Annotated in this window: 58 protein-coding genes (1 of these 58 cut by a window edge); 41 read left to right on the top strand and 17 right to left on the bottom strand. The window is 71.6% G+C overall.

The features are described from left to right. The 5 genes in view from ACZ6CL_RS22680 to ACZ6CL_RS22660 are tightly spaced (at most 14 nt apart) and all read left to right on the top strand, a layout consistent with a single transcriptional unit that may run on beyond the window. Positions 1-426, top strand: the final stretch of a protein-coding gene (locus ACZ6CL_RS22680) for an STAS domain-containing protein (RefSeq protein WP_468938064.1). It extends 453 nt beyond the left edge of the window; only the last 426 of its 879 coding nucleotides appear in the window; the start codon falls outside the window, past its left edge; its stop codon occupies positions 424-426. Between the two features lie 14 nt (positions 427-440). Beyond that, positions 441-833: an STAS domain-containing protein gene (locus ACZ6CL_RS22675; RefSeq protein ID WP_468938394.1), complete on the top strand. Its 393-nt coding sequence runs from the start codon at positions 441-443 to the stop codon at positions 831-833. Then, complete coding sequence (locus ACZ6CL_RS22670) at positions 817-1,290, top strand: ATP-binding protein (RefSeq protein ID WP_468938062.1); 474 nt, start codon at positions 817-819, stop codon at positions 1,288-1,290. Before ACZ6CL_RS22675 ends, ACZ6CL_RS22670 begins: the two co-directional genes overlap by 17 nt. Next, the gene (locus tag ACZ6CL_RS22665; protein ID WP_468938060.1) at positions 1,287-2,312 is read left to right on the top strand and encodes a SpoIIE family protein phosphatase; all 1,026 of its coding nucleotides are present in this window, start codon (positions 1,287-1,289) and stop codon (positions 2,310-2,312) included. Before ACZ6CL_RS22670 ends, ACZ6CL_RS22665 begins: the two co-directional genes overlap by 4 nt. After that, complete coding sequence (locus tag ACZ6CL_RS22660; RefSeq protein WP_468938057.1) at positions 2,309-3,541, top strand: PP2C family protein-serine/threonine phosphatase; 1,233 nt, start codon at positions 2,309-2,311, stop codon at positions 3,539-3,541. Before ACZ6CL_RS22665 ends, ACZ6CL_RS22660 begins: the two co-directional genes overlap by 4 nt. A 6-nt stretch (positions 3,542-3,547) precedes the next feature. Here the strand turns inward: ACZ6CL_RS22660 and ACZ6CL_RS22655 are convergent, their stop codons facing one another. Beyond that, the gene (locus tag ACZ6CL_RS22655; RefSeq protein WP_468938055.1) at positions 3,548-4,153 is read right to left on the bottom strand and encodes a hypothetical protein; all 606 of its coding nucleotides are present in this window, start codon (positions 4,151-4,153) and stop codon (positions 3,548-3,550) included. Positions 4,154-4,256: 103 nt separating this feature from the next. Then, entirely contained in the window at positions 4,257-6,428 is a 2,172-nt protein-coding gene (locus ACZ6CL_RS22650; protein WP_468938053.1) for a glycosyltransferase family 4 protein, read from the bottom strand. Between the two features lie 311 nt (positions 6,429-6,739). Here ACZ6CL_RS22650 and ACZ6CL_RS22645 point away from each other — a divergent pair, with 311 nt between their 5' ends. After that, the gene (locus ACZ6CL_RS22645; protein ID WP_468938051.1) at positions 6,740-7,471 is read left to right on the top strand and encodes a hypothetical protein; all 732 of its coding nucleotides are present in this window, start codon (positions 6,740-6,742) and stop codon (positions 7,469-7,471) included. Positions 7,472-7,590: 119 nt separating this feature from the next. Here the strand turns inward: ACZ6CL_RS22645 and ACZ6CL_RS22640 are convergent, their stop codons facing one another. Beyond that, positions 7,591-8,457, bottom strand: coding sequence for a hypothetical protein (locus tag ACZ6CL_RS22640; protein ID WP_468938049.1), 867 nt, complete (start codon positions 8,455-8,457; stop codon positions 7,591-7,593). Positions 8,458-8,740: 283 nt separating this feature from the next. Between ACZ6CL_RS22640 and rplM the strand changes: the two genes are divergently transcribed. From rplM to glmM, 3 genes are all read left to right on the top strand, one after another. Continuing rightward, complete coding sequence (gene rplM, locus ACZ6CL_RS22635) at positions 8,741-9,184, top strand: 50S ribosomal protein L13 (RefSeq protein WP_468938048.1); 444 nt, start codon at positions 8,741-8,743, stop codon at positions 9,182-9,184. Between the two features lie 41 nt (positions 9,185-9,225). Continuing rightward, positions 9,226-9,729, top strand: coding sequence for a 30S ribosomal protein S9 (gene rpsI / locus ACZ6CL_RS22630; RefSeq protein ID WP_468938046.1), 504 nt, complete (start codon positions 9,226-9,228; stop codon positions 9,727-9,729). A 175-nt stretch (positions 9,730-9,904) separates the two neighbouring features. Next, complete coding sequence (gene glmM, locus ACZ6CL_RS22625; protein ID WP_468938044.1) at positions 9,905-11,263, top strand: phosphoglucosamine mutase; 1,359 nt, start codon at positions 9,905-9,907, stop codon at positions 11,261-11,263. Between the two features lie 47 nt (positions 11,264-11,310). Here the strand turns inward: glmM and ACZ6CL_RS22620 are convergent, their stop codons facing one another. Together ACZ6CL_RS22620 and glmS are read right to left on the bottom strand one after the other, a co-directional pair. Continuing rightward, positions 11,311-11,679, bottom strand: coding sequence for a holo-ACP synthase (locus ACZ6CL_RS22620; RefSeq protein ID WP_468938042.1), 369 nt, complete (start codon positions 11,677-11,679; stop codon positions 11,311-11,313). Between the two features lie 4 nt (positions 11,680-11,683). Beyond that, positions 11,684-13,531, bottom strand: a complete 1,848-nt coding sequence (gene glmS, locus ACZ6CL_RS22615; RefSeq protein ID WP_468938041.1) for a glutamine--fructose-6-phosphate transaminase (isomerizing) — start codon at positions 13,529-13,531, stop codon at positions 11,684-11,686. Positions 13,532-13,700: 169 nt separating this feature from the next. Here glmS and coaA point away from each other — a divergent pair, with 169 nt between their 5' ends. The 3 genes from coaA (at position 13,701) to ACZ6CL_RS22600 (ending at position 17,332) form a co-directional block, all read left to right on the top strand. Continuing rightward, the gene (coaA, locus tag ACZ6CL_RS22610) at positions 13,701-14,717 is read left to right on the top strand and encodes a type I pantothenate kinase (protein ID WP_468938038.1); all 1,017 of its coding nucleotides are present in this window, start codon (positions 13,701-13,703) and stop codon (positions 14,715-14,717) included. Between the two features lie 12 nt (positions 14,718-14,729). Beyond that, the gene (locus tag ACZ6CL_RS22605) at positions 14,730-15,665 is read left to right on the top strand and encodes a DUF389 domain-containing protein (protein WP_468938035.1); all 936 of its coding nucleotides are present in this window, start codon (positions 14,730-14,732) and stop codon (positions 15,663-15,665) included. Positions 15,666-16,990: 1,325 nt separating this feature from the next. Further along, positions 16,991-17,332, top strand: a complete 342-nt coding sequence (locus tag ACZ6CL_RS22600; RefSeq protein WP_468938032.1) for a VOC family protein — start codon at positions 16,991-16,993, stop codon at positions 17,330-17,332. Positions 17,333-17,336: 4 nt separating this feature from the next. On the opposite strand, the gene ACZ6CL_RS22595 is transcribed toward ACZ6CL_RS22600, so the two are convergent. Beyond that, positions 17,337-18,164 (bottom strand): class I SAM-dependent methyltransferase, encoded by an 828-nt coding sequence (locus tag ACZ6CL_RS22595; protein ID WP_468938031.1) that lies wholly within the window; start codon positions 18,162-18,164, stop codon positions 17,337-17,339. 50 nt (positions 18,165-18,214) lie between these two features. On the opposite strand from ACZ6CL_RS22595, the gene ACZ6CL_RS22590 reads away from it, so the two are divergent. Continuing rightward, positions 18,215-18,802 carry a TetR/AcrR family transcriptional regulator gene (locus ACZ6CL_RS22590; RefSeq protein WP_468938029.1) on the top strand — a complete coding sequence of 196 codons (588 nt, stop codon included), beginning with the start codon at positions 18,215-18,217 and terminating at the stop codon, positions 18,800-18,802. A gap of 10 nt (positions 18,803-18,812) precedes the next feature. On the opposite strand, the gene ACZ6CL_RS22585 is transcribed toward ACZ6CL_RS22590, so the two are convergent. Continuing rightward, positions 18,813-19,121, bottom strand: a complete 309-nt coding sequence (locus ACZ6CL_RS22585) for a hypothetical protein (RefSeq protein ID WP_468938027.1) — start codon at positions 19,119-19,121, stop codon at positions 18,813-18,815. A gap of 275 nt (positions 19,122-19,396) precedes the next feature. Between ACZ6CL_RS22585 and ACZ6CL_RS22580 the strand changes: the two genes are divergently transcribed. Together ACZ6CL_RS22580 and ACZ6CL_RS22575 are read left to right on the top strand one after the other, a co-directional pair. Then, positions 19,397-20,668, top strand: a complete 1,272-nt coding sequence (locus ACZ6CL_RS22580; RefSeq protein WP_468938024.1) for a hypothetical protein — start codon at positions 19,397-19,399, stop codon at positions 20,666-20,668. Then, positions 20,665-21,249 carry a GNAT family N-acetyltransferase gene (locus ACZ6CL_RS22575; RefSeq protein WP_468938022.1) on the top strand — a complete coding sequence of 195 codons (585 nt, stop codon included), beginning with the start codon at positions 20,665-20,667 and terminating at the stop codon, positions 21,247-21,249. Before ACZ6CL_RS22580 ends, ACZ6CL_RS22575 begins: the two co-directional genes overlap by 4 nt. A gap of 1 nt (position 21,250) precedes the next feature. On the opposite strand, the gene ACZ6CL_RS22570 is transcribed toward ACZ6CL_RS22575, so the two are convergent. Further along, positions 21,251-22,591 carry a glycoside hydrolase family protein gene (locus tag ACZ6CL_RS22570; RefSeq protein WP_468938020.1) on the bottom strand — a complete coding sequence of 447 codons (1,341 nt, stop codon included), beginning with the start codon at positions 22,589-22,591 and terminating at the stop codon, positions 21,251-21,253. A 180-nt stretch (positions 22,592-22,771) separates the two neighbouring features. Between ACZ6CL_RS22570 and ACZ6CL_RS22565 the strand changes: the two genes are divergently transcribed. From ACZ6CL_RS22565 to ACZ6CL_RS22550, 4 genes are all read left to right on the top strand, one after another. Beyond that, positions 22,772-23,791, top strand: coding sequence for a LacI family DNA-binding transcriptional regulator (locus ACZ6CL_RS22565; RefSeq protein ID WP_468938017.1), 1,020 nt, complete (start codon positions 22,772-22,774; stop codon positions 23,789-23,791). A 70-nt stretch (positions 23,792-23,861) separates the two neighbouring features. Next, positions 23,862-25,205, top strand: a complete 1,344-nt coding sequence (locus ACZ6CL_RS22560) for an ABC transporter substrate-binding protein (RefSeq protein ID WP_468938016.1) — start codon at positions 23,862-23,864, stop codon at positions 25,203-25,205. Positions 25,206-25,409: 204 nt separating this feature from the next. Then, on the top strand, positions 25,410-26,279 hold the full coding sequence (locus tag ACZ6CL_RS22555; protein WP_468938013.1) for a carbohydrate ABC transporter permease: 870 nt from the start codon (positions 25,410-25,412) through the stop codon (positions 26,277-26,279). A gap of 5 nt (positions 26,280-26,284) precedes the next feature. After that, the gene (locus ACZ6CL_RS22550) at positions 26,285-27,136 is read left to right on the top strand and encodes a carbohydrate ABC transporter permease (protein WP_468938012.1); all 852 of its coding nucleotides are present in this window, start codon (positions 26,285-26,287) and stop codon (positions 27,134-27,136) included. A 12-nt stretch (positions 27,137-27,148) separates the two neighbouring features. On the opposite strand, the gene ACZ6CL_RS22545 is transcribed toward ACZ6CL_RS22550, so the two are convergent. Then, positions 27,149-27,904 carry a maleylpyruvate isomerase family mycothiol-dependent enzyme gene (locus tag ACZ6CL_RS22545; RefSeq protein ID WP_468938009.1) on the bottom strand — a complete coding sequence of 252 codons (756 nt, stop codon included), beginning with the start codon at positions 27,902-27,904 and terminating at the stop codon, positions 27,149-27,151. Positions 27,905-28,163: 259 nt separating this feature from the next. Further along, positions 28,164-29,612, bottom strand: coding sequence for an NAD(P)H-hydrate dehydratase (locus ACZ6CL_RS22540; protein WP_468938006.1), 1,449 nt, complete (start codon positions 29,610-29,612; stop codon positions 28,164-28,166). Positions 29,613-29,755: 143 nt separating this feature from the next. On the opposite strand from ACZ6CL_RS22540, the gene alr reads away from it, so the two are divergent. The 4 genes from alr (at position 29,756) to ACZ6CL_RS22520 (ending at position 33,027) form a co-directional block, all read left to right on the top strand. Further along, a complete protein-coding gene (gene alr, locus ACZ6CL_RS22535) occupies positions 29,756-30,910 on the top strand; it encodes an alanine racemase (RefSeq protein ID WP_468938004.1) in 1,155 nt (384 codons plus the stop codon). A gap of 2 nt (positions 30,911-30,912) precedes the next feature. After that, positions 30,913-32,136 (top strand): alpha/beta fold hydrolase, encoded by a 1,224-nt coding sequence (locus ACZ6CL_RS22530; RefSeq protein ID WP_468938001.1) that lies wholly within the window; start codon positions 30,913-30,915, stop codon positions 32,134-32,136. Positions 32,137-32,178: 42 nt separating this feature from the next. After that, positions 32,179-32,685 (top strand): tRNA (adenosine(37)-N6)-threonylcarbamoyltransferase complex ATPase subunit type 1 TsaE, encoded by a 507-nt coding sequence (gene tsaE, locus ACZ6CL_RS22525; protein ID WP_468937999.1) that lies wholly within the window; start codon positions 32,179-32,181, stop codon positions 32,683-32,685. A 153-nt stretch (positions 32,686-32,838) separates the two neighbouring features. Then, complete coding sequence (locus ACZ6CL_RS22520; RefSeq protein ID WP_468937997.1) at positions 32,839-33,027, top strand: hypothetical protein; 189 nt, start codon at positions 32,839-32,841, stop codon at positions 33,025-33,027. A 59-nt stretch (positions 33,028-33,086) separates the two neighbouring features. Here the strand turns inward: ACZ6CL_RS22520 and ACZ6CL_RS22515 are convergent, their stop codons facing one another. After that, positions 33,087-33,647, bottom strand: a complete 561-nt coding sequence (locus tag ACZ6CL_RS22515; RefSeq protein WP_468937995.1) for a hypothetical protein — start codon at positions 33,645-33,647, stop codon at positions 33,087-33,089. Positions 33,648-33,775: 128 nt separating this feature from the next. Here ACZ6CL_RS22515 and tsaB point away from each other — a divergent pair, with 128 nt between their 5' ends. The 9 genes from tsaB to ACZ6CL_RS22470 all read left to right on the top strand — a co-directional run bounded on the left by tsaB (position 33,776) and on the right by ACZ6CL_RS22470 (position 40,239). Next, complete coding sequence (gene tsaB, locus ACZ6CL_RS22510; RefSeq protein WP_468937993.1) at positions 33,776-34,450, top strand: tRNA (adenosine(37)-N6)-threonylcarbamoyltransferase complex dimerization subunit type 1 TsaB; 675 nt, start codon at positions 33,776-33,778, stop codon at positions 34,448-34,450. Between the two features lie 35 nt (positions 34,451-34,485). Beyond that, a complete protein-coding gene (gene rimI / locus ACZ6CL_RS22505) occupies positions 34,486-35,010 on the top strand; it encodes a ribosomal protein S18-alanine N-acetyltransferase (protein WP_468938392.1) in 525 nt (174 codons plus the stop codon). Then, positions 35,003-36,115, top strand: a complete 1,113-nt coding sequence (tsaD, locus tag ACZ6CL_RS22500; RefSeq protein WP_468937990.1) for a tRNA (adenosine(37)-N6)-threonylcarbamoyltransferase complex transferase subunit TsaD — start codon at positions 35,003-35,005, stop codon at positions 36,113-36,115. The genes rimI and tsaD overlap by 8 nt, the downstream gene beginning before the upstream one ends. After that, on the top strand, positions 36,112-36,366 hold the full coding sequence (locus ACZ6CL_RS22495) for a hypothetical protein (RefSeq protein ID WP_468937987.1): 255 nt from the start codon (positions 36,112-36,114) through the stop codon (positions 36,364-36,366). Before tsaD ends, ACZ6CL_RS22495 begins: the two co-directional genes overlap by 4 nt. A 106-nt stretch (positions 36,367-36,472) precedes the next feature. Then, positions 36,473-36,823: a hypothetical protein gene (locus ACZ6CL_RS22490; RefSeq protein ID WP_468937985.1), complete on the top strand. Its 351-nt coding sequence runs from the start codon at positions 36,473-36,475 to the stop codon at positions 36,821-36,823. After that, positions 36,820-38,271, top strand: a complete 1,452-nt coding sequence (locus ACZ6CL_RS22485) for a putative T7SS-secreted protein (RefSeq protein WP_468937982.1) — start codon at positions 36,820-36,822, stop codon at positions 38,269-38,271. Before ACZ6CL_RS22490 ends, ACZ6CL_RS22485 begins: the two co-directional genes overlap by 4 nt. Beyond that, a complete protein-coding gene (locus ACZ6CL_RS22480) occupies positions 38,271-38,969 on the top strand; it encodes a hypothetical protein (RefSeq protein WP_468937980.1) in 699 nt (232 codons plus the stop codon). Before ACZ6CL_RS22485 ends, ACZ6CL_RS22480 begins: the two co-directional genes overlap by 1 nt. Next, a complete protein-coding gene (locus ACZ6CL_RS22475; protein WP_468937979.1) occupies positions 38,966-39,541 on the top strand; it encodes a hypothetical protein in 576 nt (191 codons plus the stop codon). The genes ACZ6CL_RS22480 and ACZ6CL_RS22475 overlap by 4 nt, the downstream gene beginning before the upstream one ends. An 80-nt stretch (positions 39,542-39,621) precedes the next feature. Then, on the top strand, positions 39,622-40,239 hold the full coding sequence (locus ACZ6CL_RS22470) for a hypothetical protein (protein ID WP_468937977.1): 618 nt from the start codon (positions 39,622-39,624) through the stop codon (positions 40,237-40,239). 13 nt (positions 40,240-40,252) lie between these two features. Here the strand turns inward: ACZ6CL_RS22470 and ACZ6CL_RS22465 are convergent, their stop codons facing one another. The 3 genes from ACZ6CL_RS22465 to ACZ6CL_RS22455 all read right to left on the bottom strand — a co-directional run bounded on the left by ACZ6CL_RS22465 (position 40,253) and on the right by ACZ6CL_RS22455 (position 41,718). Next, positions 40,253-40,540 (bottom strand): hypothetical protein, encoded by a 288-nt coding sequence (locus ACZ6CL_RS22465; RefSeq protein WP_468937975.1) that lies wholly within the window; start codon positions 40,538-40,540, stop codon positions 40,253-40,255. A 112-nt stretch (positions 40,541-40,652) separates the two neighbouring features. Next, positions 40,653-40,856: a DUF397 domain-containing protein gene (locus tag ACZ6CL_RS22460; protein ID WP_468937974.1), complete on the bottom strand. Its 204-nt coding sequence runs from the start codon at positions 40,854-40,856 to the stop codon at positions 40,653-40,655. 10 nt (positions 40,857-40,866) lie between these two features. After that, positions 40,867-41,718 (bottom strand): helix-turn-helix domain-containing protein, encoded by an 852-nt coding sequence (locus tag ACZ6CL_RS22455; RefSeq protein ID WP_468937972.1) that lies wholly within the window; start codon positions 41,716-41,718, stop codon positions 40,867-40,869. 158 nt (positions 41,719-41,876) lie between these two features. Here ACZ6CL_RS22455 and ACZ6CL_RS22450 point away from each other — a divergent pair, with 158 nt between their 5' ends. After that, positions 41,877-42,338 (top strand): ATP-binding protein, encoded by a 462-nt coding sequence (locus ACZ6CL_RS22450; protein ID WP_468937970.1) that lies wholly within the window; start codon positions 41,877-41,879, stop codon positions 42,336-42,338. Between the two features lie 4 nt (positions 42,339-42,342). Here the strand turns inward: ACZ6CL_RS22450 and ACZ6CL_RS22445 are convergent, their stop codons facing one another. Then, complete coding sequence (locus tag ACZ6CL_RS22445; protein WP_468937968.1) at positions 42,343-43,524, bottom strand: THUMP-like domain-containing protein; 1,182 nt, start codon at positions 43,522-43,524, stop codon at positions 42,343-42,345. A 77-nt stretch (positions 43,525-43,601) separates the two neighbouring features. Between ACZ6CL_RS22445 and ACZ6CL_RS22440 the strand changes: the two genes are divergently transcribed. The 3 genes from ACZ6CL_RS22440 (at position 43,602) to groL (ending at position 46,912) form a co-directional block, all read left to right on the top strand. Then, positions 43,602-44,618 carry a polysaccharide deacetylase family protein gene (locus tag ACZ6CL_RS22440; protein ID WP_468938390.1) on the top strand — a complete coding sequence of 339 codons (1,017 nt, stop codon included), beginning with the start codon at positions 43,602-43,604 and terminating at the stop codon, positions 44,616-44,618. A gap of 219 nt (positions 44,619-44,837) precedes the next feature. Continuing rightward, positions 44,838-45,146 carry a co-chaperone GroES gene (gene groES / locus ACZ6CL_RS22435; RefSeq protein ID WP_009715799.1) on the top strand — a complete coding sequence of 103 codons (309 nt, stop codon included), beginning with the start codon at positions 44,838-44,840 and terminating at the stop codon, positions 45,144-45,146. A 140-nt stretch (positions 45,147-45,286) separates the two neighbouring features. Further along, complete coding sequence (gene groL / locus ACZ6CL_RS22430) at positions 45,287-46,912, top strand: chaperonin GroEL (RefSeq protein WP_468937965.1); 1,626 nt, start codon at positions 45,287-45,289, stop codon at positions 46,910-46,912. 329 nt (positions 46,913-47,241) lie between these two features. Here the strand turns inward: groL and ACZ6CL_RS22425 are convergent, their stop codons facing one another. Continuing rightward, positions 47,242-48,015 (bottom strand): SDR family NAD(P)-dependent oxidoreductase, encoded by a 774-nt coding sequence (locus ACZ6CL_RS22425; RefSeq protein WP_468937963.1) that lies wholly within the window; start codon positions 48,013-48,015, stop codon positions 47,242-47,244. A 136-nt stretch (positions 48,016-48,151) separates the two neighbouring features. Between ACZ6CL_RS22425 and ACZ6CL_RS22420 the strand changes: the two genes are divergently transcribed. Continuing rightward, positions 48,152-49,075, top strand: a complete 924-nt coding sequence (locus tag ACZ6CL_RS22420) for a LysR family transcriptional regulator (protein ID WP_468937961.1) — start codon at positions 48,152-48,154, stop codon at positions 49,073-49,075. A 134-nt stretch (positions 49,076-49,209) separates the two neighbouring features. Here the strand turns inward: ACZ6CL_RS22420 and ACZ6CL_RS22415 are convergent, their stop codons facing one another. Next, the gene (locus ACZ6CL_RS22415) at positions 49,210-49,524 is read right to left on the bottom strand and encodes a WhiB family transcriptional regulator (protein ID WP_055557379.1); all 315 of its coding nucleotides are present in this window, start codon (positions 49,522-49,524) and stop codon (positions 49,210-49,212) included. A 397-nt stretch (positions 49,525-49,921) separates the two neighbouring features. On the opposite strand from ACZ6CL_RS22415, the gene ACZ6CL_RS22410 reads away from it, so the two are divergent. The 4 genes from ACZ6CL_RS22410 (at position 49,922) to ACZ6CL_RS22395 (ending at position 54,287) form a co-directional block, all read left to right on the top strand. Then, on the top strand, positions 49,922-50,533 hold the full coding sequence (locus tag ACZ6CL_RS22410) for a response regulator transcription factor (RefSeq protein WP_003948568.1): 612 nt from the start codon (positions 49,922-49,924) through the stop codon (positions 50,531-50,533). A gap of 304 nt (positions 50,534-50,837) precedes the next feature. Continuing rightward, positions 50,838-51,449, top strand: a complete 612-nt coding sequence (locus ACZ6CL_RS22405; protein ID WP_009715794.1) for a sigma-70 family RNA polymerase sigma factor — start codon at positions 50,838-50,840, stop codon at positions 51,447-51,449. A 127-nt stretch (positions 51,450-51,576) separates the two neighbouring features. After that, positions 51,577-53,079 (top strand): IMP dehydrogenase, encoded by a 1,503-nt coding sequence (gene guaB / locus ACZ6CL_RS22400; protein ID WP_468937958.1) that lies wholly within the window; start codon positions 51,577-51,579, stop codon positions 53,077-53,079. 83 nt (positions 53,080-53,162) lie between these two features. Beyond that, a complete protein-coding gene (locus ACZ6CL_RS22395) occupies positions 53,163-54,287 on the top strand; it encodes a GuaB3 family IMP dehydrogenase-related protein (protein WP_055557376.1) in 1,125 nt (374 codons plus the stop codon). The last annotated feature ends 131 nt before the right edge of the window (positions 54,288-54,418 follow it).

Here is a 54,418-nt window from a genome sequence, read left to right as displayed (position 1 = left end):
ATCATCCGGCGGCAGAGCCAGCAGCTGATGGAGCTGTCCACGCCGGTGGTGCGGCTGTGGAAGCAGGTGCTGGCGGTGCCGCTGATCGGCACTCTGGACACCGCGCGCACCCAGATCGTGATGGAGAACCTGCTCCAGGCGATACAGGACCATGAGGCGCTGGTCGCGATCATCGACATCACGGGTGTCTCGACGGTGGACACCGCCGTCGCCCAGCACCTGATGCAGACCGTCAACGCGGTGCGGCTGATGGGCGCGGACTGTGTGATCAGCGGCATCCGGCCGTCCATCGCGCAGACCATCGCCCAGCTCGGCATCGACCTGTCCACCATTCTCACGCGGGCGACGCTGGCCGACGCGCTGGCCGCCGCGATCAAGCTGATCGACGGTCCCGGACCGGACGGGGACGGGGGGGAGAGCCGGTGACCGAACACCGCCCGATGGGCGTTCCGATTCTGCGGCTGGGCGACGTCCTGGTCACCGGACTGCTCAACGAGCTGGACGACCGGGCTGCCATCGCCTTCACCGAGGAGCTGACGGCCCGGATCTCCGCCGAGGGCGCGCGGGGCGTGCTCATCGACATCTCCCGGCTGGAGATCATCGATTCCTTCGTGGCGCGCACCCTGATGGAGCTGACCACGGTGTCCCGGCTGCTGGGGGCCCGGGTGATCGTGGCGGGCATGCGGCCGCCGGTGGCGATCACCCTGGTCGAGCTGGGGATCGAACTGGTCGGTGTGGAGACCGCGCTCAACCCGGAACAGGGCCTGGCCGCACTGGGGTGGCGTCAGGCCGAGGACTCCCTGGGAGGGTCCCGACGTGGCGCAGCACGGTGAGTCCACCGTCGCTTCCCGGCCGGGCCCGGCACACCGCGCGGGCGACGGCGGGACGGGCGCGCCCGTGACCCATCAGGTCCGTACCGAGGAGGACCTGCTGGCGGTGCGGCACGCGGTGCGCGCGGCCACCGTCGAGGCCGGGTTCGGGATCGTCGACCAGACCCGGGTGGTCACGGCGGCGAGCGAACTGGCCCGTAACGCCTATGTCCACGGCGGAGGCGGCACCCTGACCATCGAGCAGGTGCGCGGACCCGCCGGGCGCGGGCTGCGGCTGGTCGTCAAGGACGACGGGCCGGGCATCGCGGACCTGGAGACGGCGCTCACCGACGGCTTCACGACCGGCACGGGGCTGGGGCACGGGCTGGGCGGCGCCCGCCGGCTGATGGACGAGTTCACGGTGCACACCGGCGCCGGACAGGGCACGGTGGTGGTCGCCACCCGGTGGACGGTCCGGTGATCCGGACGACGGTGGCCCCCACCGCCCAGGTACGGATCGACCATCACAGCGCGGTCCACCTGGCGGCCGAGACGGCCCGGCGTACGGCGCGGGACTGCGGGCTGCCGGGCGCGCTGCCCGAGCAGGCGGCCGTGGTCGCCTCGGAGCTGGCCACCAACCTCGACAAGCACGCCAGCGACGGCACCCTCTACATCCAGCCCGTGCCGCTCGGCGCGGGCGTGGAGATCCTGGCCGCCGACAGCGGCCCCGGCATGGCCGAGCTGGAACGCTGTCTCGCGGACGGCTACACCACCTCCGGCACCCTCGGGGTGGGGCTCGGCGCGGTGAGCCGGCTCGCCACCCACTTCCTCATCCGTACCGGCACGCGGTCCGGTGCCGAGGTCGGGACCTGGGCCTGTGCCCGGCTCACCCCGCCCGGGGACCGGGGTGCCGGACTCCAGGGCGTGGGTTCGGTGTGCCTGGCCATCGAGGGGGAGGAGGACTGCGGCGACGCGTGCGCCGTCGCCGACACCGGCGAGACCCGCACCGCCGCCGTCCTCGACGGGCTGGGCCACGGGACCCAGGCCGCGGAGGCGGCCTCTCTCGCGCTGCGGATCTTCCACGCCGACCCCGGGCGGCCGCTGGGCGAGCTGCTGACCGGGATGCACCGCACCCTGCGGCACACCCGCGGGGCCGCGGCCGGGCTGGTGCGGCTCCACGCGGACCACGCCGAGTACTGCGGCATCGGCAACGTCCGCGTGCTGGCCCTGACACACCAGGGCGTGTCGTCGCGGCTGACCGGCCAGCCCGGCGTCGTCGGCTGGTCGATGCCCGCCCCGCACGTCCACCGCTTCCCGCTGCCGCCGGGCGCCACCGCGGTGCTCCACAGCGACGGCATCGACGCCGGATGGGCGCGCGATCCGTCACCCTTTCTGCTCCGGCTCCCGCCACCCCTGTTGTCCGCCGCACTCGCCCATGGCCATCGCCGCAACCGCGACGACGCCACGGTTCTCACGGCCCGGCCCCCACAGAGGCACCCATGACGACCCGGACCATCGGCTGCGACACGGCGGACGGGCTCAGCCGGGCCGTGCGCCGCATCGCACGCGACCACGCCCTGGACCCCAGTGTGCGCGGACGGCTGGTGCTGTCCGTCGCGGCCGTCGCGGAACCGGCCGTGGGCGCGGCCGGGCACACCTCGCTGAGCTGGACGTTCCAGTGCGATGACGACGACCGGTCCGGACTGCTGACGCTGGCGCTCGGTTTAGACGATTCCGCCGCCCTGCCGTCCGCCGAGACCGCGGCCGCGCTTCCGCTGCCCGCCGACGCGGTGACCGGCCGGGAGGTGGTGTGGCGGCTCCCGGCCGCTCCGGCAGCGGACACACCGGAGTTGACACCGGCCGACGACGCGGCGCTGGTGGAGGAGGAGCTGCGCGCCGTGGTGGCCCGTACCGACGCGCTCACCGCCGAACACCGCCGCCTCAAGGACGAACTCGCCGAGACCAACAGCGGGGTGCTCGCCCTCTACGTCCAGCTCGACGAGCGCGACGCGCAATTGCGCAAGGCGCACGGCCAGACCCTGCGCGAGCTGGAGGACGCGCTGCGTCCGGCGCCGCTGGAGGTCGACGGCCTCGAACTCGCCGTCCACTACGCGCCCGCGGGCACCGACGCGCCCACCGGCGGCGACCTGTACGACTGGTTCGTGCTGCCCGACGGCACCGTCCACATCACCATCGTGGACGCGCTCGGGCACGGGGTGACCAGTACGCGCGGCGCGCTCAACGTCACCCACGCGGTGCGCACCCTCGCGCTGGAGGGCCACCACCTCCAGTCGATCGTGGCCCGCACGGACGAGATCCTGCTGCCGTTCGACCGCAGTGTGATGGCCACCGTCCTGCTGGCCCGGATCGATCCGGCCACCGGTGAGCTGAAGGTGGCCAACGGCAGCCATCCGCCCGCGCTGCTGACGCGGGGCGACGGTACGGCGCGCTATCTGGAGGCGCGGGGGCGCGGGATCGGCTTCCCGATGCCGGGCAGCGACCGGCTGCTGACCGAGAAGATGGCGCCGGGCGATCTCCTGCTCCTCTACACCGACGGGCTCACCGAGAGCCGACGGGACCCCGTGGAGGGCGAGAAGCGGTTGATCGAGGCCGCGTACGAGCATCTGCGGGCCCCGATCGAGGAGATCCCCGGCGCCATCGCGGACGATATGCACACGGTGATCCTTCACCCGGACGACACCCTCGCGCTGGCCGTCCGGGTCCGGTCCTGACGCTTCCTAGGGGGAGCGCAGGACCGCTGGCCGGTGGTGCCGCTGCCGCAGCCGCCTGCGCCACAGCGCCCGGTCGTGCGGCTGCGTCCGGACCAGCTCCTCGAAGAGGGGGTGGGCGCCGTGCAGCGCCTCCCGCAGCCGGTCCGTGTGGGCATGGCCCGCGCGGGCCCGCTCCGCCTCGATGTGCAGCTTCCGGTAGCCGTCGACCGCCCGGGCGTGCCGGACGGACAGCGCCTCCATCAGCTGCTCCGGGGAATCGGCCGGATAGCCGCGCTCGGCCGCCAGCGCGCCGAGCAGCCGGTCGGCCTCCCGGGCCGAGCTGGCGGGCGATTCGACGAACTGCTCCCGCAGGCCGGACCAGCGGGCCGCGTACCGCTCCCGGGACTCCGGCGTCAGCGCCCGTATCGACAGGTCGCCGTAGCGCCGCAGCCGCTCGCTGAGCTCCCACTGCGCCGCCTTGGCATCGCCGCGGTGCCGTACGACGGCCCGGTCGTACTCGGGGCCGAACCGGTTCAGGAGGCCGTCGCGGCTGCTCTGCCGCACGGGTCGCGCGAACACCAGCGCCACCATGGCCACCAGCGCCGCCACCAGGATGATGAGCGTGACTGACATCGGATTGCCTTCCGCAGAGAGCTTTCCTCGCTCGAGGCTTGACATCACCCAGTGTTACCGCCGTGGCCAGGGCCAAACGCGGCGGATCCGCCGACCCGTCCAGTCAATTTGCTTGTGGTGCACAGGTAATGGCCAGGTCCCCGGACTTGCTGAGGTAGGGGCGGACACCGTGGGTGACCGGGTGGAGGTCGGTCTGATGCCGGTCGAGGATGTCCCCGATGACCCGGCCGATGCGGATGGCGGTGGTGGAGTCGGGGGTCTTACGGAGGGTCAGGTCCCAGCGGGCCGTGTCCTCCCGGCCGCGCGCCGCGTGCACCCGCTCGTACGGAATGGTGAAGCGGAACCGGGTCGCGTCCACCGCGGTGACGCCCGTGGTGAACGGGAGGGCCGCCCCGCGCGGGGTGGCGACCGCGTTCGGGGCGGCGTCCGGGGCGAAGCGGGCGCCGTGCAGGGTGCCCTCGACGGTGAGCCCGTCGGCCTCGGCGCGGATCACCCGGGCCTCGGCGTGGGCCGGGCGGCGCCAGGCGCGCAGCGCGAGGTAGCCGTCGACGGTGGGGTACGGGATCCACCAGGAGAACGGGGAGCCGGGCAGCGGCTCGAGACCGACCAGCCCGCGCCCCTCGGCGAACCGGCTGATCACCCGGCGGCGCACCCCGTCCGAGGGGCGCACCACATGCAGGTCCCAGCGGCCCTCGGCGAGGTCGATCGCGCCGCGGTCCAGCGTCGCGGTCCAGGGCGCGCCCGGGGCGACCGGCGGCCGCAGGGGAACCCGCACCGGGGCGCCCCTGCCGCGGCGGTGGGTGAGCGTCAGCGTGAGGCTGGCGCCCTGTACGTCCGCGGGCTCGACCAGCACGGTCACGGTGCCGTCGGCGCCGACGCGGCAGGAGGCGACCGGGCGCAGCGGCTTGCGGATCAGCTGCTTAACGGTGCTCTTGAAGGCCTTGCGGGGCGCTCCGTAGCCGCCGCCGGTTCCGTCGGTGAGCGGGCGCGGGGCGCGCGCCGGTGCCGCGGGGTGGCGCGCGCGAAGGGAGCGGGGTACGAGCGACCGGGCGCGGCTGACCGTCGACACCGGGGGCGTCCCGGCCGCGGACCGGGTTCCGGGAGCGGCCGGCTGGCCGCGCCGGGCGAGGAGTCCGGCGAACAGCTCCTCGTACGCGGTGGCCATCCGCGCCGGTGCGTACCGCTGCGCCGCGACCCGCGCCGCCCGGCCCATGGAACGGCGCAGCGCCTCGTCCTCGATCAGGGTGAGCAGCCCCTTGGCGATGCCGTCGGCGTCGCCGAGGGGGACCAGCAGCCCGTCCCGGCCGCTGGTGATGATCTCGCCGGGCCCGTGCGGGCAGTCGGTGGCGACGACCGGTACGCCGCAGTGCATCGCCTCGACGATCGTCATGCCGAACGACTCCTCGCGGGAGGTGACGGCGGCGATCGCACCCTTGGCCCATTCGGTCTCGATGGGGGAGTGGGCGCCCATCATCGTGATGTGTCCGGCGAGCCCGAGTTCGTCGATCTGGCGGCGGAGGGCGGGCGCCTGGGGACCGCGGCCGTAGATCCGCAAGTGCCAGTCGGGGTGTTTGGTGGCGACCGTGGCCCAGGCGCGGATCAGAAGGTCGTAGCGCTTGACCGGGATGAGCCGGCCGGCGGCCACGACCAGCTTGGCGTTGCCGTCGGAGGGCTCGATGCCGGTGGCGGGCACGCAGTTGGGCAGCCCGGTCAGCAGGGTGGGGATGCCGGGCAGCCGGTCGCGGTGGGTCTGCGCGTCGGCCTCGGAGACGGAGGTGTTGGCGTCGAGGCGGGCGAGGGCGGCGTCGCAGGCGGTGCGGATCTCGGCGCGGTGGGTCTCGTACAGCCGGTGCTCCTGGCCGATCCGCAGATAGCGTCCCTCCTGACCGAGGGCGGCGAGGCAGATGACCAGTCCGGGGCGGGTGGCGATGACGACGTCGGCGTCGGTGTCGGCCAGATAGGCGGCGAGGCGCTGGTCGGTGAGCGCGTTGAAGTTGACGGTGCCTTTGGACTCCGCGTCCGGGACGTGGGCGCTGACCTGCTTCAGCAGCGGGTTGCCGAGGTCGCTCAACTCACGTGGGGCGCCCGGACGCTGGTCGATCAGCGGTCTGATCCGCACGGCTCTGGGGAGGGGCAGGCCCGGGGTGTCGATGGTGCGTATCAGGGAGACGATCTCCACGCGGTGACGGGGGGCCAGCGCCCCGGCCAGATTGAAGGTCGACCGGATGGTGCCGCCGATTCCATAGGCGTTGTGCAGCAGAAAAGCGATCTTCATGGTGATGTACGCGCGGCGCCCTCGAACTGCCGCGACGTGCCCTCCCCTCCGGTGTGTGGTGCGCCGGTGTGATGCCGTTATGGAGTGAACTGAGGAACGATCGGTCGGTAAGACAGCCTGGAGGCGGAAAAGTTGCTTATGCATGTGGTGATATGGGATGCACCACATTCAGTGTGAGGTGCACAACCTTCGGCCGCACGGCGAGTCCGCGCCCGCAGAGGTTGTTTCCCACCCCTTGGTTCACGGCGGCCCCCGTTGTTGGATGGCCGGAGGGAACGCGGGGGCGTCAACCGAGGGCGGGCAGAGGCGTGATGAGAACCGGAGCGCGGGGCGTGCTCACCGCGGCGGCGGCCGTGACGGCACTGGGGCTGCTGACCGGATGCGGTCAGTCCGGTGGTGATGGGGACGGCGGCGGGGACCAGAAGGCGGCGCGGGAGGAGAGCGCGGCGGCGGGCCCGCTGTCCGCGTCGGCCCTGGAGCGCGCCGCGCTGGCCAAGGCCGACCTCAAGGGCTACGGGATCGGCAAGATGACGGAGCGGGAGTTCAGCGGCGGCAAGGAGGCCAAGGCCCTGAAGCCCGGATGCGAGCCGCTGGCCGCGCTGATGGGCACCGGTTTCGACCCGGCGCCCCGGGACTCCGTCTACCGCAGCTACGCCGCCGCCTCGGGCCGGGCCGCGGGCGTCTCCGGCATCGTCCGGGTCTCCTCGTACGGGCCCGGCGACGCCGAGAAGACGGTGAAGGACCTCAAGAAGGCCGTATCCGCCTGCGGGGGCGGGTTCGAGGCCACCGACGGCTCGGGGAAGCGGGCCGATGTCGACAGCGTGACCTCGGTCGACGCGCCCGACGCGGGGGACGAGGCGCTGTCGTACCGCCTGGTCGACGGCGGCAAGGAGAAGGCCGTCATCGCCTTCACGGTGGTGCGCTCCGGACCCCAGCTCACGGTGGTCTTCGGCGTGAACCTCACCAATCCCACGCGGTCCTCGGTCCCCGACGCGGTCGTGGACCGTCAGGTCCGAAAGGTGGAGGCCGCGAACCGGCCATAAGGGGAGGGCGGCATGCGTCCGGCGCGGACAGAGCCGGCGGCGCGCCCGTCACGCGTCTTCTGGGCGCTCAGCTTCACGCCGAGCCCCCTCCGGACGCCCCCGCGGGCGCCGCGTCGCCGTCAGCCGCCTGAGCCCGCGGCCGCCGAGGCTTGCGCGTTACCACGGGCCAGGATGCGGAGGAAGGTGTAGTCGGCCATGTCGCGCCCGGCCTGCAGCGCCTGGGTCTCCGACGTCGTCACCTTCTTCCCCGAGGTGTAGCCGGAGATCGTGAAGTACGCGTACCGCCCGATCGCGTTGGCCGAGGTGCGGCACGCGGTCTGGCGGCAGAACGACGGGACCCCGCCGCCCGGCAGCGACGCCACATTCGGCTTGTATCCGTCCTTCGCCTTCTCCGCGCCCGCCCGCCCGTCGAAGACGGCGACGCCGACGGTGGTCGCCACGCCGTCCCGGGAGAAGGTGGCGCGCAGCAGCTTGCGGCACCCGTTGGCGTTGAGGACCGACCCCAGGGCGCCCTGCGTGCCCGCGGCGCAGCTCGACGTGGAGGCGGTCAGCCCCTTCGTGTACGAGCGGCCCTCCTTGGCGGCCTCCTCGTCCGGGAAGAGCGTCTTGGCGCTGAGCGGCGCCTTGTCCCGCTTGGCGTCGGAGATGATGTCCAGCGGTTTGGGCGGCGCGGGCGGCGCGACATTGGAGAACGACGGCTCGGGCGACTCCGCCTCGCGCGGCAGCGTGGGCTGCGAGGGCAGATGGTTCGCCGAGTCGTCTGAGGAGCCGCCCTTGTCGTTGCTGCTGATCACCGCGGTGGCGACCATCGCCCCGACCGCCGCCGTCGCCAGCACCGCGCCCCCGATGAAGAGCCATCGTCGGCGACGGCCGCGCGTGGCGGTGTGATCTGCCATAGCGGCCCAGTCCGGCGTCTGCGACGACTGGCGCGGCTGAGGCGGCTGAGATCCCCCGGGCCCGTACGGCCCCCCTTGCCCAAAGCTCATGGCGCGCATCCTAATCCCGGCAGGTGACACCGGGGACCCGCCGGGGACCGGGTGACGGCTGAGGGAGGCGTTTTGACCCCCGTGGGTGCGGGCCGGTATTCTGCCAGTTCGTTATGCGTATTGGCTTGCTCGTTCTCACGTGAGTGGCCGTTACGCCGGTTCACCGGGCCGATGACCAGCGGCAGGCACTCGGAATGCGTCACCGAGGTGCGGCCAGGGCTGTCGTGATCGTCCGGGTGGCCTTGTCAGGACCACACTCACTGAAGAAGCGAAGGCTACGACCGTGCGTACGTACAGCCCCAAGCCCGGCGACGTGCAGCGTCAGTGGCACGTCATCGACGCCACCGACGTTGTCCTCGGCCGTCTGGCTACCCAGGCCGCCACCCTTCTGCGGGGGAAGCACAAGCCGGTTTACGCGCCGCATGTCGACGCGGGTGACTTCGTCATCATCATCAACGCCGACAAGGTGCACCTCTCCGGCAACAAGCGGACCCAGAAGATGGCGTACCGCCACTCGGGCTACCCGGGTGGTCTCCGCTCCGTCCGTTACGACGAGCTGCTGGAGAAGAACCCGGAGAAGGCCGTCGAGAAGGCCATCAAGGGCATGATCCCCAAGAACACCCTGGGCCGTCAGATGCTCTCCAAGCTGAAGGTGTACTCGGGCGACCAGCACCCCCACGGTGCTCAGCAGCCGGTCCCGTTCGAGATCACCCAGGTCGCGCAGTAAGTCCGGCCACCCCCTAAGACGAAGAGAAGCTGAGGAGCATCGTGGCCGAGACCACCGCCGAGACCCCCCTCGATGTCGAGGAGTACACCACCGAGAGCGTGGAGACGATCGAGTCGGAGTACACCTCCGAGTCGATGGCCTCCCGTTTCGGGGACCCGCAGCCGGCCGCCGGCACCGGGCGCCGCAAGAACGCGATCGCCCGCGTCCGCATCGTGCCGGGCAGCGGCCAGTGGAAGATCAATGGTCGCACCCTCGAGGGGTACTTCCCCAACAAGGTGCACCAGCAGGAAGTCAACGAGCCCTTCAAGGTGCTCGAGCTGGACGACCGCTACGACGTCATCGCCCGCATCTCGGGCGGCGGCGTCTCCGGCCAGGCCGGTGCGCTGCGCCTGGGTGTCGCCCGCGCGCTGAACGAGGCGGACGTGGACAACAACCGCGCCGCGCTCAAGAAGGCCGGCTTCCTGACCCGTGACGACCGCGCCACCGAGCGTAAGAAGGCCGGTCTGAAGAAGGCCCGTAAGGCGCCGCAGTACAGCAAGCGTTAATCCGCTTCACACGCGGTTCGGCGGCTTCCGCCGCTCGTCGACACGCCCCGGCGGCACCACCCGTGCCTCCGGGGCGTTCGGCTATCGCCACCAGGGGGCGTATACCTACAGGCAAGCGTCAAGCAATCTCCACGCAAGCTTCTGCCCCCTCAGCTCGTAATCTCGGAGGACACCAGTGGGACGACTCTTCGGTACGGATGGTGTGCGCGGCGTCGCGAACGCCGACCTGACGGCTGAGATGGCGCTCGGCCTGTCGGTCGCGGCGGCACACGTGCTCGCCGAGGTGGGAACCTTCGAGGGCCACCGGCCGGTGGCGGTGGTCGGGCGGGATCCGCGCGCGTCCGGGGAGTTCCTGGAGGCCGCCGTGGTGGCGGGCCTCGCCAGCGCGGGCGTGGACGTGCTGCGGGTGGGCGTCCTCCCCACCCCCGCTGTGGCCCATCTGACCGGATCGCTCGACGCGGACCTCGGCGTGATGCTCTCCGCCAGCCACAACCCGATGCCCGACAACGGCATCAAGTTCTTCGCCCGCGGCGGCCACAAGCTCGCCGACGAGCTGGAGGACCGCATCGAGACCACCTACCGCGCGCACACCTCCGGCGAGCCGTGGGACCGGCCCACCGGCGGCGGGGTCGGCCGGGTGCGCGACTACGCGGAGGGCTTCGACAACTACGTCGCCCACCTCGTCGGCGTCCTCCCCAACCGCCTCGAAGGCATCAAGGTCGTCATCGACGGCGCGCACGGCGCCGCCTCCCGGGTCTCCCCGGAGGCCTTCGCCCGCGCCGGCGCGCAGGTCGTGACGATCGGCGCCGAGCCGGACGGCCTCAACATCAACGCGGGCTGCGGCTCCACCCACCTGGCCCCGCTCCAGGCCGCCGTCGTCGAGCACGGCGCCGACCTCGGCATCGCCCACGACGGCGACGCCGACCGCTGCCTGGCCGTCGACTCGGTCGGCCGCGAGGTCGACGGCGACCAGATCCTCGCCGTCCTCGCCCTCGCCATGCGCGAGGCGGGCACGCTGCGCGGGAACACCGTCGTCGGCACCGTCATGTCGAACCTCGGCTTCAAGCTCGCCATGCAGCGCGAGGGCGTCGAGCTGGTACAGACGGCGGTCGGCGACCGCTACGTCCTGGAGGAGATGAAGAGGCACGGCTACGCCCTCGGCGGCGAACAGTCCGGCCACGTCATCGCCCTCGACCACGCCACCACCGGCGACGGCACCCTCACCGGCCTGATGCTGGCCGCCCGCGTCGCCGCCACCGGCCGCACCCTGGCCGACCTCGCCGGGGCGATGGAGCGCCTCCCGCAGGTGCTGATCAACGTCCCGGACGTCGACAAGTCCCGCGTCACCAGCAGCGCCGACCTGGCCGCGGCCGTCGCCGAGGCCGAGCGCGAGCTGGGCGAGACGGGCCGCGTCCTGCTGCGCTCCTCGGGCACCGAGCCCCTGGTCCGCGTCATGGTGGAAGCCGCCGACATCGACCAGGCCCGCTCGGTGGCAGGCCGCCTGGCCGACGCGGTGAAGTCGGCCCTGGGCTAGCCCTCACTCTCCGCAAGCGCCGGAGGGGCTGGATTCTCCAGCCCCCTTCACCCCTCCGCGATCACCACCGCCGACGCCACCCCCGCGTCGTGGCTCAGCGACACGTGCCACGACCGGACGCCCAGCTCAGCGGCGCGCGCCGCGACCGTGCCGCTTACGGACAGCCGTGGGCGGCCGCCCGGCTCCGTCCACACCTCCGCGTCCGTCCAGCGCAGGCCGCCCGGGGCGCCCAGGGCCTTGGCGACGGCCTCCTTGGCGGCGAAGCGGGCGGCCAGGGAGGCCGCACCGCGGCGCTCCCCGCTCGGCAGCAACAGCTCGGCCGGGACGAACAGCCGCGAGGCCATCCCCGGCGTACGGTCCAGCGACGCCGCGAAGCGGTCGATCTCCGCGACGTCGATGCCGACCCCGATGATCACGCGCTCACTCGACGGTGACCGACTTGGCCAGGTTGCGCGGCTGGTCGACCTCGTTGCCGCGGGCCGTGGCCAGCTCGCACGCGAAGACCTGGAGCGGCACGGTGGCCACCAGCGGCTGGAGCAGCGTCGGGGTGACGGGGATCTCGATGAGGTGGTCGGCGTACGGCGCGACCGCCTCGTCACCGCGCTCGGCGATCACGATGGTGCGGGCGCCACGGGCCCGGATCTCCTGGATGTTGGAGACGATCTTGTCGTGCAGGACGGACCGCCCGCGCGGCGAGGGGACGACCACGACGACCGGCACGTCCTGCTCGATGAGCGCGATCGGGCCGTGCTTCAGCTCTCCCGCCGCGAAGCCCTCGGCGTGCATGTACGCCAGTTCCTTCAGCTTGAGCGCGCCCTCCAGGGCGACCGGGAAGCCGACGTGGCGGCCGAGGAAGAGGACGGTGTTCTTCGAGGCCAGGCTGCGGGCCAGCTCCCGCACCGGCTCCATGGTCTCCAGGACCTCGTCCACCTGGGTGGCGATCTCGGAGAGTTCGCGGATCACGGAGAGGATCTCGTCGCCCCACTTGGTGCCGCGCACCTGGCCCAAGTACAAGGCCACCAGGTAGCAGGCGACGAGCTGGGTGAGGAACGCCTTGGTGGAGGCGACGGCGACCTCGGGCCCGGCGTGGGTGTAGAGGACGGCGTCGGACTCGCGCGGGATCGTGGAGCCGTTGGTGTTGCAGATCGCGAGCACCTTGGCGCCCTGCTCACGGGCGTGTCGCAGCGCCATGAGGGTGTCCATGGTCTCGCCGGACTGCGAGATGGCGATCACCAGCGTCCGCTGGTCCAGGATCGGGTCCCGGTAGCGGAACTCGCTGGCCAGCTCGGTCTCGCAGGGGATGCGGGTCCAGTGCTCGATGGCGTACTTGGCGATCATCCCGGCGTGGTACGCCGTACCGCACGCCACGATGACGACCTTGCTGACCTCGCGCAGCACGGAGGCGGGGATGCGGACCTCGTCCAGGCAGAGGTTCCCGGCCAGGTCGATGCGGCCGAGGAGGGTGTCGGCGACCGCCTTCGGCTGCTCGGCGATCTCCTTGAGCATGAAGTAGTCGTAGCCGCCCTTCTCGGCGGCGGAGGCGTCCCAGTCGACGTGGTACGGGCGGACCTCGGCGGGCCCGCCGTCGAAGTCGGTGACGACGACGCCGTCCCGGCGGGCCTCGACGACCTGGTCCTGGCCCAGCTCGATGGCCTCGCGGGTGTGGGCGATGAACGCGGCCACGTCGGAGGCGAGGAACGCCTCGTCCTCGCCGACGCCGACGACCAGCGGGGAGTTGCGGCGCGCGCCCACGACCACGTCGGGTGCGTCGGCGTGCACCGCGACGAGGGTGAAGGCGCCCTCCAGCCGGCGGCACACCTGGCGCATGGACTCGGCGAGGTCGCCGCAGGACGAGAAGGACTCGGCGAGCAGATGCGCGACGACCTCGGTGTCCGTCTCGGAGGCCAGCTCATGGCCGCGGTCGGCCAGCTCGGCGCGGAGGGCGGCGAAGTTCTCGATGATGCCGTTGTGGACGACGGACACCTGGCCCGCGTTGTCCAGGTGCGGATGGGCGTTGGCGTCGGTCGGGCCGCCGTGGGTGGCCCACCGGGTGTGGCCGATGCCGGTGCTGCCGCTGGGCAGCGGCCGGTCGGACAGCTCCTTCTCCAGGTTGGCGAGCTTGCCCGCCTTCTTGGCGGCGGCGAGCCCGCCATCAGCCAGGACGGCGACCCCGGCCGAGTCATAGCCGCGGTACTCCAGCCGCTTGAGCCCGGCGAGGACGACATCGAGGGCGGACTGCCCTCCCACGTAACCAACGATTCCGCACATGCAGTGCAGCGTACGACCCACCGGTGCGGGGCCGGGCCACCGCCCGCGCGTCGGCCCTCCCATTTACGGGCATAAGGCGCGCAACCCCGCCCGGAAGCGCACGACCAGGGTGACCGACCCCACTGCCCCGGCCCGTCCCTCCGGCGGGCCGGGGCACGACAATGAAGGGATGATCACGCCTACCGCGCGCGAGGCGCGCACCGGGCCCGTGCGCGCACCGCAGCGGCGGGGCGGCGAGGCGACCCCGTATGTGGACCTGTCCCGCGCCGAGTGGAGTGCGCTGCGGGACAAGACCCCGCTGCCGCTGAGCGCCGACGAGGTCGAGCGGCTGCGCGGCCTTGGCGACGTCATCGACCTGGACGAGGTACGGGACGTCTATCTGCCGCTGTCCCGGCTGCTCAACCTGTACGTGGCCGCCACCGGCAGCCTGCGCGGCGCGCTGAACACCTTCCTCGGCGACGCCAAGAACGGCCAGGGCCCCCAGACCGGCACCCCGTTCGTCATCGGCGTGGCGGGCAGCGTCGCGGTCGGCAAGTCGACCACGGCCCGGCTGCTGCAGGCCCTGCTGGCCCGCTGGCCGGAACATCCGCGGGTGGAGCTGGTCACCACCGACGGCTTCCTCTACCCCAACGCCGAGCTGCGGCGGCGCGGGCTGATGTCCCGCAAGGGATTCCCCGAGTCGTACGACCGCCGCGCCCTGACCCGCTTCGTCGCCGATGTGAAGGCGGGCCGCGCGGAGGTCTCGGCCCCGGTCTACTCGCACCTGATCTACGACATCGTGCCGGGCGAGCGGCTGACGGTGCACCGGCCGGACATCCTCATCGTCGAGGGGCTGAACGTGCTCCAGCCCGCCCTGCCCGGCAAGGACGGGCTGACCCGGGTCGGGCTCGCGGACTTCTTCGACTTCAGCGTGTACGTGGACGCCCGTACCGCGGACATCGAGCGCTGGTACCTCGACCGCTTCCGGAAGCTGCGCCAGACGGCGTTCCAGGACCCGTCCTCGTACTTCCGCAAGTACACCCAGGTCTCCGAAGACGAGGCGCTGGACTACGGCCGCATGATCTGGCGGACCATCAACAAGCCGAACCTCCAGCAGAATGTGCAGCCCACGCGGGGGCGCGCGACACTCGTGCTCCGCAAGGGCCCGGACCACAAGGTGCAGCGGCTCTCCCTGCGCAAGCTCTAAGGAGTTCCTGTCGTGCTGCATCTGCGGCTGATCGTCCCGGCCGACCGGACGGACGCGGTGGCGCGCCTCCTGGAGGACACCGTGGGCACCGCCCACCTCATCGTGCTGCCCGGCGCCGCCCGCGACCCGGCCGGGGACGTGGTGCTGTGCGACGTGGCGCGCGAGGCGGGCGACGGTCTGCTGGGCGAGCTGCGGGCGCTCGGTCTCGACGAGCACGGTTCGATCGCGGTCGACGACATCGATCTGTCGCTGTCGAAGCGGGCCGACCGGGCGGAGGAGGACGCTCCGGGGGAGGGCGCGGACGCGGTGCTGTGGGAGCACCTGGCCGACGCCACCCACGAGGAGTCCACCCTGTCGGTGACCTTCCTCGCGTTCCTCACCATCGCGACGATGATCGCGGCGTGCGGTGTGGTGCTGGACAACGCGGTCCTGATCGTCGGCGCGATGGCCGTCGGCCCGGAGTTCGGCCCGCTGGCCGGGCTGTGCACGGCCCTGGTCCGGCGGGCCCCGCGGCTGGCCGCCCGCTCGGCGCTCGCGCTGGTCGTCGGGTTCGTGGTGGCGATGGTGCTGACGACGGGCTTCAGCGTGCTGATGGACGCCTTCGGGCTGTTCTCGAAGGACCTGCTGGACGCGGACCGCCCGAACACGGACTTCATCTGGAAGCCGGACCTGTTCTCGTTCGTGGTCGCCGTGCTGGCGGGCATCGCGGGAACGCTGTCGCTGACCTCGGCGAAGTCGGGCGCGCTGGTGGGCGTGGCGATCTCGGTGACGACGGTGCCCGCGGCGGCCAACGCGGCGGTGGCGCTGGGGTACGGGGACGTCGACCAGATGGTGGGGTCGAGTGAGCAGCTGCTGCTGAATCTGGCGGGGATCGTGGTGGCGGGGACGCTGACGCTGCTGGCGCAGCGGTGGCTGTGGGCGCGCCGGGGTGGCGCGCGCCGGGGCTAGCCCCCACCCCGCGCCTCCCCTCAGTACCGATATGCGGCTCCGCCGCGTGGAGGCTTCACCCCTGGACGCCGTTCGGGGACTCCGCGTCCGGTCCCGCTGAAGTCGGGGCAGTCTCGGCCAATCCGCGGAATCCGTCCGTGATGCCGCGGATTCGCCCTCATCGCCCTGCGGGTCCGTCATGACGCGTGCGTCACCGCCTTCACGCAGCCGACCAACTACCAGGTCACGGTCAACGGCCGCTTTCTGGAGACCGGCTGCTTCGAGCCACGCGGCGGCCACTGAGCACTGGGATACCGGCTTCGTCCGCCCGGCAAGGACCTGAGCAAGCTCTTCACGGTCTGGCCTGTACGACAAGGGCAAGCCGCCGCGATAACGCCCCTCCGTACGCAGGTCCTGGAGTCTACGAGCGACGTAGCCGGACGAAGATTCCCGCGCCAGGTGCAGCGCCTCGCGGGCGTAAACGACGATCTGCTCCGGATCGTTGCGCTTGATGCCGATGGCGGCCAGATTCCCAAGCACGGCACCTCGGCGCCGAAAGGACTGTCCCTCTGCCAGGACAGCCTGCCGAAGGGCACTCTGAAGTATCTGCTCAGCAAGGTCGAGCCGACCCAACTGGACGTACCGAGCACCCCGCTCCTCCGCGAGCCGGGAGCCGTCGAAGCGGAGCCAACCCCCGTTCTGTGCCGGTCCGGTCATGTCCGCGACCTTCTCGGCCTGCTCAAGTGCACTTTCGCACGCGGTCCGATCGCTCAGCCCCGCGAACGCCTCAGCTTGCACAGCAGCGACCCAGTGTCGCGTCGGATCATGTCGTCGGTCTCCGGGCTGCAGCGAAACGATGCCGTGCGAGCCGGCGTCAGCGAGCCGTGCTCGCCGGCTCGCCCGAGACTGGCCGGAGAACCGTTGGGACCGGTTCGCGGCCGACGAGGCCGAAGCTGCACTGTTCCGGGGCGACGCGCTGTTGCATACGGACATCAACCCCAGCAACGTGATCCTCGGGGAACGCGGTCGGCGGATCGTGGACTGGTCCTGGCCAACCCGAGGCGCCGGGTTCATCGACCCCGCCTGCCTCGTGGTGCAGCTCATCGCGGCCGGGCACACCGCCGGGGCGGCCGAGGGGTGGGCGGCCAGTGCAAGGCGTGGGTGGCGCGGCTTGGGCCACCTACCGGGGCGTGGCCGAACCGCCTGGTGTGATGACGTAGGCCTCGCCTGAGCATCGGCACTCGCTGGTGGCCCGGCCCCCAGTCCCCGGCCCGCTGGAGGGCGTCTACCGGCCCGGTTCCGGTACACGGCAGAATGCACGTCAAACCGGACTACGGGGGTGGGGCATGTCCATCGAATCAGTGGTCGTGCGGCAGCGCGTCGAGGATCTGGACGCGGCCGTGCCGTTCTACGAGAAGCTCACCGGGAGCACCGCGTCCCGTTTCGCCTTTGCCGGGGTCACCCTGGCAAGCGTGGGCCCGTTCCTACTGTTCAGCGGCCCGGACGAGGCTGTGCGCCGAGTCGCCGGTGTGGCGGCCACTCTGGCGGTGGCAGACCTCGACACAGCGGTGAAGGAAGCCGTGGCGGGAGGCGCCGAGGTGGTGGCTCCCATCTCTCCGACCCCCAACGGCCACCGCGCCGTACTGCGGCACCCCCACGGCGGGGTCTACGAGTACGTCGGGCCCTGAACCTTCATTCCGTACCGGTTCGCGTCGCGGTGACCGCCACGGTGGCGTAGTGCATCGTGAAGCTGCCTCCGGCGGCGTCGATGGCCTCGCCGACGCCCGCCAACACCGCGTCCAGTTCGGCCTGGGGGAGCCGGGTGAAGGCACCTTGGGTGGGGAGCTGGTCCAGCCACTCGGCCCGTGTGTAGGGCTGTTCCCAGTCGAATCGCCACTGCTCGGGCTCGGTGAACGCGCCCGCCTCCCGGATCCCGTCGGCTCCCTTGGCGCCCAGCGCCGCGTACCCGTCCACGGCCGACCCCGTCCCCTGGCGGGCGGCGAGGGAGCCGGGCACCACCCGGCGGTAGACCTCGGCGAAGGCTTCAGTCAGTTCGGGCGAGGGCTGGCCCGCGTTCCAGAAGAGGGTCAGTAGGCCGCGAGGGCGCAGTGTCTGGGCCGCCTTGGCGGCTCCGGCGACCGGGTCCACCCAGTGCCAGGTCTGTCCGGAGACGACGGCGTCGAAGGTCCGCCCGGCCGGGTCCCAGGCTTCGAACGACGCCACCTCGACGTCGAGTCCGCGCTGTCGCGCCAGGTCGGCCATCCTGGCGTCGACATCGACACCCAGCACCCGGCACCCGGCCGCCGTGAACTGCCGGGCCACGATGCCGGTGCCACAGCCGACGTCGAGGACGTCCGGGCCGGGGGCGGCGGCGACGATCCGGTCCACCATGGCTTGAGGGTAGTGGGGCCGAGTCCGGTCGTAGCGTTCGGCATCGGAACCGAATGACTCCGCTACCTCACGGTGTTGATGGGGCGCGTGTTCGGAGCGAGGGGCTCGCTCCGGCGGTAAAGTGGGCATGTGCCCACTATGAGTGGGCACATGCCCACTCGTCAAGGAGGAGATGCAGGGTGCCCACGGGAGTAGCCATCCGCGACGTGCGCGACCAACTGTTCGATGCCGCCGAGCGCGTCCTGCTCCGGGACGGGCCCAGCGCGCTGACCAGCCGGGCGGTCACCGCGGAGGCGGGCTGCGCCAAGGGCGTCCTGCACCGGCACTTCGCCGACTTCGACGCCTTCCTCGCCGAGCTGGTGCTGGACCGCGTCGCCCGGATCGACGACCAAGCCGCTGCCCTGTGCGAGTCCGCCGGAACCGGCACGGTTGCCGACAACCTCACCAGGGCGCTGATGGACCTGTTCGGTCCGGTCGCGGTGGCGATCGTCAGCCTCGTCACCTCCCGGGACGAACTGCGCTCCCGGCTGCGCCAGGCCAGGCCCACTGGCCTCCCGATCCTGACCGATGCCGCGACCGCGATCGCCTCCTACCTCACCGCCGAGCGCGAACGCGGCCGTCTCGCTGCGGACGCCGACGTCGATACGCTCGCTCCCACCCTGATCGGGGCCGCGCACATGCTGTTCGCCGACCGGCGCGGCACTCCGCCGGAGGCTGCGGCCGTCCGCAAGGTCGTGGCCACGGTCATCGCGCCGACGCCCGATTGAGCCGCAGGGTTCAGGTGGGACTCTCGTCCTCGCCGGGGGCGGGAAGCCGTCTCCCTCTGCTCTCCGCCACCCGCAGTACGTCGCATAGCGCCTCGCACAGCCGCTCCGCCAGGAAGCGGAGTTCTTGCGTGTCCGCCTTGCGGTCGTCCAGGAGCGCGCGGGCGTGGCCGACGAGCTGCGTGCCCATGGAGAGTTGCAGCGCCTCGATCTGGTCCGCCCGTCGGTTCAGGGGACTGTCGCCGTTGTCCGACGACAGATAGCAGGGCCTGCCCTCCGGATCGGACCAGGGCAGCAGCCGCAGGCTGGTCAGCGCGTCCATTCGGCGGCCTCCCCATGAGCGGCGAAAACGGCTCTCACCGATTGGAGGGCACGGGCCATAAAGTGATTGATGTTCATCAGCTCCCGTTAGCTGGTGGGCCACGCCCCCGGACGTCGCACAACGTCGCGGGGGTCCCGTGTGTACCTCACCAGTGCAGCGCTTCCTGGGGAGTTGAGGGGTGCTCGCGACAGGACGTTTGGGCGGACGTTTCTCCAGACGGCGCGTCGGCCGTGTCGCTACGCTGAGTAGGTGGTCATGCGCGTGGGGAGACCTTGATGGCGGACAGGGGCAGGCTTGCGGGGCTACGCAAGGACGCGGGATACACCCAGGTGACGTTCGTTGCCGCCTTCGTCCGCGAGGCCGCCCGGCTGTGTATCGACGCTTCGTTGAGCGTTCGCCAACTCCGGCGGTGGGAGAGCGAGTCGCCGCCGCCGTTACCGCACCCGGGTCAACAGGCGGTGCTTGAAGCGATGTTCGGTCTTCCACTCGCGGAGATGGGATTCAACGTTCCCTCGCACCGGCGTACGTTTTCCGGAAGGATCGGCGACGATGAAGAGGTGAGACGTCGAGCATTCGTCACCGGGTCCGGGGCGATCGCCGCAGCGGCGATCCTCCCGAACAAGCACGGCACCCGTATCGGTGCCAGTGATGTCGCGGCGTTCCGTGCGGGGCTCACCGACCTCTACGCGGTCGACCACCGATCCGGCGGGATCCCCGCGAAGGCGCGGGCCCAGCGGCTTGAGCAGGGCATTACGGGTGCTCTGAGCGGTGGCGTCTACACGGGTGGGGTCGGCCGCGATCTTCAGGCCATGCTCTCCGAGCTACACAGCAATCAAGCTTGGTACGGCTATGACAGCGGGCCGTTAGGGGAGGCACGCAGCGCCGCCATGGAAGCGTTGACCGCCGCCCAACTCATTGGTGACGACTCGTTGCAGCTCTCGGCGCTGGAAACGCTCGTGCTGATCGACATCAAAGCGGACCGTTTATGGGAAGCCGCGTCGGCGGTCGAGTTCGCGTACGGCTTGGCCGGTAGAAGCGGGGCAGGGCCGACCGTGCACCTCGTGATCGCCCTTCGCGAGGCCAACGTCGCTACGAATGCGGGGGATACGGGTGCCGCCCGCCGGGCGCTCAGTCGCGCACTGTCGTACCAGAGCCGCACGGACACGGATGCCGAGGTGCCGGACTGGGCGCGGTTCGCCAGCCCCATCGAAATCGACTACGCCACGGCGGACATGTACGTAAGCGCCGGTGAACCTCAACGCGCCGTGCCGTTCTTGCGTGCCGCCGTCGATGGTTTGGCGGGTGGCTATGCCCGCAACACAGCCTGGTACCGGTCCAAGCTGGCCAGCACGCTACTCGACGCCGGTGATGTCGAGGAGGCGTGCGCGGAGATGGGAAGCGTGCTGGACGTCTACGAGGAGATCGACTCGGACCGCCTCGCGCAGCGCGTTCAGGCCTTCCACAAGGCGGTCATCGGCATTGACACCGCAGTGGCACGTGACACTTCCGTTCGCATCCGCGAGACCACACAAGGAGGATGCTCATGACTGTGCCGGAGACGATCGCTGTCGAGCGCATGGATGGCCCGACTGCCGCGAAGGCCGAGGCCGAGTTCCGGTGCGTGTACGCGGAGGCATTCGCGGAGGAGCCGTACGGGGAGGCTCCGGACTCGGTCGAGGCGAACTTCCGGCGGTTCCGGTCGCAGGTCCGCAAGAAGACCTTCCGGGGCGCCCTCGCCCGCACGGACGACGGGGAGCCGGTGGGCATCGCGTACGGCTACCCGCTGAGCGCGAGCACCGGCTGGTGGGATCGGCTCATCACGCCGGTGAGTGACGAGCTGCGCCGCGAGGACGGGCGCCGGACGTTCGGGCTGATGGAGCTGGCCGTACGTGCCCCGTGGCGTCGCCTGGGCGTGGCCCGTCGGCTGCACGAGGCGGTTCTTGCCGACGGCACCGAGGAGCGCGTGCTGCTCAACGCACGGCCGGACGTCGAGGCCGCGCAGGCCGCCTACCGGGCGTGGGGATACCGCAAGGTGGGCGAGGCGCACCCGTGGGACGGCGCCGACCTGCATGATGTGATGCTCCTCGATCGGGGCGGGCGTGCTCCCGCTGCCACCAGTCGCTGTTGAGTCAACGCGTTGCCGGTCCGGGCCAGACGGCCGAGGCGTCGTCCCGGCCGGGGTCGGGCAGGCGGACCCTGCGGACGGGGACGGTGCGGGTGCGGCCTTCCGACACCGCCGTCCACGGGGCGGGGCGCCCCGAGTAGCACAGGTCCGTCAGGACGAAGACGCCGTCGGCGTAGACCTCGACGTACTCGCCGACGGTGAGGATGCGCAGGGCCGAGGCGGCCTCGGGCAGGACGGTCTCGCCGATTCTGCTGCCGCCGGGGCCGGTGATCCAGAGTTTCTTGCCGTCGCACCCGACGGCGAGGGCGGGGCCGTCGTCGCCGGTGCGCAGGGTGACCTCGACGCGCCCGGAGACGTCGAGATCGCCGACCGCGTGCAGCGCCGGCTCCGTCGTCTCCTCCAGCAGCCAGGCGTCCAGGCCGGGCCACCACTCCAGGCGGGGCGCCGAACCGTCCCGTATGACCAGGGCCTTGGGCTGAGCCAGCATGCCGCGGCAGCGATCACCGGAGTCCGTCAGGCCGACCCGGCGGGGTGTGGTGTGCAGGACGACGCGGGAGCCGTCGGGGGCGGCGATGACGCGAGGGGCGTACGAGCCGGTCGGGCCCAGCGGACCACGCCGGGTCCACGGCCCCCGCAGCCGGGGTGCGGTCCACGCCTCGAAACCGCGCGTGGCGCCGATCGAGCCGATCAGCAGCCAGTTGCCGTCGTCGAGACGTTCGAGGACCGGGCATTCCAGCTCGTCCACGTCACCGGGTGAGATGAGCGGCGGGCGGACCGTCCAGTGCTCCAGGTCGTCCGAGGTCGCCCACGCAACGCAGCCGCTGACCTCGACGGGCAGGGAGGCGTCGGTCGCGCAGACGACCATGACCCAGCCGTCCGACTCGTCGTCGCGTACGACGAACGGGTCGCGCCAGCCCATGCGTTCACCGGTGCGGTACCAGCGGGCGTCCGCCTCGACGACGGGCCCGGTGCCGTGGCGGCGCCAGCCCGTGCCGTCGGTGCGGTCCGAGTACGCCAGCCCGACGGCCTGCAACGGCCAGCCGCCCGCCGTCAGCCCGCTCACGCCCGTGTAGAACATCGCCATCCCGTCGCCGTACGGGACGGGGTGCATGGTCCACACCGCCTGCTGGTCGAAGCGGTCGGGCAGGCCGTTGCCGAAGGCGGTGCCCTCGGGCCGCCAGGAGACCAGGTCGGTGGAGGTGGCCCTGCCGTACGAGGTCTCCATCCTCAGGTGGTCGAACTCGCTCGTCCACGGGCCCTGAAGGTGCAGCACCGCGTAGGTGCCGTCGCCGTCGCGGAGCAGGGCGAAGTCGTTCACGCAGAGGCCGGGCGGGGCGTATCGCATGCACAGTTCCTGTCGGCTCGCAGCGCTCAAACGCATGCGCTGACCAGTGACCTCGAAGGGATCGTTTGAGAATCGGGCCAAGTAAAACTGAACGCAAACGCTTGCGCAATAGCGGGGCCGGGCTTACGGTCTCGTCACCTCCAGATCACACCGATGTGAAAACGACGGGAGAAACACGCTGTGACCGTCAGCATCACCGATGTCGCCCGCGCCGCCGGCGTCTCGGCCTCCACCGTGTCCCGCGCCCTGCGCGGCCGGCCGGGCGTCTCCGACGAGGTGCGGGCACAGATCACGGCTGTCGCCGTGCGGCTCGGTTACACGGCGTCCCGTTCGGCGTCCAGCCTGGCCAGCGGGCGCACCTTCACCATCGGCGTTGTGGTCCCGCACGTGGGCCGCTGGTTTTTCGGCACCGTGCTGGACGCCGCCGAGCAGGTGTTCAGCGCCGCCGGCTACGACGTCCTGTTGTACAACCTGGGCTCGCCGGAGACACGCAAGCGCTTCTTCGCCAGGATGCCGGTCCGCAAGCGGGTGGACGCCGTGCTGTCGCTGCTCATCCCCGACGAGGAGGAGTCGGCCGCGCTGCGTTCCCTCGGCGTACCGCTGGCGAGCACGGTCGGCGGCGCCCGTCCCGGCTTCACCGTGGTCGGCATCGACGACCGAGCCGGTGCCGAGAGTGCCGTACGGCATCTGGTGAACCTCGGCCACCGCCGGATCGGCATGATCAGCGGGGCGAGCGGGCCACAGCATTGGACCACGCCCATCGCGCGCCGCCAGGCGTACCTGGATGTGCTGGCCGAAGCCGGGATCGCGCACGATCCGGCGTTGGAGGCGGACGGCGACTACACCGTCGAGGGCGGTGAGCGGGCCATGACCGAACTGCTGGCCGCCTCCCGGCCGCCGACCGCGGTGTTCGCCCAGTCCGACGAAATGGCGATGGGCGCGCTGCGCGCCCTGCGCCGGCACCGGTTGAAAGTGCCGGACGACGTGTCGGTCGTCGGCTTCGACGACCACGAACTGTCCGACGTCATCGGGCTGACCACCGTCGCCCAGCCGGTGGCCGGCCAAGGCGCCGAGGCCGCCCGGCTGCTGCTGAGCCGGCTGGACGAACCCGCCACCGAACCGCCGGGGCAGGTGCACATGCCCATCCGTCTCGTCCTGCGCGAGACCACCGCACCGCCGCGCCCGCGCGGACCCCAGTAGCGCCCCCTCTCCACCCCGGAAAGCGCCAGCGCACCACGAACCCAAGCACCGTACGGAGGCACGAGACACCATGAGCGCGACCAGCAGAAGGTACCGCCGCACGGTCAGTACGAGCCTGGCTCTCGCCCTGCCCCTCGCCGCCCTGGCCGCCTGCGGCGGCGGCAGCGGTGGCGACACCTCCGCCTCGGCCGGCAGCGGCAAGGGCACCATCAGCGTCTGGGCCCACCAGGGCCAGAAGAGCGAGGACACGGCCCTGCAGAACGCCGTGAAGTCCTTCAACTCCTCCCAGAAAAAGATCAAGGTCGAGCTGAAGCTGATACCCGGCAATGACTACACCAAGACCATCACCGCCACCGACGCCTCCAAGCTGCCGGACGTGATGGAGTTCGACGGCCCGACGATGGCGAACTTCGTCTACAACAAGAAGCTCGCCGCGCTCGACTCCTACATCTCGGCCGGGACCCTCGCCAACGCCACCGACGCGAGCAAGGCGCAGGGCGAGATCGGCGGCAAGCACTACGGCTTGGGCATGTACGACTCCGGGCTCGGTGTGTACGGCAACAAGAAGCTGCTGGACGCGGCCGGGGTGAAGTACCCGACCGGCCTGTCCGACGACTGGACCGCGGACCAGTTCACCGCCGCGCTCAAGGCACTCAAGGCCAAGGACGCGGGTGGCAAGGTGCTCGACCTCCAGGAGAGCGTCGGCTACGCCACCGAATGGGGCACCTACGGCTTCGCCCCGATCGTCTGGTCGGCCGGTGGCTCCCTGCTGAAGAACGGCAAGGCCGAAGGCGCCCTCGACACGCCGGCCGTGGTGTCGGCGATGAAGACCTTCCACTCCTGGAAGGCGTACGTCGACCCCAACACCGACGGCAACGCCTTCGCCAAGGGCCGCGTGGCGCTGAGCTGGGTCGGTCACTGGATGTACCCCGCCTACAGCAAGGCGCTCGGCAAGGACCTGGTCGTGCTACCGCTGCCCGACTTCGGCAACGGCCCCAAGACCGGCCAGGGTTCCTGGGCCTGGGGCATCGGCGCGGGCTCCAAGAACGGCAAGGCCGCCGGCGCCTTCCTCGACTATCTCCTGAACGACACCAACGTCAAGGCGATGACGAAGGCCAATGGCGCCCCGCCCGCCACCAGGACCGCGCTCGCCGCGAGCCCTCTCTACAAGCGGGGCGCCCCGCTCCAGCTCTTCGCCGACCAGCTCGCCGAGCCCTGCGGCGACAGCGGCATCATCAAGTCCTGCGTCGCCGTGACCCGCCCGGTCACCGCGGGATACCCCACGGTCACCGCCAAGTTCAGCGAAGCCCTGAACTCCGTCTACGGCGGCGCCGACGCCAAGAAGGCCCTGGAGAAGGCCACCCGCGCCATCGACCGGGACTACTCCGACAACGCCGGCTACAAGATCCCGTAGGACGCATCGGCCGGGGTGGGCTCGCCTGCGGCGGTGTGCCCGCCCCGGCCGGGAACAGGACCTCCCGTGAAGACCGTCGAACCCGCGCACACCGCGCCCCCAGGCAGGGAAGAAGGCCCGCCCGTGACCTCTGCGCAGTCCGCGCGGCCGAATCGGCCCGCGCGTCCAGGGCCCAGGAACCGCGACTGGCTGCACGGACTGCTCATGTCCACGCCCGCCCTCGTCGGCCTCATCGCCTTCGTCGGTATCCCCTTCGGCTACGCCGTCGTCCTCTCCTTCTACAACGTGCGTCTGGGCTCGCCGCTGGCACCCACGTTCTTCGGCATGGAGCAGTACCGGCGGCTGTTCACCGACCCCGACCTGTCGGGCCCGTTCCTGCGGGCCCTGCTGAACAACCTGACCTTCGCCGTGGTCGTCGTACCGCTTCAGTCGGGCCTGGCGCTCGCCCTCGCGATCCTCCTCAACCGCAAGCTGAAGGCGATCGGTCTCTTCCGGTCCCTGTTCTTCATGCCGGTCGTCTTCCCCATGACGCTGGTCGCCGTCATCTGGCGGCTCATTCTCGCCCGTAGCGACGAGGGTCTGCTCAACTCCGCGCTCCACGCGGTGAGTTTCGGTAACTGGGGCGCTTTCGACTGGCTCGGCGACACCGCCACCGCCATGGCCTCGATCATCGTGCTGTCCGTCTGGCAGGGCGTCGGCTTCCAGATGGTCATCCTGCTCGCCGGCCTCCAGCAGATCCCCGGCGAACTCTACGAGGCCGCCGAACTGGACCGTGCCTCCCGATGGCAGCAGTTCCGCCACGTCACCCTGCCCGGCATCCGCGGCACCCTCGTGTTCGTCGCCATGCTCACCTCGGTGCTGTGCTTCCGCGTCTTCGACCAGGTCTACGTCCTCATCCATGGCGGCGGCCTCGACGAGGACTCCACCCGCACCGTGATGTACCAGGCCGTCACCACCGCCTTCGACCAGAACAACATCGGCCAGGCGTCCGCGATCACCGTCGTCTTCTTCCTGATCGTCGTCGCCCTGACCCTCATCCAGCGCCGCGTCGTCCGGCCCGACAACGAGGACTGAGATCCATGGCCACGACCCATGCGCCGCGCCGCCGTCTGCGCCGCCTCGCCGACTACGCCGTCCTCAGCGTCCTGGCGTTCGTCTTCGTCCTGCCCGTCCTGTACCTGCTCCTGGGCAGCCTCAAGCCCTCCGACGAGGTGCTGAACGGCCTGACCGGCTTCCTTCCCACCCACCTGTCCTTCGACAACTACGCACACGTGCTGGATGCCCTGAACTCCGACAGCACCGGCTACTTCTGGCGCTTCATGGGCATCTCGCTGCTCCTGTCGTTCGTGGTCGTGACCGGCGGCCTCTTCGTCAACTCAATGGCGGCGTACGGCATGTCACGGCTGAAGTGGCGGGGTCGGGATGCCCTCTTCACGCTCGTCCTGCTGCTCATGCTGGTGCCGTTCGAGTCGGTGGCGGTGCCGCTGTTCTACATGTTCAACGACCAGCGCAACACCATCTACATCCAGGCGATCCCGTTCGTCGCCAACGCCTTTTCGATCTACCAGTTCCGCACGTTCTTCCGGAAGATCCCGATCAGCATCGAAGAAGCCGCCCGACTGGACGGCGCGGGCCCCTGGCGCACCTTCTTCGCGGTCATCATTCCGATGTCCAAGCCGGTGTTCGCCTCGGTCGCGATCCTCACCTTCCTCATGCAGTGGGGCTCGTTCCTATGGCCGGTGCTGATGGTCTCCGACCCTTCTGTCCGCCCCCTGCCGCTGGAGATGAGCGTCTTCCAGGGCCAACAGCCCCCGGACTGGGGACAGATCCTCGCCTTCGGCGTCCTCCTCGTCCTGCCCGTCCTGATCGTCTTCGCCTTCTTCCAGCGCTGGTTCGTCCAAGGCGTCGCCAGCTCCGCGGTCAAGGGGTGAGCGCAGGTCGCGTCACTGAAGCCAGAACCCCGAGCGTGTCAGCCACAGGTCGAGCAGCGCCGTGTCGCCCGTGACCTGCACGCTGGGGGCAGGCCGCCCGTAGACGAGCAGGAGCAGGTCCGTCAGGGTGCCCCGCAGTTCGACGGCGGCCTCTTGACCGCTGCCGCGCAGGGCGGGGGCATCGCCGGTGAGGTCGACCAGCCACTCGGCTCCCGCGTCGGTGGCCTGCAAACGAAGGGTACGGCCGGGGCCCAGCAGGGCGGGTTCGCCCTCGTACGCCTCGGGCAGCGTGCTGTACGTCAGCCACTCGTCGAGGGCGTCGCGGGCGACATCCTCGTCCAGGTGGAACGCGGTGCCGACAGCCATCGCGGCGTCCGCCCGGTGGATCGCCGTCTCGTGTGCCATCCGGCGCGCCCAGAACATCGCGTTCCCGCCGGGGCCCGGGGTCCACACCGCCGTATCGGGCCCAACTCCCCGCAGCGCCTCCGCCAGCCGCGCGGCGCCCTCGCCGAGCTGGGCGCTCAGGGCGGCGGGGTCCTCACCGGTGCGGCGGGGCAGGTCTTCCGGGAAGGGCTCGGCCGCCCTGGTCCGTACGACCGTCTCGGCCCACCCGTGGGCGCCGCCGAGGTGGCGCACGAGCTGCCCCAGGTCCCAGCCCGGGCAGGACGGCACCGTGGCCGCCGTATCGGCCCCCGTCAGATATGCGCTCAACAGGTCGGCCTGCTTGACGATTTCGGCGCGGCAGCGGTCGAAGCCCAGGAGAGTCACGCCGCAAGGCTACGGACGTACCGACCTCGGGTCGCCCCATTTTCCGCGGGCGCGTGCCCACCCCCGCCCGGGTCCGCACCCACCCCGCCCGGCGCCCGCCACCGGGCGAACCGGAGCCGGGCCGGGACCCGGTTCACCGGCGGGGAGCCGCGACTCGGCGGGAGGGGCCCCGGCACCCACCACACGCACCAGGCGCACCCGCCACACGCACCGGGCGCACCCACCCCCCACCCGCAGGGCCCCGCACCCGCAGGGCCCCTCAGCCCAGCACGTCCCGCCACGCCTCCGGCACCGCCGCCGCCACGTCGTACGCCGCGATCGGCGCGCCCGCCGGGGCCGTGGTGCGGCGGGCGGCGAGGCCGTGGAGGTAGGCGCCGGTGGAGGCGGCGTCGCGGGCGGGGAGGCCGGTGGCGAGGAGGGAGCCGGTGAGGCCGGAGAGGACGTCGCCGCTGCCCGCGGTGGCGAGCCAGCCGGTGCCGGTCGGGTTGACGCGTACCGGGTGGCCGGGGGAGGCGATCAGGGTGGTGGAGCCCTTGAGCAGCACGGTGGCGCCGTACTTGTCGGCCAGCGCCCGTACGGCGGCCAGCCGCCCGGACTCGACCTCCTCGCGGCTCACCCCGAGCAGGGCGGCGGCCTCGCCCGCGTGCGGGGTGAGGACGGTGGCCGCGGTGCGGCCGTGGAGGCCGCCGGAGGGGAGGAGATGGAGGCCGTCCGCGTCGACGAGGACGGGGATGTCGGAGCCGAGGACGTCGTCCAGGGAGTGCCGGGCGGCGGCGCCGTCGCCGAGGCCGGGGCCGACGACCCAGGACTGGACGCGCCCCGCCTTGGCCGGGGGCCCGGTGTGGACGAGGGTTTCGGGGAAGCGCGCGATGACGGTGTCGGCGCCCGGGCCGACGTACCGCACGGCACCGGCGCCGCCGCGCAGGGCGCCCGCGACGGCGAGGACGGCGGCGCCCGGGTAGCGGGCGGAGCCCGCCACGACGCCGACGACGCCACGCCGGTACTTGTCGCTCTCGGCGGTGGGCCGGGGGAGGAGGGCGGCGACGTCCTCGTGCTGGAGGGCTTCCGCGTCCGGGGCGGACGGAAGATACGCCCCCAGGCCGATGTCGACGAGACGGAGGGCGCCCGCGTGCTCGTGGGCGGGGTCGATGAGCAGTCCGGGCTTGTACGTACCGAAGGTGACGGTGGCGTCGGCGCGCACCGCCGCGCCCCGCACCTCGCCGGTGTCGGCGTCGACGCCGCTGGGGAGGTCGACGGCGACGACGGTGCCGCGCACCAGCCGGATCAGCCGCTCGGCCTCCTCCCGCAGACCGCCCTTGCCGCCGATGCCGACGATGCCGTCGAGGACGAGGTCGGCGCGGGTGAGAGCGGCGTGGGCGAGCGAGTCGTCGGTGGCGGCGACCGCGCGCCCGCCCGCCGCGCGCAGGGCGCGCAAGCCGCCGGGGTGGGCGCGGTCGGGGGCGAGCAGCACGGCGGTGACCCCGGCGCCGCGCCGGGCGAGCCGGGCACCGGCGTAGAGCGCGTCGCCGCCGTTGTCGCCGCTGCCGGTCAGCAGGGCGACGCGGGCCCCGTAGACGCGGTGCAGCAGGTCGGCGCAGGCGGCGGCGAGCCCGGCTGCCGCGCGCTGCATGAGTGTTCCTTCGGGCAGCCGCGCCATCAGGTCCTGTTCAGCGGCTCGTACGGTCTCGACGCTGTAGGCGATCCTCATGGCCACAGTCTCCCGAACGGAGGGCACTCCTCGCTTGGAAGCACACACTCCGGGTTGCTAGAAGCACACGTTCCGGGCTGCTGGAAGCACACACTCCGGTCTGCGGATCGGTTTGGGGCGCGGACCCTGAGACACTGACGGAGATGGACGAGACACCGATGCGCGCCCGCGCCGTGGTCGATCTGACCGCATTGCGGGACAACGTGAGGGCGCTGCGCGAAGCGGCGCCCACCGCCGAGCTGATGGCCGTGGTCAAGTCGGACGGCTATGGCCACGGCGCGGTCCCGTGCGCGCGCGCCGCCCGTGCGGCGGGCGCGGGCTGGCTGGGCACGGCCACGCCCGAGGAGGCGCTCGCGCTGCGCGCGGCGGGCGACCAGGGGCGGCTGATGTGCTGGCTGTGGACGCCCGGCGGGCCGTGGCGGCAGGCGATCGAGGCGGACATCGACGTGTCGGCCAGCGGGGCGTGGGCGCTGCGCGAGGCCATCGCGGCGGCCCGCGCCTGCGGGCGCACCGCGCGCGTCCAGCTCAAGGCCGACACCGGGCTCGGCCGCAACGGCTGCCCGCCCGCCGACTGGCCGGACCTGATCGCCGAGGCCCGGGCCGCGGAGGCCGAGGGCGTGATCCGGGTGACCGGGCTGTGGTCGCACTTCGCGTGCGCGGACGAGCCGGGCCACCCGTCGATCGCCGCCCAGCTGGCCGTCTTCCGCGAGATGCTGGACCAGGCGGAGCGGGCGGGGCTGCGCCCGGAGGTGCGACACCTGGCGAATTCCCCGGCGACCCTGACCCTCCCCGAGTCGCATTTCGACCTGGTACGCACCGGAATCGCCCTGTACGGGATCTCGCCGAGCCCGCAGCTGGGCGTGCCCGCCGACTTCGGACTGCGCCCGGTGATGACGCTGAAGGCCGCGCTGGCCGCGGTGAAGCGGGTGCCGGGCGGCCATGGGGTTTCGTACGGGCACCGCTACGTCACCCCGGGGGAGACCACCCTCGCGCTGGTGCCGCTCGGCTACGGTGACGGGATTCCGCGGCACGCCTCGGGCACCGGACCGGTGCTGGTCGCGGGCAAGTGGCGGACCATCGCGGGCACCGTGGCCATGGACCAGTTCGTGGTCGACCTCGGCGGCGACAGCGCGGAGCCGGGGGACGAGGCGGTGCTGTTCGGCCCCGGCGACCGCGGGGAGCCGACCGCGGAGGACTGGGCGCGGGCCGTGGGGTCGATCGCGTATGAGATCGTCACCCGGATCAGTGCCCGGGTTCCCCGCGTTTATGTAGGTGACCTCGGGGGCACAGGGATCTGACCATGGGCGAGGACAGCACGGTGGAGACGGCGACGAAGGTCGCGGCGGGGGCCACAGCCGTGGGCTGGCGCCGGGGCGCCGGGTTCGCGGGAGCCGCGATCGGCGTGGTCGCGGCGGGCGCGGCCATGGGCGTCGCCCTGGAGCGGCTGACGGTCGGCCGCGGCGTACGGCGCAAGGCGCGCCTCGCGCTGGACGCGGAGGGCCCGTACGGCACCCTGCGCGGCACCCCCGGCCGGGCGGTCGCCGACGACGGCACGGAGCTGTACTACGAGGTCGAGGAGATAGGTGAACCCGTTGCGCAGCCGCGCCGCAAGCGCCGGTTCGCGCGCCGGGCACCCGCCGCTCCCGTGACCGTCGTCTTCAGCCACGGCTACTGCCTCGCCCAGGACTCCTGGCACTTCCAGCGGGCCGCGCTGCGCGATGTGGTCCGCACCGTCTACTGGGACCAGCGCTGCCACGGCCGCTCCCAGCGCGGCTGCGCCCAGACGAACGGCACCCAGGTCGACATCGACCAGCTGGGCCGCGATCTGAAGGCCGTGATCGACGCGGCCGCGCCCGAGGGGCCGCTGGTGCTGGTCGGCCACTCCATGGGCGGCATGACGATGATGGCGCTGGCCGCCCAGTACCCGGAGCTGATCCGGGACCGGGTGATCGGCGCGGCCTTCGTCGGCACCTCGGCGGGGCGGCTCGGCGAGGTCAGCTTCGGCCTCCCGGTGGTCGGGATGAACGCGGTGCGGCGGGTGCTGCCGGGGCTGCTCAAGGCGCTCGGCTGGCAGGTGGAGCTGGTGGAGCGGGGCCGCCGGGCGACCGCGGACCTCTTCGCGGGGCTGATCAAGCGCTATTCGTTCGGGTCGAAGGACGTGGACCCGGGGGTGGCCCGGTTCGCTGAGCGGCTGATCGAGGCGACGCCGATCGACGTGGTCGCCGAGTTCTACCCGGCGTTCATCGCCCACGACAAGGCGGAGGCACTGCCGCAGTTCGACGGGGTGCCGGTGCTGGTGCTGGCCGGGGACAAGGACCTGATCACGCCGATGGAGCACAGCGAGGCCATCGCGGAGCTGCTGCCCGGTGCGGAGCTGGTGATCTTGGAGGAGGCCGGCCATCTGCTGATCCTGGAGCACCCCGAGGTGGTCAACGGGCATCTGGCCGGGCTGCTGACCCAGGTGGTGAGCGGGGCCGGGGGCGTCCCGGGCGACCGCGCGGGCCGCCGTTCGGCCAGAGGCTAGGCCGTCCGCGGGGCGCGGTCGCGGCCCGTACCATCGGCGGATATGGACGTAGGCACCACGCGCATGACCGTCACCTCCCCCGAGCAGATGCGGAACCTGGGCCGCCGGCTCGCCGAACTGCTGCGCCCCGGCGACCTGGTGCTCCTCACCGGCGAGCTGGGCGCGGGCAAGACCACGCTGACCCGGGGCCTGGGCGAGGGCCTGGGCGTACGGGGCGCGGTCACCTCCCCTACCTTCGTGATCGCCCGCGTCCACCCCTCCCTGTCCGACGGGCCTCCGCTGGTTCACGTCGACGCCTACCGGCTGGGCGGCGGCCTGGACGAGATGGAGGACCTGGACCTGGACGTCTCGCTGCCGGATTCGGTGATCGCGGTGGAGTGGGGCGAGGGCAAGGTCGAGGAGCTGTCCGAGGACCGGCTGCATGTGGTCATCGAGCGGACCCACGGGACGGCCGGGGCGGACGCTGCGGAGAGCGATGTCCGCGGCGTCGCCGTGACGGGCGTGGGGCCGCGCTGGGCGGACGCGGACCTGGCGTCGCTGGCGGGATGAACCCGGGATGAGCCGTTGCGGAGATTCGGGGATCGTTTCCGACAGGCCGTCGGCATGATGTTGCGCTCGGGGTATCAGGCGTGGTCACATGGGAGAGGGAAGCGCGGTTAGGCGTACCTAACCTCCTGCCCCCAGGACCCTCAGGAGGCATCCATGTCGGCCCAAGAGCCCACTGCCCTGGACGACCCCCGGCGCGATGGCCAGTCACCGTCGATGAGGGATCTGCTGGCGGCCTGTGCGGCGGCGAACGCCGTCTCCACGCCACCACCGGCCGAGGTCCCCGCCGAGACGGAGGCGCGGCACCGGCGTCCCTCGGACGAGCCGGAGCGCGACGCGGCGTAGCCCGCGCCCGGAAAACAACACGCGACGCGGCCTCGCCCGCGCCCGGCAGACAGCAGGGATTACGCGAGCACGACGACCTTCGTGCCCGGCTGCGCGAACTCCCACAGCGCGGCGCCGTCCGCCCGGGACTCCCGCACCGCACCCGTCTTCTTCTTGGCCTGCGGGTCGGGCATGCCCCCGTCCATGGCCGCACTGAAACCGAACGTCACTCCCTCGTCCTGGTGAAACACCACGATGTGCTCCACCTGCACCCCGTCCGAGCCCACACCGCTCGGGTTGCGGGAGGTGACCTGGTACGTGCCCGGGCCGGGGCTCGCCGAGCTGGCGCCCACCGCGAAGGTGCGGGAGGCCTTGCCGTCGGCGCCGACCAGCCACACCCGGCTCTCGCCCAGGGAGTAGACGACGCGCACGCCCGTACCGGAGCCCGCGGGCAGCGCGGTGGACTGCTTCTCGGCCTTGTCCTTCGTCTTGCCCTTGGAGTCGCTCGCGTGCGAGCTGCTGCGCTCCTGGGTGCGGTGGTCGGGGGCGGTGGCCTTGGCCTGGAAGCCGAGGAAGCCGACGACGCCCAGCGCGGCGGCGGTCAGAACGGCCACGGCGGGCCCGGTGCTGCTCCTTGGCACGGTGGCCACCCTCTCCTGCGGTCAGTACGTGCTTACCGCCCGTACGCACTTCCTCCGACGGTAGCACCGGTGGACGGCGGTAACCGGTCCACCGCGACCGCCTCCCGCGGCGCCGTAGGCTAGTCCTCGTGCTGTTGCTCGCGCTTGATACCGCCACCCCCGCCGTCACCGTCGCTCTCCACGACGGCGCCGAAGTCCTCGCCGAGACCGCCGAGGTCGACGCCCGGCGCCACGGCGAGCTGCTGCTGCCCGCCGTCCACCGGACCCTGGAGACGGCGGGCGTGAAGCTGGGGGCCGTGACGGACATCGTCGTCGGCGTCGGCCCGGGCCCGTACACCGGGCTGCGGGTCGGGCTGGTCACGGCGGCCACCTTCGGGGCCGCGCTGGACGTGCCCGTGCACGGGCTGTGCACGCTGGACGGGATCGCGTACGCCGCCGGGGCGGCCGGGCTCACCGGCCCCTTCGTGGTGGCCACCGACGCCCGCCGCAAGGAGGTGTACTGGGCGCGGTACGACGACCCGCGCACCCGCGTCACCGAGCCCGCCGTCGACCACCCCGCCGACCTCGCCGAGCGGCCCGGGCTCGCCGGACTCCCGGCCGTCGGCGCGGGCGCGCTGCTCTACCCGGACGCCTTCGCGCACGTCCCCGAGGGCATGCCCGAGCACCAGTCGGCGGGCGCGCTGGCCTCGCTGGCCGCCGAGAAGCTGGCGCGCGGCGAGGAGCTGCTGCCCGACCGGCCGCTCTATCTGCGCCGCCCCGACGCCAAGGTGCCCGCCAACTACAAGGTGGTCACCCCCAAGTGACGGACACGGCTCACGAGGACGTCGCGCTGCGCGAGATGCGCTGGTGGGACATCGACCGGGTGCTGGCGCTCGAAGAGGACCTGTTCCCCGAGGACGCCTGGTCGCAGGGCATGTTCTGGTCCGAACTGGCCCACGCCCGCGGCGGCGCCGCCACCCGCCACTACACGGTCGCCGAGACCGACGGCCGCATAGTCGGCTACGCCGGGCTGGCCGTCTTCGACCGCACCGGCGACGTCCAGACCATCGCCACCGCCCGCGACCACTGGGGCACCGGCCTCGGCGCCCGCCTCCTCACCGATCTGCTCAACGCCGCCACCGCCTTCGAATGCCGCGAGGTGCTCCTCGAAGTGCGCGTCGACAACACCCGCGCGCAGCGCCTCTACGAGCGCTTCGGCTTCGAGCCCATCGGCATCCGCAAGGGCTACTACCAGCCCGGCAACGTCGACGCGCTGGTCATGCGCCTGACCGGCCCGGCCACGACCGTCGCGACCCCCTCATCCGAAACTTCCGCAGGAACTTCCGCAGGAACATCCGCACAAGGAACGAAGACCCATGGCTGACGAACCGCTCGTCCTCGGCATCGAGACCTCCTGCGACGAGACCGGCGTCGGGATCGTACGCGGCCACACCCTGCTCGCCGACGCGATCGCCTCCAGCGTCGACGAACACGCCCGCTTCGGCGGCGTCGTCCCCGAGGTCGCCAGCCGCGCCCACCTGGAGGCGATGGTCCCGACCATCCAGCGCGCCCTGAAGGACGCCGGAGTCGCCGCCTCCGACCTCGACGGCATCGCCGTCACCGCCGGTCCCGGCCTCGCGGGCGCCCTGCTCGTCGGTGTCTCGGCCGCCAAGGCGTACGCGTACGCCCTCGGCAAGCCGCTGTACGGCGTCAACCACCTCGCCTCCCACATCTGCGTCGACCAGCTCGAACACGGCGCGCTGCCCGAGCCGACCATGGCGCTGCTGGTCAGTGGCGGTCACTCGTCGCTGCTGCTCGCGCCCGACATCACCACGGACGTACGGCCGCTGGGCTCGACCATCGACGACGCGGCGGGCGAGGCGTTCGACAAGATCGCCCGGGTACTGAACCTCGGCTTCCCCGGCGGCCCCGTCATCGACCGCATCGCCCGCGACGGCGACCCCGACGCGATCGCCTTCCCGCGCGGGCTCACCGGCCCGCGAGACGCCGCGTACGACTTCTCCTTCTCGGGCCTCAAGACGGCCGTCGCCCGCTGGATCGAGGCCAAGCGGTCGGCGGGCGAGGAGGTCCCGGTCGCCGATGTCTCGGCCTCCTTCCAGGAGGCGGTGGCCGACGTCCTGACCCGCAAGGCCGTCCGCGCCTGCAAGGACGAGGGCGTCGACCACCTGATGATCGGCGGCGGCGTCGCCGCCAACTCCCGGCTCCGGGCCATGGCCGAGCGCCGCTGCGAGGACGCGGGCATCACCCTGCGGGTGCCGCGCCCCAAGCTGTGCACGGACAACGGCGCGATGGTCGCCGCCCTCGGCGCGGAGATGGTCGCGCGCGGCCGGTCCGCCTCGGCCTGGGACCTGTCGGCGGACTCCTCCCTCCCGGTGACGGACCCCCACGTCCCGGCGCCCGCGTCCCACTCCCACGACCACGACCACGACCACGTGCACGAGCTGAGCCGGAAGAACCTGTACGCATGACCGTCGCCCTGATGTGGGAAGCTCGGGCCGTCGAGGGCCGGGGCGAGGATCTGCTCGCCTGGGCCGCGGGCCAGCCCCTCGACCCGGCGCCGCTGCGCCGCGAGACCTTCCGCGCCCCCGAGGACCGGGTGCTCGTGATCACGTGGTGGGACGGCACGTACGACACCCCGGGTCTCCCCGAACTCCCCGAGCCGGGCCCGGACCTGGCGCGCCGGGCCGTCCACCGGTGGCGCTTCGAGTCGGTCGGCTAGCGCTGCCAGCGGTCGGCTCCCAGGTACCCCCGTTCGGTCAAACGCCCAGGTCACACGTAACGTGTGCGGCGGCTGCGCACACGAACGGAAGGTACGGGGAGAGCCCATGGGCGGCTATCTGAGGGCCGAGTCGGATGATCTCGGACGCCTGCTGAGGGACCTGCACAACAGTCAGGAAAACATGCGCAAGGCGCTCAGCGGGATGAAGGACATCGGCCCGAAGAGTACGGGCAGCGAAGCGTTGGACAACGCCTGCGACGAGTTCCACGACAGCTGGGACAACGCGATCGAGAAGATCGCCGATGGCACGGAGCAGATCAAGGACAAGCTCCGGGCGACGAAGAACGACTACGAGGCCATCGAGCAGGCCATCCGCGACGCGATGCACAAGGGCGCGGCCAAGGAGCCCACCCCGACGCCCTCGGCGCAGCCCCGGCCGGCGGCGGGTGCCCGGTGAGCGGCGACGACTTCCCCACCCTCGGCTTCAACCCCGCCCCCGGGCGGCTGCAGAGCGTCGACGATCTGGCGACGACGCTGACGAAGGCCGTGAAGGGGCTGGACAGCGCGCACAAAACGCTGACGGACATCAGCCACGGCGGTAAGACGTGGGAGGGAGAGGCAGCGAACGCCTTCGCGGAGAAGGTCAGCGACCTGCCGAAATACCTCTCGGACAGCCGCGACGCGCTGCGGACGGCGTCGACCCAGCTGTCGACATGGAAGGCGAGGCTGGCGGAGTTCCAGGCCACGGCGCGCCGGTACGAGGCGGACGCCAAGGCGGCCAAGGAGAAGGAGAGCGCCCGGCAAGCCGCTCACGACCGGGCGACGACCGCGTACAACACGGCGGCCGCCGACCCCGCGCTGCGGTTGGCCGGACAGGCGTACACCACCCCGGGCGGCCTGGAGGGCGCTCAGGCGAAATACGACACCGCCAGTGCCCACTTGAGCAAGGCCGACACCGCTCTCGACACCGCGACGTCACAACTGGACTCCGCTCGCGCCGAGTTCGAGGACATCGTCAAGAAGGCCGAAGAGCTCCTGGAAGCCCACCAGGACAAGGCCCAGACCATCGCCGACACGCTCACGAAGGCGAACGACAAGGCACCGGACCCGGGGTTCTTCGAAGGTCTCGCGGACGCCTTCACCAAGTTCGGGCACAAGATCCAGAACTGGTGTACCGAGAACGCCGACATCCTGAAGAAGATCGGCGACTGGCTCTCGATCGGCTCCAGCGTCCTGGGGGTCGCCTCGCTGCTGACCCTGTGGTGCCCCCCGCTCGCCGGTGCCCTGGCCCTCGCCAGCGCGGGTCTCTCCCTCGGTGCCCTCGCCACCCACGGGGCGGCGAAGCTCGGTGGGGCGGACGTGGGAGTCATGGATCTGGTGGGGGACGGACTCGGAGTGATCCCGTTCGGGAAGTTCGGCTCCGTCGCGATGAAGGGCGCCAAGGTGCCCATGAAGCTCGCGCAGGTGGAAGGCCGCACCGTCGCCTCGGTCGACAGGGTCAACAAGATCCGCGGCATGCGGGACGCCGGGTTCACCGGCGAGTCTCTGAGGGGCAGTCGGCTCTTCGGGATCGGTGACGACTACATGCGGGGCAGCAAGGCCTTCACCGCCACCGGGGTCGGTGACCGCGTGAAGCTGGCCTGGACCGACCACGTCCAGACCGTCGCGGGGGCGAGCGTCAAGGAGGCCGGGCTCAGCAAGGGCCTCACCAAGGTCCTCGAGAGCGGCCTCACTCCGCAAGGGGTCAAGACGTCCCTGAGCGGGGCCCTGAGGGCCGACGGCTCCATCGACCCGCTCTCCTGGTGGTCCAAGGGCCCACAGCTGGCCCAGCAGGTTCCGGGCATCGGCATCGACGCCCACACTCAGCTCACCGATTCCGGTACGCCGGCCGCGGGGAGGCACTGATGCCCGTCTCCCCGCGGGACATGTCGCTCACGCTGGACACCCCGGAGGGTTTCCACGAGCTGCCGCTGCACCTCCCCCCGGACGTCCTCGACGCCGCCCTGTGGGAGCTGGCGGAGAAGATCTGGCCGGATGGTACGGAGTTCCAGCGGGAGACCACCGCCGGCGTCTACTCCGACCTCACCGCGGCCCTGACCGCCGACCGCGTTCTGCACGCGGCCGTCGCCTTCTACGAGGCGGAGGACGGCTCGGTGAGCACCGCTCAGCTCCTGGTGCGGGCAGAGGCCGTGGCCCCGGAGGCCCCGGAGGTCGTCGCTGCCTCGTCCCAGGAGGCGCTTTCCCTCGCCGACCACCGCAGCGTCGCCCGGGTGGACCTGCCCTGCGGCCCGGCCGTGCTCTCGCTGCACGCCACCGAGACGGAGGGCGAGGCCATCCTTCCGGCACTGGACTTCGCTCACATCGAGTTGTACGTACCCGCTCCGGTCCGGGGCTGGCTGGTGGTCCTCGCCCTCACGACACCGTGCTTCGCCGATCTGCCGCGGTACACGGGTATCCTGCGGCAGATCGGTGAGTCCCTGGTCATGCGCTCGGCGGAGCAGCCGGACGACCTCCCCAAGACGCGGGCCGGCGACGTGCTCGCGGCGTTCGGGGTGAGGGTGGAAAAAGCGCCAAGCCAGACGACGACCCGGGACACCCCATGACACTCACCTTCACCCGCGACCGCGACTCCAAGCGCTACAAGCTGCGCCCCCGGGGCTCCGACCCGCTCCACGTGCGCCGTGGCGCCCCTGCCGGCTTCTCCGTTCCCGAGGGGTGCAAGCCGCGCTTCACCATCGCCGCCGACGCGGGCGGGGCCGCGCCGCTCGCCGTGGTCGTCCGGGAGGGCGAGCGTCGCCTCGCCGTGCTCACCCCGGACCACGAGCGCCTGGCCGAACTGCGCCTGCCGCCGAAGAAGAAGCGCTGGCGGCCCCGGTACGAGATCCACTTGCCCGACGGGACGGTGCTGCACGGGCGGGAGGGGACGGTGCCGTCGCTGCTCCTGTGCCTGCTGCTGCTGCCGTTGGCTCTGCTGTACCTGGCTGGCCTGGCGGCGTCCGACATGCCCGCCGGCGACTTCAGCGCCCCGCTGCGGACGGCCTGGAAGCGGCAGGGTGCGGGTTTCGGCCGGGTGGCCATGACCGAGTCCGTGCGCGGCCGGTTCCGGGTCCGGGACGACGGGCTCGACCACCGGGTGGCGTACGCGCAGGCGGTGGCGAAGTACTGGAAAGCGTGACCACTCGGCGGGATCGCGGTTCTTGTGAGCCACGGGGGAATGAAGTTCATGTCCTCGGGAGAGCTGAGAGACTGCCTTCCATGACCCCGCCCGACGCGCTGCCACCGCCCCCGCCCGCCCCGGATCTGCGGCCGTGGCCCGACCGGGCCGGGCTGCTCGCCGACCGGGCGCGGGCCATGGGGACGCTGGCGCGGTGGTACATGGCGCCGCACCGGGCGCTGCTGCTGTGGCTGCTGACGCTGGTGTTCGCGCTGGGGTGGACGCTGGCGGTGTCGGGGTTCCAGTTCCTGGTGACCGGGGAGATCGTCGAGCACATCCTCGGCGTGATCTTCCTCGGACTGGCGCTGGGCGCCACCGTCCCGTCCAGCCTGGGCCTGGCCTCGGGCATCCGGCGGGACGTGTTCGTCGGCGCGCGGCTGCGGGACTGGGCGGAGCTGGGGCGCGATCCGCAGACGCTGCCGCACTGGCGGGTGTCGGGCAGCGCGCTGCTGTGGCTGCTGCCGTCGCTGGTGCTGTGCTGCCTCGGGCTGGTGCTGGGGGCGTCCACGGCCATGTCCGACCTCGGCGCGGAGACGTTCGGGGTGGCGATGGGGATCGCCGTCGTTTTCGCGGGGGCGGGCGGTCTGGGGCTGGTCAAGGCGATCGGCTACTACCGTCTGGTCAACCGCGAACTCAGCCCCGACGACGCCGAGGACTGAGGGGCACCAGGGGTCAGCCGGACGCGTCCGACGAGCGCTGCAGCGACTGGAAGCGGTGCAGCAGCTCCAGATACCGCTCGCCCAGGCTCTCGCCGCGCCGCTTCGTCGCGTCCTCGACGTGCAGCAGCATCTGCCGGATGCGCACCGCGTCCCGGTAGGCGTCCCGCTGGAGCTTCTTGTGCGCGGTCGCCGCGGGGCCCTTGAAGTCGTCGCCGACCGTCTTCGCCAACTGGTCGAGGCCTGCGACCGTCTCCTCCAGGTAACGCAGCATCTCCTCCAGGTCCTGAAGGAGATCGGACATTTCCCGATCCGATACGGGCTGCTTCTCGTCACTCACGTTCCATGCCCCTGCCACCCTCCGGTCCGGACCATCAGCGGGATGATCGTGCCATGACCAGAGCCGGTCCGGAGGACTACCTCGCGAGGTGGTCGAACTCGCCCGCCTTGATGGCGTGGAGGAGGGGCCGCAGCTTCGCCGGGGTGGTGGTCATCACGGTGCCGGGATCGTCGCTTTCGCGCAGCGCTATGGCGTCCGGGCCTATGGTGGCCAGCTCTATGCAGGAATTGCCGTCCCCTTGCGTGGAGTAGGAGGACTTCTGCCAGTTGATCTCAGACATTTCCTTGCCTTCAGAGATGTTGGGCCATGCCGTGGATCATGTCACGTGACTCCTTCTGGGGGAGGGTCACTTTCATCGTCCGAGCCAGCACCGCCCGGTGATTGGTCAGCTGGGTCTCGGCGTCCAGGAACATGGGGCCGTGCGCGGCGTCGAGCTGCACCGTGTCCAGTTGTGGCACCGGGCCCGAGGCGTAGGTCATCGATACGCCGGAGACCGGGAACCCGCCCGCCTCGAAGGGGATGACCCGCACGGTGACGTTCTCCCGAGTCGATGCCTCCAGCAGGCTGTCCAGCTGTCTGCGCATGAGCTGCGGCCCGCCGAACCGCAGGCGCAGACAGGCCTCGTGGATGATGAAGGTGCAGGGGGGAGGGGCATCCCGGTCGAGGATGTCCCGGCGTTTCATGCGGTGGGACAGCCTGCGCCTCAGCTCGGGCGGTGACCACGCCGGAACAGCCTCGCCGAGCACGGCCCGTGCGTATTCCTCGGTCTGCAGGAGGCCCGGCAGGAACATCAGCTCGACCACGCGCAGACTCGTCGCGTAGTACTCCAACTCGGCGAGGTCGAGCCCGCCGGTGGCGATATGGCCCCGGTACTCCTCCCACCAACCGCCCTTACGCTCGCGGGTCATGGAGACGAGCGCGTCGACGTACGCGTGGTCGGGGCAGGTGTAGATGGCGGCGAGGGCCCGCACCCGCTCCTCGCTCACGCCGAAGCGGGCCAGCTCCAGGTTGGTGATGTGGGTGCGATTGATGCCCAGCCGGTCAGCGGCCTCCTGGATGCTGAGTCCGGCACCCTCGCGCATCCTCCTCAGTTCTGTTCCGAGCCGGACTTGACGCGCGGTCGGGACGCTTCTGGGTGGCATGGCCCTCCGTAACCCTCACGGGGTAATTGTCGGGGAAATGCAACGGGACCGTAGCAGTTGTTTGCGCCGCTGCCCTACCTTGGGTGTCATCGCCGCTACTGCGCGTTGATCGCTGTAACGGTACGCGCGGTATAGGCCTGTTCGCAGGGAGTTGACCCATGGATGCCGATTACGAGTCCGACGACCGTCCACCGCGCCGCCCGCCCGCTCCCTCCAAGGACCCGTACGCCTACACGCTCCAGAACACCCGGCACGCCACCTCCGCCAAGGTCTGCCGGGACTTCGTCGCCGTCGTGCTGGGCGCCGTGGGGCAGGAAGGCCTGGTCGAGGTGGCCACCCTGTGCGCCTCCGAGCTGGCGACCAACGCCTTTCTGCACGCCGAGGGCGACTCCCTGACGCTGCGTGTGGTGATCGATCCTCCCCGCTACCGCGTCCTCGTCTACGACGCCTCCGCCCAACTCCCCGCCGTCGCCCGGCTCGCCGCCCCCGACCGCCTCCACGGCCGGGGCCTCGGCCTGGTCGCGGCCCTCGCCGATGCGTGGGGCACGGCGGACACGGACCCGTCGGGGGTGTACGCGAAGGGGGTCTGGTTCGAACTCCACGCGGAGGAGAAGAGCTGAAGGACTACGGGGCCGGATGCCCCAGGAGCATCGTGGGGGCGCCCGCCGAGCGGGTGAGGAGGATCGTGCAGGCGTTGCCGCCTTCGAGCCGCAGCTTCTTGCGCAGATGCTCCGGCTCGACGGCCGAACCGCGCTTCTTGATGGTCGCGACGCCGACCTCGCGCTCCCGCAGCAGCGCCCTGAGCTTCTTCAGGTTGAACGGCAGCACATCGGTGATCTCGTACGCGGTGGCGTACGGCGTCGGGCGCAGCTCGTCCGTGGTGATGTAGGCGATCGTCGGGTCGATGAGGCGGCCGCCGACCCGGGCCGCGACGTCCGCCACCAGGTGGGCGCGGATGACGGCGCCGTCCGGTTCGTACAGCCAGCGGCCGACCGGCCCCGGCTCGGGGTCCGGGAGCTGGGAGCCGAGCAGGGAGTGGCCGGAGGGCAGCAGCGTGGCGCGGCGCATCCCGGGGCGGGCGGTGCCGAACCACAGCACGGCCTCCTTCACGTTCCCCTGGTCCGAGATCCACTCGGCCTCCGCGTCCTCCGGCACCGCCTCGTGCGGCACCCCGGGAGCGATCTTGAGGGCGGCGCGCGGGGTCGTACGGGCGGCCTCGATGGCCCAGGACAGCGGCGGGGAGTACGCCTCGGGGTCGAAGATCCGGCCCCGGCCGCCGCGCCGGGCGGGGTCCACGAACACCGCGTCATATGACGAGGTGTCGACCTCGGTGACATCGGCGCAGCGCACCTCGATCAGCTGCGACAGGCCCAGCGCGTCGGCGTTGGCCCGGGCGACCGCGCAGGTCAGCGGATCGCGGTCGACGGCCAGCACGGTGAGCCCGGCCCGCGCCATCGCGATCGCGTCGCCGCCGATGCCACAGCACAGATCGGCCACGTCGCGCACCCCGAATCCGGCCAGCCGGTCGGCACGGTAGGCGGCGACGGAGGTACGGGTGGCCTGCTCGACGCCGTTGGGCGTGAAGTACATGCGATGGGCGTCCTCGGCCCCGAACTTGGGCACCGCCCGCTGCCGCAGCTGTGCCTGGGTCAGGGCCGCCGAGACCAGGGCGGCCGGATGGTCGCGGCGCAGCCGGGTCGCGGTGGCCAGCTCCCGCGCCGGGTCGTAGTCCCGGAGCGCGGAGAGCAGCGCCTGCCCCTCGTCGCCGAGCAGTGAGTCGAAGGCGTCAACGTCCACATGGCCCATTCTCCCCGCTCCGGGGAGCGCATCCGCACTCGCGTGTCGCGAATCCGCGCACCGTAGAGATGAAGATCGCTTATGTGATGATGATCAACGCTGGTCTTTTCAGGTGTCTGGTTCTCGCCGCCACGGCGGCCCTGCTCGCCGGCTGCGGACCCCTCGCCGCCCCCGCGCCACCGGCCGGGACGGGTGAGGAGACGGCCGGTCTGCGGCAGCAGTCGGGCCAGGCCGCCCCGCACTCCGTATCCGGGGCACCCGCCGTGTCCGCGCCCCCCGAGGCGGCGCCCGGGGACCCGTTCGCGCCGGTCCGCGCGCCCTCGCGCCCCGCCGCCGACGACGCGCCGCCGCCGTCACCGCCGCCGCCCGGTTCGGTCCCGCCCTCGCCGCGCCCGGCGCCGGGGATCGCCCCGGGCGCGTACCACCGCTGGGGGCTCGACCGGCCGCTGGAGCCGCCACCGCGCCCGCCCGCCGTCAAGCCGCCGCTGGTGCCGGACGGGGAGCAGCCGCCGGGGCTGCCGCCGGTCATCCGTCAGGTGGCGACCACCGATCGGGTGGTTTTCCTGACGATCGACGACGGACTGGAGAAGGACCCGCGCTTCATCGACCAAGTCCGGGACCTCGGTTTGCCGTTCACCGAGTTCCTGACGGACCAGGCCGTCGACGGCCGCTACGACTACTTCGGCGAGCTGCACCGGCTCGGCGGCGGCGTCGGCAACCACACGCTCACCCACCCCAGCCTGACCGGCCAGGACTACGGCACCCAGGTCGCGGAGATCTGCGGCCAGCAGGAGAAGCTCAGGCACCGGCTCGGGGTGCTGCCGCGCCTCTTCCGCCCGCCGTACGGGGAGTACGACGAGACCACCCTGCGCGCGGCGGCGGACTGCGGGCTGGGGCCGGTGGTGCTGTGGCGCGCCGAGATGGAGGTCCAGGGGCTGGTCTACCGGTCCGGCGAACGGCTCCAGCCGGGGGACATCGTCCTCGCGCACTTCCGCGGGCCGGAGCAGCTCGGCGGGCAGACCATGACCGGCATGATCACCGCGCTGTTGCGGGAGGTCCAGGCGCAGGGCTTCACCGTGGCGCGGCTGGAGGACTACGTCTGAGGGCAGGCGCCCTGGGGGCCGCCCGGGCGGTCCGCCGCCGCCTCGCTTGGCACTCTGGTTGACGGAGTGCTAACCGCGTCATAATGTCAGGGCTGGCACTCGGCACTGCTGAGTGCCAAACACAGCGACGGGCAGGTCCGGCACCCGCGACGACGGATCCACCTGGTCGCCACCTCAGACAGTTAACCCCGTGAGATCTCCGAAGGGGGAGGTCGGATCGTGACGACCGCCAGCTCCAAGGTTGCCATCAAGCCGCTTGAGGACCGCATCGTGGTCCAGGCCGTCGAGGCCGAGCAGACCACGGCCTCTGGCCTGGTCATCCCGGACACCGCCAAGGAGAAGCCCCAGGAGGGCGTCGTCCTGGCTGTCGGCCCGGGCCGCTTCGAGGACGGCAAGCGTCTTCCGCTCGACGTTTCCGTCGGCGACGTCGTGCTCTACAGCAAGTACGGCGGCACCGAGGTGAAGTACAGCGGCGAGGAGTACCTCGTCCTCTCGGCTCGCGACGTCCTCGCGATCGTCGAGAAGTAATCACCGAAGTTTTGCCTTGAGCCGCGCCCCGGTGCCCGTGTCACAGATACCCGGGGTCGGGGCGCGGTTCGTTTTTTTGACGCGACGGCGGCTGCCCGCGCACGGCGGCCGAGGATCGCAATGAGAGGACATACGCAACCATGGCGAAGATCCTGAAGTTCGACGAGGACGCCCGTCGCGCCCTTGAGCGCGGCGTGAACAAGCTTGCGGACACCGTCAAGGTGACGATCGGCCCCCGTGGCCGCAACGTCGTCATCGACAAGAAGTTCGGTGCTCCGACCATCACCAACGACGGTGTCACGATCGCCCGCGAGGTCGAGGTCGAGGACCCGTACGAGAACCTTGGCGCCCAGCTCGTCAAGGAGGTGGCGACCAAGACCAACGACATCGCGGGTGACGGCACCACCACCGCCACCGTGCTGGCCCAGGCGCTGGTCCGCGAGGGCCTGCGCAACGTGGCCGCCGGTGCCTCCCCGGCCGCCCTGAAGAAGGGCATCGACGCCGCCGTCAAGGCCGTCTCCGAAGACCTGCTGGCCACCGCCAGCCCGATCGACTCCAAGTCCGACATCGCCGCCGTGGCCGGGCTGTCCGCCCAGGACAAGCAGGTCGGCGAGCTGATCGCCGAGGCGATGGACAAGGTCGGCAAGGACGGTGTCATCACCGTCGAGGAGTCCAACACCTTCGGTCTGGAGCTGGACTTCACCGAGGGCATGTCCTTCGACAAGGGCTACCTCTCGCCGTACATGGTGACCGACCAGGAGCGTATGGAGGCCGTCCTCGACGACCCGTACATCCTGGTCCACCAGGGCAAGATCGGCTCCATCCAGGACCTGCTGCCGCTGCTGGAGAAGGTCATCCAGGCCGGCGCCAGCAAGCCGCTGCTGATCATCGCCGAGGACGTCGAGGGTGAGGCCATGTCCACCCTCGTCCTCAACAAGATCCGCGGCACCTTCAACGCCGTCGCCGTGAAGGCCCCCGGCTTCGGTGACCGCCGCAAGGCCATGCTCGGCGACATCGCGACCCTCACCGGCGCCACCGTCATCGCCGAGGAGGTCGGCCTCAAGCTCGACCAGGCCGGTCTGGACGTGCTGGGCACCGCCCGCCGCGTGACCGTCACCAAGGACGACACCACCATCGTCGACGGCGGCGGCAACAGCGACGACGTGGCCGGCCGCGTCGCCCAGATCAAGGCCGAGATCGAGTCCACGGACTCCGACTGGGACCGCGAGAAGCTGCAGGAGCGCCTCGCGAAGCTGGCCGGTGGCGTGTGCGTGATCCGCGTGGGCGCGGCCACCGAGGTCGAGCTCAAGGAGAAGAAGCACCGTCTGGAGGACGCCATCTCCGCGACCCGCGCCGCGGTCGAGGAGGGCATCGTCTCCGGTGGTGGCTCCGCTCTGGTCCACGCCGCCAAGGTGCTCGAGGGCAGCCTCGGCAAGGAGGGCGACGAGGCCACCGGTGTCGCCGTCGTCCGCCGCGCCGTCGTCGAGCCGCTGCGCTGGATCGCCGAGAACGCGGGCCTCGAGGGCTACGTCATCACCTCGAAGGTCGCCGAGCTGGAGAAGGGCCACGGCTACAACGCCGCGACCGAGGAGTACGGCGACCTGGTGAAGGCCGGCGTCATCGACCCGGTCAAGGTCACCCGCTCCGCGCTGGAGAACGCCGCCTCCATCGCCTCGCTGCTGCTCACCACCGAGACCCTGGTGGTCGAGAAGCCGGCCGAGGAAGAGGCCGAGGCCGGTGGCCACGGCCACGGCCACGCGCACTGACGCGACCCGCAGCGCGTTAGCGCGCCAGCGCTCAGCGCACGCGAAGGCGCGGCCACCCCACACGGGGTGGCCGCGCCTTCGCGCGATAGCGCGCCCTCGTGGTGGTGCGCCCCGGGGTGATGCGCCCTTGCGGTGGTGCACCCCCATGGTGGTGCGCTCCGGGGTGGTTCGCCCTTGCTGTGGTGCGCCCCTGCGGTAGTCGCCCATCCGCGCGGTCGCCGTCCCGCGGACCCGCGGACCCGCGGACCCGTGCGCCGCGCCGTCTCGCGCGGCCCCCGGCGGGCGGTGGGTCGCTCGCCTCCGCCCGCCCACCCCTCGGCGGGGGCCTCTCATCCCTTGACCGGGGACCGGCCCACCTTCGAGGAGACGCCCGCCACCGCCGCCCGCGGCACCAGCTTCGCCAGCCCCGTCATCGCCTTGTACCGCGGGTCCGGGATCGACAGCGTCTTCCCCCGTGCGAAGTCCTTCAGGGCTGCCGCGACCAGCCGGTCCGCGTCCAGCCACATCCAGTCCGGCACCTTCTCCGGCTTGATCCCGGCCCGGGAGTGGAACTCCGTCCGCACCAGACCCGGGCACAGCGCCATCAGCCGCACCCCCGACCGCGCCAGGTCCTTCGCCGCGCCCTGCGTGAACTGCACGACCCACGCCTTGCTCGCCCCGTACGTCCCGCGAGGGAAAAAGGCGGCCACCGAGGCGACGTTGATCACCCCGCCGCGCCCCCGCGCCCGCATCGTCTTGGCGGCGGCGCTGGTCAGCCGCAGCACCGCCTCGCAGTGCAGCTTCAGCATCCGCAGCTCATCGGCGAGCGGCGCTTCCAGATAACGGCCGTTGTTGCCGAACCCGGCGTTGTTGACGAGCAGATCGACCGGATGTGTACGGTCCCCCAAGCGCTCCTCGACCGCGGCGATACCGGCGTCCTCGGACAGGTCCGCGCGCAGCACCTCCGCCTCGACCCCGTGCCGGTCGTGGAGGTCGGCGGCCTGGTCCCGCAGCCGCTTCTCGTCACGGGACACCAGCACCAGGTTGTGCCCGTCCGCCGCGAGCCGGCTCGCGAAGGCGGAGCCGATGCCCGCGGTGGTCCCGGTAATCAATGCAGTCGTCATACGCGCACGTTATCGGCCGGGAGATCACTCCGCGTCCGGGCACCGTACGCCCGGCGGGGCCGTCCCGGCTGGTACGCCCTCAAAGCACTGGCGCGATATTCCGGTCCGCACCCAAGTGCCCCTTATGCTCGGAGGCATGATCGAGGCTCGTCATCTGAGGGTGCTGCGCGCGGTGGCCACCACCGGCTCCTTCTCCGCCGCCGCCCGCGAGCTGGGCTGCACCCAGCCCGCCGTCAGCCAGCAGATGAAGGCCCTGGAGCAGTCCACGGGGACGCCGCTGCTGGTCCGTACCGGGCGGGAGATGCGGCTGACCGAGGCGGGCGAGGCGCTGGTGCGGCACGCGGCGGGCATCCTGGCCGGGCTGACCGCCGCGGAGGAGGAGATCGCGGCGCTCGCCGGGCTGCGGGCCGGGCGGGTGCGGCTGGTGTCGTTCCCCAGCGGCAGTTCGACGCTGGTGCCGACCGCGCTCGCCGGGATGCGCGCCGCCCACCCGGGGACGCGGGTCTCCCTGGTGGAGGCCGAGCCGCCGCGTTCGGTGGAGATGCTGCGCGGGGGCGACTGCGAGATCGCGCTGGCCTTCCGTTATCCGCAGGCCGCGGCGGACGCGGACCCGGCGGGCGCGGACCCGTCGGCGGGGTGGGACGACCTGGTGGTGCGGCCGCTGCTGCGGGACCGGCTGGTGGTCATGGTCCCGCGGGATCACCGGCTGGCCGGGGCCGGGACGGTGGGGATCGGGGAACTGGCCGAGGAGCCGTGGATCGCGGGCTGCCCACGGTGCCGTCGCCATCTGGTCGAGGTGTGCGAGGCCGAGGGCTTCACCCCGCGCATCGACTTCGCGACGGACGACTACCCGGCGGTGGTCGGGCTGGTGGGCGCCGGGCTCGGGGTCGCGGTGCTGCCGGAGCTGGCGCTGGAGTCCGTACGGGCCAAGGGGACGGCGACGCTGGAGATCAAGCCCGCCGTGCGGCGCGAGGTGGTGGCGCTGACGCTGCCGGATCTGGCGCGGGTACCGGCGGTGGCGGCGACCCTGGACCGGCTGGAGCTGGCGGCGCGGCGCTGACGCGAGTGACGCGGCGCTGACGCGCGAAAGCCCGCCGATCGTCCGGGGGGCACGGTCGGCGGTGATGACTGGTGATGGCTGGCGATGACGTTGGCGGAACGTTTCTGCAAAGAGGCGGGGAGTCGGAAGCCCGATCAGGACCCCGGGGCTCCCGAGGAGGCGACCGTGCGATGACGGGCCCGCCCCATCAGCTCCTCGCGCTCGTCCTCGGTCAGCCCGCCCCACACCCCGTACGGCTCCCGTACGGCCAGGGCGTGCGCCGCGCACTGCGCCCGTACCGGGCAGCGCATGCACACCTCTTTCGCCGACATCTCGCGCGCGCTGCGGGCGGCACCGCGCTCCCCTTCCGGGTGGAAGAAGAGCGAGCTGTCGACACCACGGCACGCGGCCAGGAGCTGCCAGTCCCACAGATCGGCGTTCGGACCGGGAAGACGGGAGAAATCTGCCATTGCCTTGTCTCCTCGAAGCGATCGGCTGCGGACGCTGTGTCCCGGGTCGTGCACCTACTGTGTAAGTAGATGTAAATATGACTCATTGCGAATCTAGCCACACAGACCGGCAAATTGGAAGCAAGGTCGCCAAATGCCACCGAAGGGGATGACCTTTGGGGGAGGCGTGACAGGGCGCGACCTGCGCGGGGAAGCGGCTCCGTGTCCGAGGGCTCACGTAGAGTGTCGAAGGTGGCCGCCGAACCCCGTAACTCTTTCGGGTGACCGTCGTTGAGAGTGCGGAGGCGGTTGATGGGTAAAGCTCTCGGACACATATCCGGGGCTGTCAATCGCTCAGGTGACGATATGTACCAGCCTGGAGGCTCAAGGTGACGCGCATCAGCTGCGGAGGGCGGCCATGACATCCGTCCTCGTCTGCGACGACTCCCCGCTCGCCCGAGAAGCGCTGCGCCGCGCGGTGGCGACGGTGCCCGGCGTCGAGCGGGTCACGACGGCGGCCAACGGCGAGGAAGTCCTCCGCCGGTGGGGCGCCGACCGCTCGGATCTGATTCTGATGGACGTGCGGATGCCCGGCCTCGGCGGGGTCGAGACCGTGCGGCGGCTGCTCTCCGCCGACCCCGGCGCCCGGATCATCATGCTCACGGTCGCCGAGGACCTCGACGGGGTCGCGCTGGCCGTGGCCGCCGGTGCCCGCGGCTATCTGCACAAGGACGCCTCGCGCGCCGAGCTGCGCGCGACCGTGACGCAGGCCCTCGCCGACCCGACCTGGCGGCTGGCCCCGCGCCGGCTGCGCTCCGCCGAGATGGGCGCCGCGCCGACGCTCACCGCGCGGGAGATCCAGGTGCTGGAGGGCATGAGCCACGGCCGGTCCAACGCGGAGATCGGCCGTGAGCTGTTCCTCTCCGAGGACACGGTCAAGACGCACGCCCGGCGGCTGTTCAAGAAGCTCGGCGCGTCCGACCGGGCCCATGCGGTGGCCCTCGGATTCCGCTGGGGCCTGGTCCGCTAGGCGGGCCGGGTCCGTATCGAGGGTCCGAAAACGACATGCTGCGCAGCGGGGGCGCTACGGTCCCCGTCCGCCGGGTGGCGGACGGGGAGACAGCGTGCGCGGCGGCGGCCGTGGCGGCGGCTTGTACCGGTTCCGCGCGCGATGCCGCATCCTTGAAGGTGTGGAGTTCCTCGGGGACGAGTCGGCCGGGCGTGAGGGGAGAGCGCAGGACGTGACGACTACCGGCGCACCTGCTCATAACGCTTCAGCGCACAACTATGGACGCGATGCCACGGAGCCGCCGGGCCCAAGGCACCATGGACGGATGCGCGACGACGAGAGTCCAGGGCCCCCCAAGGGGGGCAGTCCTGGGGCGCCAGGGGCGATCGGTGCCCTCGTCGGGCGCGCGGTCGAAGGGGACGAGCAGGCCACTCACGATCTGCTGGCCCATGTGCATCCGCTGGCCCTGCGCTACTGCCGCACCCGGCTGTCCCGACTGCCGGGCGACGCTCGTCATTTCGTGGACGACCTGGCGCAGGAGGTCTGCCTGGCGGTGTTGTGCGCGCTGCCGCGCTACCGCGACACCGGCAAGCCCTTCGAGGCGTTCGTGGTGGCCATCGCCTCCCACAAGGTCGCCGATCTGCAGCGGGCGGCCATGCGCCACCCCGGTTCCACGGCGGTGCCCTCGGACGAGATGCCGGAGCAGCCGGACGATTCGCTGGGCCCCGAGGAGCGGGCGCTGCTGAGCAGCGACGCGGAGTGGGCCAAGAAGCTGCTCGCGAACCTTCCGGAGAATCAGCGCGAGCTGGTGCTGCTGCGGGTCGCGGTCGGGCTTACGGCGGAGGAGACCGGGCAGATGCTGGGCATGTCGCCGGGAGCGGTGCGGGTCGCACAGCACCGGGCGCTGAGCCGGCTGCGCGCACTGGCCGAACAGTAGCGCGACCGGTCGCTCCGGGCGGCGTCACCAGCGGTATTCGTCGGTTGTCCACAGGGCGGAATGTGACACCGGGGATGGCCGTTAGCATGGGAGTCCGCGCTGGGGCAAGACCATTTGGAAGGGTGTCATGACTGACAACGTCGACGGAGTGCCTGAGAAGTTCGCGATGCTCGGGCTGACGTACGACGACGTGCTGCTGCTGCCGGGCGCCTCCGAGGTGCTGCCGAACGCGGTCGACACCTCGTCCAGGGTCTCCCGGAACGTCCGGGTGAACATCCCTCTGCTGTCGGCCGCCATGGACAAGGTCACCGAGGCCCGGATGGCCATCGCCATGGCCCGTCAGGGCGGCGCGGGCGTGCTGCACCGCAATCTGTCCATCGAGGACCAGGCGAACCAGGTCGACCTGGTCAAGCGCTCCGAGTCCGGCATGGTCACCGACCCGATCACGGTCCGGCCGGACGCCACGCTGCACGAGGCGGACGCGCTGTGCGCGAAGTTCCGCATCAGCGGCGTCCCGGTCACCGACGCCGCGGGCAAGCTGCTGGGCATCGTCACCAACCGGGACATGGCCTTCGAGGTGGACCGGGGCCGTCAGGTCCGCGAGGTCATGACCCCGATGCCGCTGGTCACCGGCAAGGTCGGCATCTCCGGTGACGACGCGATGCAGCTGCTGCGCCGCCACAAGATCGAGAAGCTGCCGCTGGTCGACGACGCGGGTGTGCTCAAGGGCCTGATCACGGTCAAGGACTTCGTGAAGGCCGAGAAGTACCCGAACGCGGCGAAGGACAGCGAGGGCCGGCTGGTCGTCGGCGCGGCCGTCGGCGTCGGCGACGAGGCGTTCGACCGGGCGCAGGCGCTGGTCGAGGCCGGGGCCGACTTCCTGGTGGTCGACAGCGCCCACGGGCACAGCCGGGGCATCCTCGACATGATCGCCAAGGTCAAGTCCAACGTCCCGGTCGACGTGGTCGGCGGCAACGTCGCCACCCGTGACGGCGCCCAGGCGCTCATCGACGCGGGTGTGGACGGGGTGAAGGTCGGCGTCGGCCCGGGCTCCATCTGCACCACCCGGGTGGTCGCGGGCATCGGCGTCCCCCAGGTGACCGCGATCTACGAGGCGGCCCGCGCCTGCCAGGCGGCCGGTGTGCCGCTGATCGGCGACGGCGGCCTGCAGTTCTCCGGTGACATCGCCAAGGCGATCGCCGCCGGTGCGGACACGGTGATGCTGGGCAGCCTGCTGGCCGGGTGCGAGGAGTCGCCGGGCGAGATGGTCTTCATCAACGGCAAGCAGTTCAAGTCCTACCGGGGCATGGGCTCGCTGGGCGCGATGCAGACCCGCGGCCAGGCCCGCTCGTTCTCCAAGGACCGCTACTTCCAGGACAACGTGCTCTCCGAGGACAAGCTCGTCCCCGAGGGCATCGAGGGCCAGGTGCCCTACCGCGGCCCGCTGGCCTCGGTCGCCCACCAGCTGGTCGGGGGCTTGCGCGCCTCCATGGGGTATGTCGGCTCGGCGTCCGTGACGGAGCTGAAGGAGAAGGGCCGCTTCGTGCGGATCACCTCCGCGGGTCTCAAGGAGAGCCACCCGCATGACGTCCAGATGGTTTCCGAGGCGCCGAACTACTCCGGCCGTTAACGCGCGCGACCCCCGCGCGACGGGCTCCGCGCGGGGGATGGCGATACTGGTACGGCAGAACAAGCCAGCGAAAGGCACCCCACGTGACTGAGATCGAGATCGGGCGCGGCAAGCGCGGCCGCAGGGCGTACGCGTTCGACGACATCGCCGTCGTGCCGAGTCGTCGTACCCGGGACCCGAAGGAGGTCTCGATCGCCTGGCAGATCGACGCCTACCGCTTCGAGCTGCCGTTCCTGGCCGCCCCGATGGACTCGGTGGTCTCCCCGCAGACCGCGATCCGCATCGGTGAGCTGGGCGGCCTCGGGGTGCTCAACCTCGAAGGCCTGTGGACCCGGTACGAGGACCCGGAGCCGCTGCTCGCCGAGATCGCCGAGCTGGACGAGCGCACCGCGACCCGCAGGCTGCAGGAGATCTACGCCGAGCCGATCAAGGAAGAGCTGATCGGGCAGCGGCTGAAGGAGGTGCGCGACGCGGGCGTGGTCACCGCCGCCGCCCTGTCGCCGCAGCGCACCGCGCAGTTCTCCAAGGCCGTCGTGGACGCCGGGGTCGACATCTTCGTCATCCGGGGCACCACCGTCTCGGCCGAGCACGTCTCGGGCGCCGCCGAGCCGCTGAACCTCAAGCAGTTCATCTACGAGCTGGACGTCCCGGTCATCGTGGGCGGCTGCGCCACGTACACCGCCGCGCTGCACCTCATGCGCACCGGCGCGGCCGGGGTGCTCGTCGGGTTCGGCGGTGGCGCCGCCCACACCACCCGCAATGTGCTGGGCATTCAGGTGCCGATGGCCACGGCGGTGGCCGATGTCGCCGCCGCCCGCCGGGACTACATGGACGAGTCCGGCGGCCGCTATGTGCATGTGATCGCGGACGGCGGGGTCGGCTGGAGCGGCGATCTGCCGAAGGCGATCGCGTGCGGCGCCGACTCGGTGATGATCGGCTCGCCGCTGGCCCGTGCTACGGACTCGCCCGGCCGGGGCCACCACTGGGGCATGGAGGCCGTGCACGACGAGGTGCCGCGCGGCAAGCGGATGAACCTGGGCGTGGTCGGCACGACCGAGGAGGTCCTGCTCGGCCCCTCGCACACCCCGGACGGTTCGATGAACTTCTTCGGCGCGCTGCGCCGGGCGATGGCGACGACCGGCTACTCGGAGCTGAAGGAGTTCCAGCGCGTCGAGGTGACGGTGGCCCCGTCCAACGACAAGCGCTGAGCGCCTGGAGCAACAGGGAAGGCCCCGACCGCGATGCTTGGGTTCTAGGAGTCGTTGCAACACCCCGGCTCAAGGGGTGCGATGGAGTTCCAGATCCGTAAGGCGCGGACGGTGGCCCAAGGCCGCAGGAA

The organism is Streptomyces sp. NPDC041200, from assembly GCF_055591805.1.
The sequence above is the reverse complement of the archived record's forward strand: the minus strand, read 5'-3'. Positions and strand labels throughout refer to the sequence as shown.

Coding starts and splice junctions, on each gene's coding strand:
- ACZ6CL_RS22675 (WP_468938394.1), top strand. CDS start 441: ATGGGCGTTCCGATTCTGCGGCTGGGCGACGTCCTGGTCACCGGACTG.
- ACZ6CL_RS22660 (WP_468938057.1), top strand. CDS start 2,309: ATGACGACCCGGACCATCGGCTGCGACACGGCGGACGGGCTCAGCCGG.
- ACZ6CL_RS22655 (WP_468938055.1), bottom strand. CDS start 4,153: ATGTCAGTCACGCTCATCATCCTGGTGGCGGCGCTGGTGGCCATGGTG.
- ACZ6CL_RS22650 (WP_468938053.1), bottom strand. CDS start 6,428: ATGAAGATCGCTTTTCTGCTGCACAACGCCTATGGAATCGGCGGCACC.
- ACZ6CL_RS22645 (WP_468938051.1), top strand. CDS start 6,740: ATGAGAACCGGAGCGCGGGGCGTGCTCACCGCGGCGGCGGCCGTGACG.
- ACZ6CL_RS22640 (WP_468938049.1), bottom strand. CDS start 8,457: ATGAGCTTTGGGCAAGGGGGGCCGTACGGGCCCGGGGGATCTCAGCCG.
- glmS (WP_468938041.1), bottom strand. CDS start 13,531: ATGTGCGGAATCGTTGGTTACGTGGGAGGGCAGTCCGCCCTCGATGTC.
- coaA (WP_468938038.1), top strand. CDS start 13,701: ATGATCACGCCTACCGCGCGCGAGGCGCGCACCGGGCCCGTGCGCGCA.
- ACZ6CL_RS22600 (WP_468938032.1), top strand. CDS start 16,991: ATGTCCATCGAATCAGTGGTCGTGCGGCAGCGCGTCGAGGATCTGGAC.
- ACZ6CL_RS22595 (WP_468938031.1), bottom strand. CDS start 18,164: ATGCCCACTTTACCGCCGGAGCGAGCCCCTCGCTCCGAACACGCGCCC.
- ACZ6CL_RS22585 (WP_468938027.1), bottom strand. CDS start 19,121: ATGGACGCGCTGACCAGCCTGCGGCTGCTGCCCTGGTCCGATCCGGAG.
- ACZ6CL_RS22580 (WP_468938024.1), top strand. CDS start 19,397: ATGGCGGACAGGGGCAGGCTTGCGGGGCTACGCAAGGACGCGGGATAC.
- ACZ6CL_RS22575 (WP_468938022.1), top strand. CDS start 20,665: ATGACTGTGCCGGAGACGATCGCTGTCGAGCGCATGGATGGCCCGACT.
- ACZ6CL_RS22570 (WP_468938020.1), bottom strand. CDS start 22,591: ATGCGATACGCCCCGCCCGGCCTCTGCGTGAACGACTTCGCCCTGCTC.
- ACZ6CL_RS22560 (WP_468938016.1), top strand. CDS start 23,862: ATGAGCGCGACCAGCAGAAGGTACCGCCGCACGGTCAGTACGAGCCTG.
- ACZ6CL_RS22555 (WP_468938013.1), top strand. CDS start 25,410: ATGTCCACGCCCGCCCTCGTCGGCCTCATCGCCTTCGTCGGTATCCCC.
- ACZ6CL_RS22550 (WP_468938012.1), top strand. CDS start 26,285: ATGGCCACGACCCATGCGCCGCGCCGCCGTCTGCGCCGCCTCGCCGAC.
- ACZ6CL_RS22540 (WP_468938006.1), bottom strand. CDS start 29,612: ATGAGGATCGCCTACAGCGTCGAGACCGTACGAGCCGCTGAACAGGAC.
- alr (WP_468938004.1), top strand. CDS start 29,756: ATGGACGAGACACCGATGCGCGCCCGCGCCGTGGTCGATCTGACCGCA.
- ACZ6CL_RS22530 (WP_468938001.1), top strand. CDS start 30,913: ATGGGCGAGGACAGCACGGTGGAGACGGCGACGAAGGTCGCGGCGGGG.
- tsaE (WP_468937999.1), top strand. CDS start 32,179: ATGGACGTAGGCACCACGCGCATGACCGTCACCTCCCCCGAGCAGATG.
- ACZ6CL_RS22520 (WP_468937997.1), top strand. CDS start 32,839: ATGTCGGCCCAAGAGCCCACTGCCCTGGACGACCCCCGGCGCGATGGC.
- rimI (WP_468938392.1), top strand. CDS start 34,486: ATGCGCTGGTGGGACATCGACCGGGTGCTGGCGCTCGAAGAGGACCTG.
- tsaD (WP_468937990.1), top strand. CDS start 35,003: ATGGCTGACGAACCGCTCGTCCTCGGCATCGAGACCTCCTGCGACGAG.
- ACZ6CL_RS22495 (WP_468937987.1), top strand. CDS start 36,112: ATGACCGTCGCCCTGATGTGGGAAGCTCGGGCCGTCGAGGGCCGGGGC.
- ACZ6CL_RS22490 (WP_468937985.1), top strand. CDS start 36,473: ATGGGCGGCTATCTGAGGGCCGAGTCGGATGATCTCGGACGCCTGCTG.
- ACZ6CL_RS22480 (WP_468937980.1), top strand. CDS start 38,271: ATGCCCGTCTCCCCGCGGGACATGTCGCTCACGCTGGACACCCCGGAG.
- ACZ6CL_RS22475 (WP_468937979.1), top strand. CDS start 38,966: ATGACACTCACCTTCACCCGCGACCGCGACTCCAAGCGCTACAAGCTG.
- ACZ6CL_RS22470 (WP_468937977.1), top strand. CDS start 39,622: ATGACCCCGCCCGACGCGCTGCCACCGCCCCCGCCCGCCCCGGATCTG.
- ACZ6CL_RS22465 (WP_468937975.1), bottom strand. CDS start 40,540: ATGTCCGATCTCCTTCAGGACCTGGAGGAGATGCTGCGTTACCTGGAG.
- ACZ6CL_RS22460 (WP_468937974.1), bottom strand. CDS start 40,856: ATGTCTGAGATCAACTGGCAGAAGTCCTCCTACTCCACGCAAGGGGAC.
- ACZ6CL_RS22455 (WP_468937972.1), bottom strand. CDS start 41,718: ATGCCACCCAGAAGCGTCCCGACCGCGCGTCAAGTCCGGCTCGGAACA.
- ACZ6CL_RS22450 (WP_468937970.1), top strand. CDS start 41,877: ATGGATGCCGATTACGAGTCCGACGACCGTCCACCGCGCCGCCCGCCC.
- ACZ6CL_RS22445 (WP_468937968.1), bottom strand. CDS start 43,524: ATGGGCCATGTGGACGTTGACGCCTTCGACTCACTGCTCGGCGACGAG.
- ACZ6CL_RS22440 (WP_468938390.1), top strand. CDS start 43,602: ATGATGATCAACGCTGGTCTTTTCAGGTGTCTGGTTCTCGCCGCCACG.
- groL (WP_468937965.1), top strand. CDS start 45,287: ATGGCGAAGATCCTGAAGTTCGACGAGGACGCCCGTCGCGCCCTTGAG.
- ACZ6CL_RS22425 (WP_468937963.1), bottom strand. CDS start 48,015: ATGACGACTGCATTGATTACCGGGACCACCGCGGGCATCGGCTCCGCC.
- ACZ6CL_RS22420 (WP_468937961.1), top strand. CDS start 48,152: ATGATCGAGGCTCGTCATCTGAGGGTGCTGCGCGCGGTGGCCACCACC.
- ACZ6CL_RS22415 (WP_055557379.1), bottom strand. CDS start 49,524: ATGGCAGATTTCTCCCGTCTTCCCGGTCCGAACGCCGATCTGTGGGAC.
- ACZ6CL_RS22410 (WP_003948568.1), top strand. CDS start 49,922: ATGACATCCGTCCTCGTCTGCGACGACTCCCCGCTCGCCCGAGAAGCG.
- ACZ6CL_RS22405 (WP_009715794.1), top strand. CDS start 50,838: ATGCGCGACGACGAGAGTCCAGGGCCCCCCAAGGGGGGCAGTCCTGGG.
- guaB (WP_468937958.1), top strand. CDS start 51,577: ATGACTGACAACGTCGACGGAGTGCCTGAGAAGTTCGCGATGCTCGGG.